This window comes from Nocardia stercoris, from assembly GCF_003696265.1.
GTDB lineage: Bacteria > Actinomycetota > Actinomycetes > Mycobacteriales > Mycobacteriaceae > Nocardia > Nocardia stercoris.
Window position 1 is genome coordinate 204,399 of the sequence record NZ_RFFH01000010.1, and the last position, 42,435, is coordinate 246,833.

Below are 42,435 nucleotides of genomic sequence, written 5' to 3' on the forward strand. Positions count from 1 at the left end.
ACACGCGCCGGAAGGTTCAGCCCTGACACTGGCCGAAAGCATTGCGGCGCAGGCCGAGACACGCCCCGACGCGGTGGCTGTGGTCGCCGGCACCGGTTCGCTGACCTACCGCGAACTCGACGAGCGCTCCGGCCGGCTGGCCGGCGTGCTGGCCGAGCACGGTGCCGGCGCGGAACGCGTGGTGGCCGTGGCACTGCCGCGCGGCGCCGACCTGCTGGTGGCGCTGCTCGCCGTCCTGAAGTCCGGCGCCGGTTACGTGCCGCTGGACCCGGCCTATCCGCAGGACCGGTTGCGGTTCATCCAGTCCGACGCCGAACCGGTGCTCGTACTCACCGATTCCGCTGTCGCTGAACGAATTCCCGACACCGGCGGTGCGCGCCTGCTGCTCGACGCGCCGACGGTGGTGGCGGAACTCGCGAACCGCACACCGCTCGCGCCGGTTCCGGTGCCCGGCGGCAGCCTGGCGTACCTCATCTACACCTCCGGGACCACGGGTGTGCCCAAGGGCGTGGCGGTGACCCGGGCCAACCTGGACGCACTGGTCCGGGCCACGCGGCCGCTGCTGACCGTGCCGGAGATCGCCGGAACCGACGGTCCGGTCCTGGCGTCGACGTCGGCGGCGTTCGACGTGTCGGTGTTCGAGCTGTTCACCACGCTGCACGCGGGTGGGTCGGTCGAGATCGTGGACGACGCGCTGGCTGTGGGGCAACGGGATTCGTGGTCCGGTGCGGTGATGAGTATGGTGCCATCGGCGTTCGACGCGGTCGCCGCGCACACCGAGACGGTGCTCGCGGCGCACACCATCGTCTTCGCCGGTGAAGCCCTGACCCGCGCCACGATCGAGCGGGCACGCACCCGTATCCCAGGTGTGCGGGTAGTGAACGGTTACGGTCCGACCGAGTCGACGGTCTTCGCCACCACCGCGGTCCTCGACGCGGACCCGGGCGTGGGGCCGGTGCCGATCGGCGTACCGCTGCCGGGCGTGCGAGCCTACGTCCTCGACAGCTGGCTGCGGCCGGTTCCGGCGGGCGTCTCCGGCGAGTTGTATCTGGCCGGAACGCAATTGGCGCGCGGCTATCACGCGCGGCCCGATCTGACGGCCACCCGGTTCGTCGCCGACCCCTTCGGCACCGAGCACGGCGCCGGGCGTCTGTATCGCACCGGTGACGTGGTGCGCTGGAACCTGTCCGGCGTATTGGAGTACCTGGGCCGCGTGGACGACCAGGTGAAGGTGCGCGGTTTCCGCATCGAGCTCGGCGAGATCGAGACCGCCCTGGCCGGGCATCCGGACATCTCGCAGGCGGTCGTGGTCGCCCACGACACCGGCGACGGCAAGCAGCTGGTCGGCTACGTGGTCCCGGGCGGGCACGCGCCCGCCGACAGCGTCCACGACGCGGTGCCGAGCAGCGGCGCGGACGCCGGGTCCACACCGGACCTGGATTCGGCCGCGGTGCGGTCGTATCTGCGGGAAAGGTTGCCGGAGTACATGGTTCCCGCCGCGGTGATGGTGCTCGACGCGCTGCCGTTGTCGGCCAACGGCAAGATCGACCGAAAGGCGCTGCCCGAGCCCGTCTTCGCGGCCGGGACCGAGTATCGGGCACCGGCAACGGTGGCGGAGTCGGTGCTGACCGGGGTGTTCGCCGAGATCCTGGGGCGGGACCGGGTCGGTGTGGACGACGATTTCTTCGAGATCGGCGGCGACTCCATCCGCTCGATCCAGGTGGTGTCCCGTGCGCGCGCGGCAGGCGTATTGATCAGTCCCCGTGAGGTTTTCGAACACCGGACCGTGGCCGCCCTGGCCCGAATCGCGGCGACCGCTCGGGATCGCCAACTCCTCGCCGAACTCCCCGGCGCCGGCATCGGCTGGATGCCGCTGCTGCCCGCCGCACGATACGTCCGAGACATGGGCGCGGGCCTCGACCGCTTCAACCAGGCGATGCTGCTGGACCTTCCCCTCGGCATCGACCAGGACGGCCTGATCGCGACCTGGCGCGCGGTACTGGACCGGCACCCCGTGCTGACCGCCCGCCTGGTCGACGGCCCCGACGGCCCAGGCCTGCTGACCAGGCCGTCCGGCGACATCGACGTCTCCACCCTCGTCCACCGGGTCGAGCTGCCATCGCCCACAGGCCGGGCCGTGACCGACGCGGCAGACGGCGATCACGGTGGGGTGACCTTGGATGCGGAGTCGGTTGCCGGCGCGCTCGCCATGGCTTCGGATGTGTTGGACGCCAATGGCGTACCGCATGACGGTGGTCGGGCCGTGACCGGGGCGGCAGTCCGTGAGCACGCTGGTGACCTGGATGCGGCTGCCGACAGTGGGCTGGACGCAATGTCGGATCTGTTGGGCGGCCATGGTGTGGCGTTCGATGGTGGACGGGCCGAGACCGGCGCGGCAGACGGCGAGCACGGTGGGGACCCGGATGCGGTGGCGGCCGACAGCGGGCTGGACGCGGTGTCGGATCTGTTGGGCGCCACGGGCGTACCGCTTGACGGTGACCGGGCCGTGACCGGCGCGGTCGACCGCGGGGACGGTGGGTTCCTGGAGGCGGCGGTGGCCGACAGCGCGCTGGACGCGGCGTCGGCGCGGTTGGATCCCGGTAACGGTGTGCTGTTGGCCCTGGTCTGGTTCGACCGGGGACCCGACGCGCCGGGCGTGCTGGGTGTGGTCGCGCACCATCTGGCGGTCGACGGGGTGTCCTGGCGAATCCTGTTGCCGGACTTGGCTTCCGCGTGGACGCGGATACGGGAGGGGCGCCCGGCGCAGCTGCCGGCCACCGGCACTTCACTGCGGCGCTGGTCGCACGCGCTGGCCGAGCAGGCGGTCGCTCCGCGGCGGGTCGCCGAATTGTCGTGGTGGACCGCGATGTTGGCCGGGGAGGATCCGGTACTCGGAGCTCGGGAACTCGATCCGGCGGTCGACACGCACGCCACCGCCGACCACGTCCGGGTGCGGGTGCCGGCCGCCGTGACCGAGACGGTGCTGACCGCGCTTCCGGCGGCGTTCCACGGGCACGTCGACGACGGTCTGCTCGCGGCGCTGGTGGTCGCGGTGACCCTGTGGCGGCAGTCCCGTTCGAGCCTGGTGGTGCGCCTCGAAGGCCACGGTCGCGAAGAGGCGGTCGTGCCGGGCGCGGACCTGTCGGCGGCGGTGGGCTGGTTCACCGCCATGTATCCGGTGCGGCTGAGCCTGCCCGCCGGCGTCGACCCGGCCGAGGTCCTGACCGGCGGTCCGGCGGCCGGTCGGGTGGTGAAGTGGGTGAAGGAGCTGCTGCGCGCGGTACCGGATCGCGGAATCGGCTACGGGATGCTGCGCTACCTGAACCCCGAAACCGCGCCGGTGCTGGCCGAACTGCCCAGTGGCCGAATCGGTTTCAACTATCTGGGCCGATTCGCCACCGGTGACCTGATGCCCGCCGAGCTGCGTGCGGGCGGCTGGACGCCCACGCCGGGCATGTCGGCGAACGCGGGCTACCCGGAGCTGCCCGCCTGGTCGGCGCTTGAGATCAACGCCGCGGTCACCGACGACGGGACGGGCCCGGCCCTGGCCGCGTCGTTCACCTTCCCGACCGGCGTGCTGGACCGGTCGCAGGTGCGCGAACTGGCCGAGTTGTGGCGTGCGGCGCTGACCGGGCTCGCGCGCCACGCCGAGCTGCCGGGCACCGGCGGTCTGACCCCGTCGGACGTGCCGCTGACCGGGCTCGATCAGTCCGCGATCGACAGTGTGGAGGCGCGTTTCGGGCGGGTCCAGGACGTGTGGCCGGTGACCGCGATGCAAGCGGGCCTGCTGTACCACGCGCAACTGGCCGGCACCGGTTTCGACGCCTACCACATGCAGGTCGTGTTCGACCTGTCCGGAACGGTGGACCCGGCGCGGATGCGGGTGGCCGGGCAGGCGCTGCTGGAACGGCACGCGCCGCTGCGGACGGCCTACATCCCCGCCGGCGACGGCTCGACGGTCGCGGTGGTCGTGTCCGGGGTCGAATTGCCCTGGCAGCACCTCGATCTGGCCGCACTGCCGCACCCGCGGCGGGAGGCGGCCGCCGCGGAACTGCTCGACGCCGACCGGGCCGCGCACTTCGACCCCGCCGTGCCGCCGTTGCTGCGGCTGGCGCTGATCGGCGACACCGGCGGCCGGTTGCGGCTGGTCCTGACCGCGCACCACGTGCTGGTGGACGGCTGGTCCCTGCCGCTGCTGCTGGCCGACCTGCTGGCGCTGTACTCGAGTTCGGGGGACGCCACCGGGCTGTCCGCCGTGCCGGACTACCGGGACTTTCTGTCCTGGTTGCACACTCGTGACCGCGCGGCCACCGCCACCGCCTGGTCCGGCTATCTCGACGGGGTCGGGGAACCGACCCTGCTCGCAAGCGGCGCGGCCACCACGGTCCCGGCGCAGGACACGCTGCGCAGCGTGGATCTCGCACTGCCGGAACCGATCACGCGGGCGCTGTCGGAGCGGGCCGCCGACTGCGGTGTCACGCTCAACACGGTCGTCCAGGTCGGCTGGGCCCTGGTGATCGCCGCCGCGACCGGCCGCGACGATGTGACCTTCGGTGCCACCGTCTCCGGCCGGCCCGCGGACCTGCCGGGCGCGGACTCGATGGTCGGTCTGCTGATCAACACCGTCCCGGTGCGGGTCCGCATCGATCCCGCGAGCACGATCGCGGGTCTGCTGCGCCGCCATCAGGCCGAACAGGCGCAGCTGATGGATCACCACCACTACCCGCTGACCGAGGTACACCGGATCACCGGCGTACCGGCCCTGTTCGACACCCTGGTCGCGTTCGAGTCCTACCCGATCGACCCGGCCGCCCTCACCGGCGCGCTGTCGATCACCGGCATGGACAACCGCAGCGGCACCAGCTATCCGGTGACCGTCACCGCCAACGCGGTGCCGGATCTGGTGCTGTCGGTGCAGTACGACACCACGGTGTTCGACGCCGATCGGATCGAACGGCTGATCGCCCGGTACGCGGCGGTGCTGACCGCCGTCGCCGGCGATCCGGACACGACCCCGGCGCGAATCCCGCTGCTGCTGCCCGACGAGCGCGCGATGCTGCGGGACCGCAACGCCACCGCCACCGCGGCGCCGGTGCTGTCGGTGCCGGAGATGTTCGCGCGGCGGGTCGCGCAGACCCCGGATGTGGACGCGGTGGTCGCGGGCCCCGACCGGCTGTCCTACCGGGAGCTCGACGCACGGGCCAACCGCGTAGCCCGGTGGCTGCTGCAGCAGGGCGTCGGCGCCGAGGAACCGGTGGGAGTCATCCTGCCCCGGTCGGTGGACCTGGTCGTGGCGCTGCTCGGGGTGGCGAAGGCGGGCGCGGTGTTCGTGCCGCTGTTGCCGGAATGGCCGCAGTCGCGCCGGGACCGGGTGCTCGCGCAGGCCGGCGTCCGGGTCGTCGTCGACGGCGAGAGCGCGGCGGAGATCGCCGGCTGCTCGGTGAGCGATCCGCGGGTGGCCGTCGATCCCGAACAGCTGGTGTACATCATGTTCACCTCCGGTTCGACCGGTGAGCCCAAGGGTGTCGCGGTGCGGCACCGGGATGTGACCGCGCTCGCGCAGGACCGGTGTTTCGCGGGCGGCGCGCGCGAGCGGGTCCTGCTGCACTCCCCGTATTCGTTCGACGCGTCGACCTACGAATTGTGGGTGCCGCTGTTGAACGGCGGCCAGGTGGTCCTGGCGCCCGCGACGGCCGGTCCGGCCGAGCTGGCCCGGCTGATCGAACGCTCCGGTGTGACCGGATTGTGGCTGACCGCAGGGCTGTTCGCGGTGCTGGCGCAGGAGGACGCGGCCTGTTTCGCGCGGGTTCGGCAGGTGTGGACCGGTGGTGACGTGGTGTCGCCGGACGCGGTGCGCCGGGTGCAGCGCAGCTGCCCCGACACGGTGGTCGTCAACGGTTACGGCCCCACCGAGACCACGACGTTCGCCACCAGCTATCCGATTCCGGTGCTGTCCCAGGACCCGGGCGCGGCCGGTGACACCGCGGTGCCGATCGGCCGGCCGCTGGACAACATGCGAATGCTGGTGCTGGACAACTGGTTGCGGCCCGTCCCGCCCGGCGTGGTCGGCGAGCTGTATGTGGCGGGCGCGGGTGTCGCCCGCGGCTACGCGGGCCGCCCGGATCTGACCGGTGCCCGATTCGTCGCGGATCCGGCCGGATCGGGCGAACGGGTGTACCGCACCGGTGACTATGTGCGCTGGAACGACAGTGGCGCACTGGAATACGCCGGACGCGCCGACGACCAGGTGAAGATCCGCGGGTTCCGGGTCGAGCCCGGTGAGGTCGAGGCCGCAGTGGCCGCCGACCCCGCCGTGGCCCGGGCGGTGGTCGTGGTGGTCGACGGTCCGGCCGGAAAGCGGTTGGCCGCCTACGTCACCGCCGTCGACGGCACCGAGCTGGATCCGGCGGCGGTGCGCCGGGCCGCGGCGACTCGCCTGCCGGACTACCTGCTGCCCGGCGCGATCGCGGTCGTCGACCGGATTCCGTTGACCCCCAACGGAAAGATCGACCGCAAGGCGCTGCCGGAACCGGTCTTCGCGGCACCCACCGCCTACCGGGCGCCGGCCACCGAACAGGAACGGATCCTGACCGGACTGTTCGCCGAGGTGCTCGGCCTCGACCGGGTCGGCGTGGACGACAACTTCTTCGACCTGGGTGGCCACTCCCTGCTGGCCACCCGCCTGGCCGGCCGGATCCGCACCGAACTCGGTGTGGAGATCTCCGTCGCGACCGTGCTGCGCGCACCGACGGTCGCCATGCTCACCCACTCCTGGGCGGAGACGACTGCGAAGTCGACCCGCCCGGCTCTTCGTAAGTTCAACCGAGGGACGGACAAGAAATGATCCCGTTGTCGTTTGCCCAGCAGCGTTTGTGGTTCCTCTACCGCCTGGAGGGACCCTCGGCGACGTACAACATCCCGCTCGCCCTGCGGTTGTCCGGCGCGGTCGACGTGGCGGCGCTCGCGGCCGCGGTACGCGACGTGGTCGTCCGGCACGAGAGCCTGCGCACCGTCTTCCCCAGCGACGACACCGGCACCCCCGCCCAGGAGATCCTCGGCCCGGACGTCGAGGTCCCGGTCGGGATCGTGGACCTGCCCGGCGCGACCGACGTACAGGTCGACGCGCTGATCGCCGACGCGGCCGGCTACCTGTTCGAACTCGACACCGAGATCCCGATCCGGGCCACCGTGCTCACCCGCCACGGTGCCGGCGAACCCGCGTCCGACGAGCTGTTCCTGATCCTGGTGATCCACCACATCGCCTGTGACGGTTGGTCTCTGGCGCCGCTGGCCCGCGACCTGGCCACCGCGTACCGGGCCCGCGCGACCGGCACCGAACCGGACTGGGAACCGCTGCCGGTCCAGTACGCCGACTACACCATGTGGCAGCTCGAGCTGCTCGGATCCGACACCGATCCCGACAGTGTGCTGTCCCGCCAGATCGACTACTGGCGCCGGGAACTGGCCGGCATCCCGGAACAGCTGGTGCTGCCGACCGACCGGCCACGCCCGCGGGTCGCGTCCTATCGCGGTGCGACCGTCGTACTGCGGATCGACGCGGCCACCACGGCGGCGATCACCGGCCTGGCCCGGTCGCGACAGGCGACGCTGTCGATGGTGCTGCAGGCCGGCCTGGCCGTGCTGCTGTCCAAACTCGGTGCGGGGGAGGACATCCCGATCGGCGCCCCGATCGCCGGCCGCACGGACGAGGCGCTCGACGACCTGGTCGGCTTCTTCGTCAACACCTGGGTGCTGCGCGCTCGGGTCACCCCGGCGGAGTCGTTCGCGCGTATCCTGGACCGGGTCACCGAACAGGCGCTGGCCGCCTACGCCAACCAGGACGCGCCGTTCGAGCGCCTGGTCGAGGTCGTGAATCCGATTCGGTCGCAGGCCCTGCACCCGCTGTTCCAGGTGTCGCTCACCGTGCAGAACACCACCGCCGCGAGCACCGACTTCGCCGACGGCGTCCGGGTCCGGCCGCATCCGGTGGCCACCGGCACCGCCCGGTTCGACCTGCTGTTCACCCTCGCCGAGGACGGTGGCGCGCTGTCGGGCACCATCGAATACGCCACCGACCTGTACGACCGCGCGACCGTGGAGCGCCTCGGCACCCGGTTCGCCGACCTGCTCGCCCGGTTGAGCGCCGACCCCGACCTGCCTGTCGGGCACCTCGATCTGCTGGATGCCGCCGAGCGCCGGCAGATCCTGCGGGAGTGGAACGACACCGCGCACACCGATCCCGCCGGTCAGGGCGGGTCGGTGGCGGACATGTTCGCGACCCGGGTCGCCGCCGAGCCGGATGCGGTCGCGGTGGTGACCGCGGCGCGGACGCTGACCTACCGGGAGCTCGACGACCGGTCCGGGCGGCTGGCCCGGTTGCTGACGGAAAGGGGTGCGGGCGCGGAAGCGATTGTCGCGGTGGCGTTGCCGCGGCACGCGGACCTGCTCGTCGCCTTGCTGGCGGTGGTGAAGTCCGGGGCGGGCTACGTACCGCTGGACCCGGCGTATCCGTCGGATCGGTTGCGGTTCATCCAGTCCGACGCGCGGCCGGTGCTGTTGCTGACCGACAGCACGGTGGCGCCGGGTATCCCGGAGGTGTCCGAGTCCGCTGGTGGCACAATGAGTATCGCCGAGGACGGTGCGATCGTCCCGCGGCTGCTGCTCGACGACCCGGCGGTCGCGTCGGAACTCGCGCAGCGGGAACCCCTTGCGCCGGTGAATGTTCCGGACACGAGTGTGGCGTATCTGATCTACACCTCGGGCACCACGGGCGTGCCCAAGGGGGTCGCGGTGTCGCGGTCGAACATGGCGGCCCTGGTGCGGGCGACCGCGGGAATGCCGCAGCTCGGTTCCGGAGGCGGCGGCCGGGTGCTGGCGTCGACGTCGGCGGCCTTCGACGTGTCGGTGTTCGAACTGTTCACCACGCTGTGTGCGGGTGGTGCGGTCGAGATCGTGGACGACGCGCTGGCTGTGGGGCAGCGGGATTCGTGGTCCGGTGCGGTGATGAGTATGGTGCCGTCGGCGTTCGACGCGGTCGCCGCGCACACAGAGACGGTGCTGGCAGCGGACTCGATCGTGTTCGCCGGTGAGGCACTGACCTGGGCGACGATCGAGCGGGCGCGCGACCGGATCCCGGGCGTGCGAGTGGTGAACGCGTACGGTCCGACCGAGTCGACGGTGTACGCGACGACGGCGGTCCTGTCGGACGGCGCCTCGGGGCCGGTGCCGATCGGTGCGCCGCTGCCGGGCGTGCGGGCATATGCGCTGGACAGCTGGTTGCGGCCGGTGCCGGTCGGTGTGGCCGGTGAGTTGTATCTGGGTGGCGCGCAGGTGGCCCGCGGCTATCACGCGCGCCCCGATCTGACCGCGTCCCGCTTCGTGGCCGACCCGTTCGACGGGCCCGTCGACGACCTCGCGCCGGACCGAACCGGTGCGACCGAGCCGCGGGCCGCCGGGCGTCTGTATCGCACCGGTGACGTGGTGCGCTGGAACCCCTCCGGGATCCTGGAATACCTGGGCCGGGCCGACGACCAGGTGAAGGTGCGTGGCTTCCGCATCGAGCTCGGCGAGATCGAGACCGCCCTGACCGGGCACCCGGGTATCTCGCAGGCGGTCGTGGTCGCCCACGACACCGGCGACGGCAAGCAGCTGGTCGGCTACGTGGTTCCGAGCGAGCATGCGCCCGCCGACGGCCTCGACGGCGCGGTGCCGGGCGGCGGCGCGGACGCCGTGTCCGCACCGGACCTGGATTCGGCTGCGGTGCGGTCGTATCTGCGGGATCGGTTGCCGGAGTACATGGTTCCCGCTGCGGTGATGGTGCTCGACGCGCTGCCGTTGTCAGCCAACGGGAAGATCGACCGAAAGGCATTGCCGGAACCGGTGTTCGAGGCCGGTGCGGCCTATCGGGCGCCCGTGACGGTGGCGGAGTCGGTGCTGGCCGGGGTGTTCGCCGAGATCCTGGGGCGCGACCGGGTCGGTGTGGACGACGATTTCTTCGAGATCGGCGGCGACTCCATCCGTTCCATCCAGGTGGTGTCCCGGGCCCGCGCGGCGGGCGTGCTGGTCAGCCCGAAGGAGGTCTTCGAACATCGGACGGTGGCCGCACTGGCCCGGATCGCGGGTACCGCGGCGGATCAGCAGCTGCTGGCCGAGTTGCCGGGCGGCGGGATCGGCTGGATGCCGTTGCTGCCCGCCGCGCGCTTCGTCCGTGATCTCGGCGCGGGCTTCGACGCGTTCAACCAGTCCATGCTGCTGGACCTTCCGGCGGGCATCGACCTGGACGGTCTGGTCGCGACGTGGCAGGCGGTGCTGGACCGGCATCCGGTGCTGACCGCGCGGCTGGTCGACGGTCCGGACGGTCCCGGGCTGCTGACGGTCCCCGCCGGGGAAACCGACGTCGTGAGCCTGATTCACCGAGTGCGCCTGCCGCACAGCGAATCCGGGATCGATGCACTCGTCTCGGCCGAACTCGACGCTGCCGCAGCGCGATTGGCGCCCGAGCGCGGTGTCTTGCTGGCTCTGGTCTGGTTCGAGCGCGGAGGCGCCGAGCCGGGCGTGCTGGGTGTGGTGGCGCATCACCTGGCGGTCGACGGCGTGTCGTGGCGAATCCTGTTGCCGGACTTGGCCACGGCCTGGGCTCAGGTCGCCGCGGGGGAGCGGCCGAGTCTGCCGGCCGCGGGGACCTCGCTGCGGCGGTGGTCGCACGCACTCGCGGAACAGGCGCGGTCCGACGCGCGTTCCGCCGAATTGTCCTGGTGGACAGGGATGTTGGCGGGTCCGGACCCGGTGCTCGGATCGCGGGAGCTGGATCCCGCGATCGACACCCACGCCACCGTCGACCAGGTGCAGCTGCTGGTTCCGGCGGCGGTCACCGAGACGGTACTGACCGCCCTGCCCGCGGCGATCCACGGGCACGTCGACGACGGCCTGCTCGCGGCCCTGGCGGTCGCCGTCGCGGCGTGGAGCCGGACGCCGCGCACCGACGGTGTGGTGGTGCGCCTCGAGGGGCACGGCCGCGAGGAGGCGCTGGTCCCCGGCGCCGACCTGTCGGCGGTACTGGGCTGGTTCACCGCCATGTACCCGGTGCGGTTGACCCTGCCCGAAAACATCGACCTGGACGATGTTTTCGCGGGCGGCCCGGCCGCGGGCCGCGTGGTGAAGTGGGTCAAGGAGCTGCTGCGGGCGGTCCCGGATCGCGGGGTCGGCTACGGCATGCTGCGCTATCTGAACCCGCAGACCGCTGCGGTCCTGCGTGAATTGCCTACGGGGCGGATCGGTTTCAACTATCTGGGCCGTTTCGCGGCCGGCGACCTGATGCCCGCCGGTCTGCGGGGCGGCGGCTGGACACCGGCGACGCGGATGTCCGGCAGCGCGGATTACCCGCAACTCCCGGCACTGTCGGCACTCGAGATCAACGCGGCGGTCACCGACGACGGCTCGGGCGCGGTCCTGGGCGCCCTGTTCAGCTATGCGGCCGGCGTGCTGGACCGTCCCGCCGTCGACGAGCTGGCCCGCCTCTGGCGTGACGCGCTCACCGGCCTGGCGCGGTACACCGAGCGCGGCGCCGGAGGACTGACCCCCTCGGATCTGCCGCTGACCGACCTCGACCAGGCGGGAATCGAACTGCTCGAGGCCCGCTACCCGCAGCTGCGCGACGTGTGGCCGGTCACGGCGATGCAGTCGGGTCTGCTGTTCCACGCCCAGCTGGCCGGTGCGGGCTTCGACGCCTACCACATGCAGGTCGTGTTCGACCTGGCCGGCGTGCTGGATCCGGCCCGGATGCGGACGGCGGGCCAGGCGTTGCTGGACCGGCACGCCGGCCTGCGCACCGCCTACGTCCCGGCCGGTGACGGTTCCACGGTGGCCGTGGTGGTGGCCACGGCGACCCTGCCGTGGCAGGAACTCGACCTGCGGGCCGTGCCCGCGGACCGGCAGCCGGCCGCGGAAGCCGAACTCTTGGACGCCGACCGCGGCACCCACTTCGATCTCACCGTGCCGCCGCTGCTGCGGCTGGCGGTGATCCGCACCGGCGCGGACCGGTCACGCCTGGTGTTGACCGTCCATCACGTGCTGGTGGACGGCTGGTCGCTGCCGCTACTGGTCACCGATCTGTTGGCGCTGTACGCCGGTGCCGGGGACGCGTCCGCGTTGCCGCCCGCGACGGACTTCCGGGACTTCCTGGTGTGGCTGCGGGGTCAGGACTCCGCCGCTACCGCTCGGGCGTGGGCCCGCCATCTCGACGGCGTCACCGAACCCAGCTTCCTGGCCGCGGCCGCCGCCGGACGCGGCCACGACAGCACGGCCGTCGGCGTCGCCGGCGTGGATGTGCTGGAGACGGTGGATGTTCCGCTGACCCCGGCGGTCGCTCGGGCGCTGTCGCGCCGGGCCGCCGAGTGCGGTGTCACGCTGAACACGATCGTGCAGGTCAGCTGGGCGCTGCTGGTGGGTGCCGCGCTCGGGCGTGACGATGTGGTGTTCGGCGCGACGGTCGCGGGCCGCCCGGCCGACCTGCCCGGCGCCGACACCATGGTGGGACTGCTGATCAACACCGTGCCGGTCCGGGTGCGCATCGACCCCGCCGCCACCCTGTCCGAGCTGCTGCGCCGCCACCAGGCCGAGCAGACCGCGCTGATGGATCACCACCACTACCCGCTGACCGAGGTGCACCGGACCACCGGCGTACCGGCGCTGTTCGACACCCTGGTGGCGTTCGAGTCGTATCCGCTCGACGAGGCCGCACTGGCCGACAGCTCCACCACCAGCGGGCTCGCCGTGGTCGGACTCGAACACCACAGTGGCACGAACTATCCGGTGACGATCACCGCGAACGCGGTACCGGACCTGGTCATGACCTTGCAGTACGACAACACGGTGTTCGACCGGGACTTCGTCGACGACGTCACCGCCCACTACGCCCGGCTGCTCGAATCCTTCGCGACCGGCCCCGAGCGCGCGGTCGCGCGGCTGGACCTGCTACTGCCCCGCGAGCTGGAACTGCTGCGCCGCCGCAACGGTGTCGGCGCCGACTCCACCGACGCCCCGTCCGTCACGGAACTGTTTGCCGCGCAGGCCGATTCGGACGAGGTGGCCGTACAGTGCGGCGGGGTGTCGCTGACCTACCGCGAACTCGACGAGCGGTCCGGTCGCCTGGCCCGCCTGCTCACCGACCGCGCGGTCGGACCGGAAAGTGTGGTCGCGGTGGCGATGCCGCGCACGGCCGACCTGCTGGTCGCCCTGCTGGCCGTGGTCAAGTCCGGTGCCGCCTACGTACCGGTGGATCCGGCGTATCCGCAGGACCGGCTGCGATTCATCCTGGCCGACGCGCGGCCACTGGTCGTGCTGACCGACCGGCGCGTCGACGGACAGATCCCCGATACGGGCGTGGCGCGCCTGATCGTCGACGACCCGGACACCGTCGCGGCGCTCGCCGCGGCGGAACCGCTACTGCCCGTGCCGGTTCCGGCGCAGAGCCTGGCCTATCTGATCTACACCTCGGGAACCACAGGTGTCCCCAAGGGGGTGGCGGTCTCGCGGGCGAACCTGGCCGCCCTGGTCCGTGCGACCCGGCCGCTGGTGACCGCTGCCGCGACGCACCGGCCGCGCGTGCTGGCGTCGACGTCGTCGGCCTTCGACGTGTCGGTATTCGAGTTGTTCACCACCGTCTGCGCCGGCGGCTCGGTCGAGCTCGTCGACGACGCACTCGCTGTGGGACAGCGCGATTCGTGGTCCGGTGCGCTGTTGAGCATGGTGCCGTCGGCGTTCGACGCCGTCGCCGCGCACACCCGGACGCGCCTGGACGCGGACACGATCGTGTTCGCGGGTGAGGCACTGACCCAGGCCACGATCGAACGGGCCCGGACCCGGATCCCGGGTGTGCGGGTGGTGAACGCGTACGGTCCGACCGAGTCGACCGTATACGCGACCACGGCGGTGCTCGAACCGGGCGCGACGGGTCCGGTGCCGATCGGTGTGCCGCTGCCCGGCGTCCACGTCCACGTGCTCGACGGCTGGCTGCGGCAGGTGCCGGCCGGGACGCCCGGCGAGCTGTATCTCGGTGGCGCGCAAGTGGCTCGCGGCTACCACGACCGCCCCGACCTGACCGGTGCGCGCTTCGTCGCCGACCCGTTCACCCCCGGCGGCCGGCTCTACCGCACCGGCGACGTCGTGCGGTGGAACCGCGCCGGCGAGCTGGAGTATCACGGGCGCGCCGACGACCAAGTGAAGATCCGCGGCTACCGCATCGAACCCGGCGAGATCGACGCCGTGCTGACCACCCATCCCCGGATCGCGCAGGCCGTGGTGGTCGCGCACGACACCGGCCACGGCAAGCAGCTCGTCGGGTACGTCGTCGCCGAAAACCCGGGCGCCGAACCGGATTCGGCCGAGGTGCGGGCCTACGTCGGAAAACGGCTGCCCGAGTACATGGTTCCCGCCGTGGTGATGGTGCTGGACGCGCTGCCGCTGTCGGCGAACGGCAAGATCGACCGGAAGGCGTTGCCGGAACCGGTCTTCGCCGCCGCCGCGACCTACCGCGCCCCGCAGTCGCCGGTCGAGCGGACGCTGGCGGACCTGTTCGCCGAGGTACTCGGCGTCGAACGCGTCGGCCTCGACGACAGCTTCTTCGACCTGGGCGGGCACTCGCTGCTGGCCACCCGCCTGGTCAGCCGGATCCGGGCCGAGCTCGCGGTCGAGGTCCCGATCCGGGCCGTGTTCGAGGCCCGGACCGTCGCGGCGCTGTCCCGGATCGCCGGACAGGGCGACACCGCCACCCGGACCGCGCCGCGCCGGTTCGAGCGTCCCGAACGGTTGCCGCTGTCGTTCGCGCAGCAGCGGCTGTGGTTCCTGTACCGGCTCGACGGTCCGTCGGCGACCTACAACATCCCGCTGGCCCTGACCCTGACCGGGGACGTGGACGTGGTGGCGCTGACCGCCGCGATCGGCGACCTGGTGGGCCGGCACGAAAGTCTGCGCACCGTATTCGCCAGTGACGCAGACGGTATCGGCCGACAGCAGATCCTCGACATCGACTCGGTCGAGCCGCCGGTGCGGGTGCTGGATCTGTCCGCGGCCGGACCGGACGAGGTGGATCGTGCGGTCGCCGCCGCGGCCGGGCACCGGTTCGAGCTCGACACCGAGATTCCGATCCGGGCCACCGTCATCCGCCGCGGTGCCCTGTCCGCGCCGGAGAACCGGCCGGACGCGGACCTGGTGCTGGTCGTGGTCGTGCACCACATCGCGGGTGACGGCTGGTCGCTGGCCCCGCTGGCCCGCGACCTGGCCGCCGCGTACGCGGCGCGGGCAGCGGGCACGGCCCCGGCGTGGGCGCCGTTGCCGGTGCAGTACGCGGATTACACGCTGTGGCAGCGGGAACTGCTCGGCGACGAGTCGGACCCGGACAGTGTGCTGTCGCGTCAGTTCGACTATTGGCGGACCGAATTGGCCGGTGTCCCAGAGCAGTTGGCGTTGCCGACGGATCGTCCGCGGCCGCTGGTGGCGTCGTATCGGGGTGCGATCGCGCCCTGGGAGATCGACGGTGATACCGCCGCGGCGATCGGTGAGCTGGCCCGCTCGCGTGGGGCGACCGTGTCGATGGTGCTGCAGGCGGGCCTCGCGGTGCTGCTGTCCGCTCTCGGTGCGGGGGAAGACATTCCGATCGGTTCGCCGATCGCTGGTCGCACCGATGCGGCGTTGGACGATCTGGTCGGGTTCTTCGTCAACACGTGGGTGCTGCGGGCGCGGGTGTCACCGGCGATGTCCTTCGCCGAGCTGGTCGACCAGGTCGCGGACAAGGCCCTGGCGGCGTACGCGAATCAGGATGCTCCGTTCGAGCGTCTGGTGGAGTTGGTGAATCCGGTTCGCTCGCAGGCGCATCACCCGTTGTTCCAGGTGTCTCTGACCGTGCAGAACACCACCGCCGCGGTAGCGGAGTTCGGCGATGCGGTGGTCGGCGCCTACCCCGTCACCACCGGTGCCGCGCGCTTCGACCTGCTGTTCACCGTGGTCGAGGACGGTCACGGCGGCCTGGCCGGCTCGATCGAGTACGCCACCGACCTGTTCGACCGCGCGACGGTCGACCGGCTCGGGCAACGGTTCACCGGCCTGCTCACCCAGCTCACGGGACGGCCCGAACTGCCGGTCGGCGATGCCGATGTGCTGGGCGCGGACGAGCGGCGTCGGGTGTTGGTGGAGTGGAACGATACGGCGACGGATGTGGATCTGTCGGTGTCGGTGCTGGAGTTGTTGGCGGCGCGGGTCGCGGCGATTCCGGAGGTGCTCGCGGTTGTCGCTTCCGGTGTGGAGTTGACCTACCGGGAGTTGGATGAGCGGTCGGATCGTTTGGCGCGCTTGTTGGTCGGGCACGGTGTGGGTGCGGAGCAGGTGGTGGCGGTTGCGTTGCCGCGTGTGGCTGATTTGTTGGTGTCGATGGTGGCGGTGAACAAGGCTGGTGGGGCGTATGTTCCGGTGGATCCGGAGTATCCGTCGGATCGGTTGCGGTTCATCCTGACCGACGCGCAACCGGTGCTGGTGCTGACGCACAGCCGTGTTGCCGATGTTGTGCCGGACACGGGTGTCGCACGGGTACTGGTCGATGATCCGGCTGTGGTGGCCGAGCTCGCCGGTGAAGGCCGGTACGCGGACCGGAACTCGCCGGGCCAGGTGAACGGCATGCCCGTCACCGGCGAACCGGAAACGCGCAGTGCGAACCACAGTGGCGGCCTCGACCGAACGGTGGTCGATGCCGCGCCGAGCTCTGTCGAGCCTGTTGGCGCCGTGTGGGTGGTGTCGCCGGATTCGGTGTCGCACTTGATCTACACCTCCGGTACGACCGGTCAGTCCAAGGGTGCGATCATCACCCACGCCAATCTGGCGAACTTGGTGCGGGAGGCGTGGCCGGTCGCGGTGGGTGAGCGGATTCTGGCGCATGCGACGGTGGCGTTCGACGCGTCGACTTATGAGATCTGGCCGGCGTTGGTGTCGGGTGGAACGGTTGTGGTGGCGGGTTCGCCGCGTTCGGATCTGGACGAGATTGCCGCGCTGGTCAGGGAATTCGAGATCAGCAAGGCGCACTTGACGCCGCCGCTGCTCGCGGCGCTGTCCGAGCACGTCGGCGCTGACGGTGGCGCGAACCCGCTCGGCTATCTGACACGGGTCATCGCGGGCGGATCCGAGCTCTCGCCCGCTCTGGTCCGGGATCTGCGGTCTCGTTTCCCGCAGTTGTGTGTGATCAACGGCTACGGCCCGACCGAAGCCACGTCGTGTATGTCGGAGTTCGATACGGCTGGGATGCGGGAGCAGGGTTCGATTCCGATCGGTGGCCCGTACGGCAACGTCCGGTGCTATGTGCTGGACAGCCGCCTTCGACCGGTCCCGGTCGGGGTGGACGGTGAACTCTACATCGCTGGTGCGCAATTGGCGCGTGGCTACCACGGTCGCGCGGACTTGACGGGCGCTCGGTTCGTGGCCGACCCGTTCGACGTCACCGCGGCGGGATCGCCCGGGGACGCAGGTCGGTCAGCGGCGGTGGGTGGTGGTCGCCTCTACCGCACGGGTGATGTGGTGCGCTGGAACAAGTCCGGTGTGCTGGAGTACGTCGGCCGTGTGGATGACCAGGTGAAGATCCGTGGGTTCCGGATCGAGCCGGGTGAGATCGAGGCGGCGTTGCTGGCGCATCCCGGTGTCGGGCAGGCTGTGGTGGTCGCGCACGATTCCGGTCGCGGTAAGCAGCTGGTGGGTTATGTGGTGGCGGACGTCGCCACGGCCACTGATCCTGCCGTCGATGCCGTCGATGCCGTCGATGCTGGTGAGGTCGCGAAGGCGGTCGGCAGCGAGTCCGGTGCCGCTGTCGATATGGCTACCGGGGTATTCGGTACGGCGGAGTCTGCTGCTGTCGGAACGGATGCCGTCGGGGTCGCGAAGGCGGCTTCTAGCGGCGGGTCCGCTCACGCTGCTGATATGCCGACCGCGGCACTCGGTGCGGCGGAGTCCACCACCGCCGGTGCGGATACGGTCGAGGTCGTCGAGGTCGCGAAGGCGGCTTCCAGCGGCGGGTCCGGGGACGCTGCTGATATAGCGATCGGGGCAGTCGGTGCGGCGGAGTCCACCACCGTCGGCCCGGATGCGGTCGAACGAAGCGTGCCGCCGCTGGATGCCGCCGGCGTGCGGACGTTCCTGCGAGAACGGTTGCCGGAGTATATGATTCCGGCGTCGATCATGATCCTGGACGCGCTGCCGTTGACACCCAACGGCAAGATCGACCGTAAAGCGTTGCCGGAACCCGTATTCACAGGTGGCACCGCCTACCGGGCGCCGGTGACCTCGGCCGAACTGGTGCTGACGCAGGTGTTCGCGGAGATCCTCGGCCGCGACCGGGTCGGTGTGGACGACGATTTCTTCGAGATCGGCGGCGACTCGATCCGTTCCATCCAGGTGGTTTCCCGCGCTCGGGCGGCGGGCGTATTGATCAGTCCGCGTGAGGTTTTCGAGCGCCGCACGGTGGCGGCGCTGGCACAGGTCGCGGGCGCCGACCGCGAACAGGAGGTCCTCCCTGAGCTGCCGGGTGGGGCTATCGGCTGGATGCCGTTGCTTCCGGTAGCGCGGTTCATTCGTGATCTCGGCGCTGGTTTCGATCGGTTCAATCAGTCGATGGTGCTGGATCTTCCGGTGGGTATCGATCTGGACGGTTTGGTCGCGACCTGGCATGCGGTCGTGCAGCGGCATCCGGTGCTCACGGCTCGACTCGTCGACGGCGAGACCGATATCGACGCCACTGCCGGTGGGGCCGATCATGCCGCCGCGTCCGGCACAGGACCCGGCCTGGTGACGGTCCCGGTCGATGCGGTCGACATCGCAAGCCTGATCCATCGAGTCGAGGTGCCCCGCACCGCAACAGGTGGCACCACGACACCCGCGCATGCCGGCGCGGAACAGTCGACGACCGATGCACCCGATCACGCGGCCGCAGCGGGTACGAATCTGCCCGCGACCGAAACATCCACCCTGACAACAGAGTTCAGCGGAACTATGGAAATTGGGCGCCGCCAGGGAGAAACCGGACTCGCCACACTGATCGCCGCCGAACTCGATGCCGCGGCGGCGCGGCTGGCACCAACGCAGGGAACCATGCTGGCACTGGTCTGGTTCGACCGCGGTCCGGACCTGCCCGGCTCACTGGGCGTCGTGGCCCACCACCTCGCCGTCGACGGCGTGTCCTGGCGAATCCTGTTGCCGGACCTGGCGGCGGCGTGGAGCAGGATCGCCGGACAGGACACGGCCGAACCGGAAAGCGACCACCACGGGACCCCGAACACCGCTCCCGGCACCTCGCTGCGCCGGTGGTCGCACGCCTTGGCCGAGGAAGCCCACGCGCAACGGCGAGTCGACGAATTGTCCTGGTGGACCGGCATGTTGGCCGGGCCCGACCCGAAGCTGGGCGCCCGGGCCCTCGACCCGGCGGTCGACACCCACGCCGCGAGCGAACAGCTCCGGCTCAGCCTGTCCGCCGCGGCGACCGAAGCGGTCCTCACCGACCTGCCCGCGGCGATCCACGGTCACGTCGAGGACGCTCTGCTGGCCGCACTCGTTGTGGCGGTGACGATCTGGCGTGGCCGCCGCGACGGCGGAGCCGGCGCCGGAGTGGTGGTGCGCCTGGAAGGTCACGGTCGCGAGGAGATCGTCGTGCCGGGCGCCGATCTGTCCGCCGTGGTCGGCTGGTTCACCTCCTTCTACCCGATGCGCCTGACACTGCCCGCCGACGTGGACCTCGACGACGTCCTGACCGGCGGTCCGGCGGCCGGGCGCGTCGTCAAGTGGGTGAAGGAGCTGCTGCGGGCGGTGCCCGATCGCGGAATCGGCTACGGTCTGCTGCGCTACCTGAACGCCGAGACCGCGGTTGCGCTAGCCGAGTTGCCCAGTGGCCGCATCGGTTTCAACTATCTCGGGCGTTTCGCCGCCGCCGACCTGATGCCGCGGCAGTGGCAGGGCCGGGGCTGGACCCCGACCCCCGGGGTGGCGGCGAGCGCCCACTACCCCGAGCTGCCGCTCACCTCGGCACTCGAGATCAATGCGGCGGTCACCGGCGACGAGCTCGGTGCGTCGTTCACCTTCGCTCCCGGGATCCTGGACCGCTCCGCCGTGGCCGAGTTGTCGGACCTGTGGTGCGACGCGCTCACCGGCCTGGCCCGGTACGCCCGCACGGCGGGTGCCGGCGGCCTGACCCCGTCCGATCTGCCGCTCGTGCCGCTCGACCAGAACGACATCGACGTCCTCGAAACCCGGTACCAGCGGCTGCGGGACGTGTGGCCGGTGACGGCCATGCAGTCCGGGCTGCTGTTCCACGCGCACATGTCCGGTGGCGGTTTCGACGCCTATCACATGCAGGTCGTGTTCCACCTGTCCGGCCCGGTGGATCCGGAGCGGATGCGCGTCGCGGGCCGAGCGCTGCTGGCCCGGCACGCCGCCCTGCGCACCGCGTACGTCCCGGCCGGGGACGGCAGCACCACCGTCGCCGTGGTCGTCGCGGACCCGGAACTGCCCTGGCAGGACCACGACCTGCGGGGTGCCGGCGGCGCCGACCAGGCAGCGGCGGTGCGGCAGCTGCTCGACGCCGACCAGCACGCCCACTTCGATCCGGCCGTGCCACCTCTGCTGCGGCTGGCGTTGATCCGGGTCGCGGACGACCGAGCACAACTCGTGCTGACCGCGCATCACGTGCTGGTGGACGGCTGGTCGCTGCCGCTGCTGCTCACCGACCTGCTCGCCCTGTATGCGGGCCGAGGCGACGCCGCGGCGCTGCCGCCGGCGGGCAACTACCGTGACTTCCTGCTGTGGTCGCAGGCTCAGGACCGGGCCGCCGGTGTGCGGGCCTGGTCGCGCTACCTCGGCGACATCGATGAACCGACCTTCCTCGCGGCGGCGGCGGGCGCCGGTGGTGACGCCGCCGAGACGGACGTCCTGGAGACCGTCGACATCGCCCTGCCGGATGCGTTGGCGCGCAACCTTTCCCGTCGCGCCGGGGAATCCGGTGTCACGCTCAATACCGTCGTGCAGGTGAGCTGGGCGCTGCTGCTCGCGGCGGTCACCGGCCGCGACGATGTCGTGTTCGGCGCGACCGTATCCGGTCGCCCGGCCGACCTGCCCGGCGCCGACTCCATGGTCGGTCTGCTGATCAACACGGTGCCGGTGCGGGTCCGGCTCGACCCGGCCGAAACCCTCGCCGGACTGCTGCGCCGGCACCAGGCCGACCAGACCGGACTGATGGACCACCACCACGTCCCGCTCACCGAGATGCACCGGATCGCCGGTGTCCCAGCGCTGTTCGACACGCTCGTCGCGTTCGAGTCCTATCCGATCGACCAGGCCGCGCTCGCCGGCACGACCGCGTCGACCGGCCTCACGGTGACCGGCCTGGACCACCGCAGCGGCACCAACTACCCGATCACCGTGACCGCGAACGCGGTTCCGGATCTGATGGTGACGCTGCAATACGACGCGACGGTCTTCGAGCGCCCCGAAATCGACCGGCTCACCACCCGCTATGCGGCGGTCCTGGCGGCCTGCGCCGCCACACCGGATCTGCCGCTGGCCGCACTTCCGCTACTGCTGCCCGACGAGCGACGGGCACTGGAACGGTGGAACGACACCCGCACGGATGCGGCGGTGGTGTCGCTGCCGGCGATGTTCGCCGCACGGGTCGCGCAGACCCCGGACGCGGTCGCGGTGATTGCTGGGGTGCGAGAAGACCACGCGGACAGCGTGATTGCGGGCACGGCGAGCGGCCTGCGTGACGGGCACGACGGCGGCGTGGTTGCGGGCGCGGTCAGCGTAGTGCGTGAAGGTCGCGCGGACAGCGTATCGGCTGGTGCGGTGTCGGTGACGTATGCCGAGTTGGATGCGCGGGCGAATGCTGTGGCGTGGTGGCTGCTCGAGCGCGGAGTAGCGGCGGAGGAGCCGGTGGCGGTTGTGTTGCCGCGGTCGGTGGATCTGGTGGTGGCGTTGTTGGGTGTGGCGAAGGCGGGTGCGGTGTTCGTGCCGTTGTTGCCGGAGTGGCCGCAGTCCCGCCGCGACCAGGTCGTCGCCCAGGCGGGGGCGCGGATCGTCGTCACAGTCGAGAGCGTCGCAGCCGCAACCGAATACGCGCGGGTGCATCCGGAATCCGCCTCGGCACCTGCCGTGACCGTGGATCCGGATCAGCTGCTCTACGTGATGTACACCAGCGGTTCGACCGGTGAGCCGAAGGGTGTCGCGGTCAGGCATCGCGATGTGACCGCGCTGGTGCAGGACCGGTGTTTCGCTGGTGGTGCGCACGAGCGGGTGCTGGTGCATTCGCCGCATTCGTTCGACGCGTCGACCTACGAGTTGTGGGTGCCGCTGCTCAATGGTGGTCAAGTGGTTCTGGCTGAACCCGATTCGGGCCCTGCCGAGCTCGCACGGCTGATCGCGGCGGCAGAGGTCACCGGATTGTGGTTGACCGCTGGTTTGTTCGCGGTGATGGCGCAGGAACACGCGCGGTGTTTCGCGGGTGTGCGGCAGGTGTGGACCGGTGGTGACGTGGTCTCGCCGGATGCGGTGCGCCGAGTCCAGCAGGCATGCCCGCAGACGGTGGTGGTGAACGGGTACGGGCCTACGGAGACAACGACTTTCGCCACCTCCTACCCGATCGGCTCGGCTCGGTCCACGACTGAAACCCACGTCGGATTCGTGCCGAGTGACAACCGGCGAGGGGAGTCGGCGGGCGACGGACGGGTGGATGCGGGTGCTGACGTGGCCCGCATCGGACGGGCCGAGGTCGAGGGTGGACCGTGGTCTATCGCCCCGGGGAACCCCGTCGGCTTCGAGGACCGCGGCGGCCTCGAGAACCCCGTCGGCGTGGAGAACCCCGTCGGCGACGAGAACCACAGCGGCCACGAGAACCGCCGCGGCCCCCAGAAGAGCGTCGGCCTCGAGAACGTCGGCGGCGTCGAGTATCGAGGCGGCCTCGTGAAGCGCGGCGGCCAGGAGAACGCCGGCGGCGTCGAGAACCGCCGCGGCCTTGAGAACGCCGTCGGCCTCGAGAACCGCTGCGGCGCAGCCGAATATGTCGACGGTACGCCGGTACCGATCGGGCGCCCGCTGGACAATATGCGGTTGCTGGTGCTGGACGGCTGGTTGCGGCCGGTGCCGGTTGGCGCGGTCGGTGAGTTGTATGTGGTCGGTGCCGGTGTGGCGCGTGGGTATGCGGGTCGTCCGGATCTGACGGGCCTGCGGTTCGTGGCCGATCCGAACGGGTCGGGGGAGCGGGCGTATCGGACCGGGGACTTGGTGCGTTGGAACCAGGCCGGTGTGCTGGAGTATGTCGGGCGTGCCGACGATCAGGTGAAGATCCGGGGTTTCCGGATCGAGCCGAGTGAGGTCGAGGCCGCGTTGGCTGCGGATCCGGTGGTGGGTCGTGCGGTGGTCGTGGTGGTGGACGGTCCGGCTGGGAAGCGGTTGGCGGCCTACGTGACTCCCGCGGACGCCGGCAGCGGCACAGCGGAAATCGACCCGGTCGCGGTGCGGGAGCGGGCGGCGGCCCGGCTGCCGGAGTACCTGGTGCCGGCGGCGATCGTGGCGATCGACCGGGTGCCGTTGACCACCAACGGCAAGATCGACCGGAAGGCGTTGCCGGAGCCCGTTTTCGCTGGGGGCACCGCCTATCGTGCGCCAGGCACCCCGATCGAACGGGCGCTCGCGGACCTCTTCACCGAGATCCTGGCGGTCGAGCGGGTCGGCGCCGACGACAGCTTCTTCGACCTCGGCGGGCATTCGCTGTTGGCGACCCGGTTGGTCAGCCGGGTCCGCGCCGAACTGGGCGTGGAGATCTCGATCCAGGCCGTGTTCGAGGCCCGGACTGTCGCGGGTATGGCCGCCGTCGTCGCGGCCGCGACCGGCGGTGAAACCCGGATCGCGTTGCGGCGCGGGGAGCGACCCGAACAGTTGCCGCTGTCGTTCGCGCAGCAGCGGCTGTGGTTCCTGTACCGCCTCGACGGGCCGTCGGCGACCTACAACATTCCGATGGCGCTCACCTTGCGCGGCACCGTGGATGTGGTGGCCCTCGCCGCCGCGGTCACCGACCTGGTGGGGCGGCACGAGAGCCTGCGGACCGTCTTTACCAGTGCGGCCGACGGTGTGGCACGGCAGCGGATCCTCGAACTCGACGCGGTCGAGACGCCGGTGCGGGTGGTGGACATGCTCGGTGCGACCGACGACGAGGTCGACCGGGTGGTCGCCGCGGCGGCCGAATACCGGTTCGAGCTCGATGCCGAGATTCCGGTGCGGGCGACCGTGATTCGGCGGGGACCGGCCGAGCTGGTCGTGGTGCTCGTGGTGCATCACATCGCGGCTGACGGCTGGTCGCTGGCGCCGCTGACCCGAGACTTGGCCGCCGCGTACGCAGCGCGGGCAGCGGGCACAGCGCCCAAGTGGGCGCCGTTGCCGGTGCAGTACGCGGATTACACGCTGTGGCAGCGCGAATTGCTCGGTGACGAGTCCGATCCGGAGAGTGTGCTGTCGCGTCAGTTCGACTACTGGCGGACTGAATTGGCGGGTATTCCGGAGCAATTGGCGTTGCCGACCGACCGTCCCCGCCCGCGGGTGGCGTCGTATCGGGGTGCGACGGTGCCGATCGTGTTCGATCCGGCGACGTCTGCGGCGGTTGCGGAGTTGGCGCGGTCGCGGCGAGCGACAGTGTCGATGGTGTTGCAAGCCGGGCTCGCGGTGTTGTTGTCGAAGTTCGTTGCGGGGGAGGACATTCCGATCGGTTCGCCGATCGCGGGTCGTACCGATGCGGCGCTCGACGATCTGGTCGGGTTCTTCGTCAACACCTGGGTGCTGCGGGCCCAGGTGCGGCCCACGGCGACGTTCGCCGAGCTGGTCGATCAGGTCGCAGACAAGGCCCTGGCCGCGTACGCGAATCAGGACGCACCGTTCGAGCGTCTGGTCGAGTTGGTGAATCCGGTTCGCTCGCAGGCGCATCACCCGTTGTTCCAGGTATCGCTGTCGCTGCAGAACAGCGCCGCCGGCGGGTCCGCGTTCGCCGCCGACGTCGTCGTCGACGCCTACCCGGTGTCGACCGGGACCGCGCGGTTCGACCTGCTGTTCGCAGTGGCCGAGGACAATACGGGCGGACTGTCCGGGTCCGTCGAATACGCCACCGACCTGTTCGACCCGGATACGGCCGCACAACTGGCCGCTCGCTTCACGAGCCTGCTCGCCCGATTGACCGCCGCACCCCAGCGACCGGTCGGCGATATCGACGTGCTCGGTGCGGACGAACGGCGCCGGGTGCTGGCCGAATGGAACGACACGGCAACGGATGCCGACCTGTCCGTGTCCGCGTTGGAGTTGTTCGCGGCGCGAGTGGCCGAGGACCCAGACGCCCCGGCGGTTGTCGCTTCCGGTACGGAGCTGTCCTACCGCGAGCTCGATGAGCGGTCGGATCGGTTGGCGCGCTTGTTGGTCGGGCACGGAGTCGGCCCGGAACAGGTGGTGGCGGTTGCGTTGCCGCGTGTGGCTGATTTGTTGGTGGCGATGGTGGCGGTGAACAAGGCTGGTGGGGCGTATGTTCCGGTGGATCCGGAGTATCCGTCGGATCGGTTGCGGTTCATCCTCACTGACGCACAACCGGTGCTGGTGTTGACGCACAGTCGTGTTGCCGAGGCGGTGCCGGACATCGGTGTGGCCCGCGTGTGGCTCGACGATGCTGCGGTAGCGGCCGAACTCGCGGGTCGGACCTCGGTCGCGGGGACGCCCGAACTCGCGGGTCGGACCTCGGACACGGAGGCGGCCGAACACGTGGGTCGGACCTCGGACGCGGGGACGCCCGAACTCGCGGGCCGGACCTCGGACGCGGGGGCGGCCGAACTCGTGGGTCCGACCTCGGACACGGAGGCGGCCGAACTCGTGGGTCCGACCTCGGACACGGAGGCGGCCGAACTCGTGGGTCGGACCTCGGACGCGGGGGTGGCCGAACTCGTGGGTCGCACCTCGGCCGCGGAGGCGTCCGGGCTCGACGTGGGCGCGGTGCGGGTGGTGTCGCCGCAGTCGGCGTCGCACCTGATCTACACCTCCGGTACGACCGGTCAGTCCAAGGGCGCGATCATCACCCACGCGAACCTCGCGAACTTGGTGCGGGAGGCGTGGCCGGTCGCGCGCGGTGAGCGGATTCTGGCGCATGCGACGGTGGCGTTCGACGCGTCGACTTATGAGATCTGGCCGGCGCTGACGTCCGGTGGAACGGTTGTGGTGGCGGGTTCGCCGCGTTCGGATCTGGACGAGATTGCCGCGCTGGTCCGGGAATTCGAGATCAGCAAGGCGCACTTGACACCGCCGCTGCTGGCAGCATTGTCGGAGCACGTCAGTGTTGACGGTGGTGCGAACCCGCTGGGTTACCTGAACCGGGTGATCGCCGGTGGTTCGGAGCTTTCGCCGGCTTTGGTTCGGGATCTGCGGTCGCGGTTCCCGCAGTTGTGTGTGATCAACGGGTACGGCCCGACCGAAGCCACGTCGTGTATGTCGGAGTTCGACACGGCTGGGATGCCGGAGCAGGGTTCGATTCCGATCGGTGGCCCGTATGGCAATGTTCGGTGTTACGTCCTGGACAGCCGCCTTCAACCGGTTCCGGTCGGGGTCGAGGGTGAGTTGTATATCGCCGGTGCGCAATTGGCGCGCGGCTACCACGGCCGCGCGGACCTGACTGCTGCCCGGTTCGTCGCCGATCCGTTCGCCGCGTCTCGCACCGACGCCGAGAGCCCGACGCCCTCTGCCGAGGCCGGACGGCCCGTCGGCCGGTTGTATCGGACCGGTGATGTGGTGCGCTGGAACAAGTCCGGTGTGCTGGAGTACGTGGGCCGCGTCGACGATCAGGTGAAGATCCGTGGGTTCCGCATCGAGCCGGGCGAAATCGAGGCCGCGCTGGCCGGGCACCCGGGCATCGCGCAGGTGGTCGTTGTCGCGCACGAATCCGGCCGGGGCAAGCAGCTGGTCGGCTATGTCGTGCCGGACACCACAGCCGGACACCCGACAGTGGACTCCGCCGGCGTGCGGGCCTTCGCCGGTGACCGGTTGCCGGAGTACATGGTTCCGGCGTCGATCATGATCCTGGACGCGCTGCCGTTGACACCGAACGGCAAGATCGATCGGAAAGCGTTGCCGGAGTCTGTATTCACGGCCGGCGCCGCTTACCGGGCACCCCGCACGGCCGCCGAAGTCGTGCTGGCCGGTGTGTTCGCGGAAATCCTCGATCGCACACCGATCGGTGTGGACGACGACTTCTTCGAGATCGGCGGCGACTCGATCCGTTCCATCCAGGTGGTTTCCCGCGCCCGGGCGGCCGGTGTATTGATCAGTCCGCGTGAGGTTTTCGAACATCGCACGGTGGCGGCGCTGGCCAAGGTCGCGGGCACCGACCGGGAGCAGGAGCTGTTGCCCGAGCTGCCGGGTGGGGCTATCGGCTGGATGCCGCTTCTTCCGGTAGCGCGGTTCATTCGTGATCTGGGTGCTGGTTTCGATCGGTTCAATCAGTCGATGGTGCTGGATCTTCCGGTGGGCATCGATCTGGACGGTCTGGTCGCGATCTGGCGTGCCGTCGTCGAGCGGCATCCGGTGCTCACGGCTCGACTCGTCGCCAGCGCCAGCGCCAGCGCCAGCGCCAGCGCCAGCGCCAGCGCCAGCGACAACGGCAGTGGCAGCGCCAGCGACAGTGGCAGCGCCAGCGCCAGCGCCAGCGACAACGGCAGTGGCAGCGCCAGCGACAGTGGCAGCGCCAGCGACAACGGCAGCGACAGTGGCAGCGGCAGCGGCACCGAGATCGGGACCGACGCGCTCGGCCCAATTCTCGGCGATCCGGGCGCCGAAACCGGCCCCGGCCTGGTGACGGTGCCTGCCGACACGGTAGACATCGCCGCACTGATCCACCGAGTCGACCTGTCGGACAACGAGTTCGATGCCGACCACACGAACGAGGCGCTCCTCGCGCGGGTTGCCGCGGAGTTGGACACCGCCGCGGACCGTCTGGCGCCGGAACAAGGCGTCCTGCTGGCCCTGGTCTGGTTCGATCGCGGCCAAGGCGAGCCCGGTGCACTGGGCGTGGTAGCCCACCACCTCGCCGTGGACGGCGTGTCGTGGCGAATCCTGCTGCCGGACCTGGCAGCCGCGTGGGCGCAGGTCGTCGCCGGGCAGCGCCCGGTACTCCCGGCCACCGGCACCTCCCTGCGCCGGTGGTCGCACGCCCTGGCCGAGCAGGCGCGCTCCGGCCGCCGGACCGCCGAATTGGCCTGGTGGACAACCATGTTGGCGGGACCCGACCCGGTGCTCGGGTCGCGTGAGCTGGATCCCGCGCTCGACACCCACGCCGCCACCGACCAGGTGCGACTGGCGGTACCGGCCGACGTCACCGACGCCGTCCTCACCGGCCTGCCCGCCGCCATCCACGGCCACGTCGACGACGGCCTGCTGGCGGCGCTGCTGGTGGCGGTGACGGTCTGGCGCCGTGGCAAGCGGCCGGCGACCGAATTCGAGGCCGGTGCTCCCGCCTCGCTCGTGGTGCGGCTCGAAGGGCACGGCCGGGAAGAGGCCGTGGTGCCCGGCGCGGACCTGTCGGCGGCGGTCGGCTGGTTCACCTCCGTCTACCCGGTGCGACTGACCTTGCCCGCCGACGTGGACCTCGGCGAGGTGCTGGCCGGCGGTGCCGCGGCCGGCCGGGTGGTGAAGTGGGTGAAGGAACAGCTGCGGTCCGTGCCGGACCGCGGCGTCGGCTACGGTCTGCTGCGCTACCTCGACCCGGAGGCCGGTCCGGTCCTGGCCGAATTGCCCATGGGCCGAATCGGTTTCAACTATCTGGGTCGGCTGTCGCGGGCGGATCTGATGCCGCAGCAATGGCAGGGCGCCGGGTGGACGCCGACGGCCGGCCTGACCGCGAACCCGGAATTCCCGGAGCTGCCGGCGATCTCGGCCCTGGAGATCAACGCGGCGGTCAGCGGCACCGAACTCGGCGCCTCGTTCACCTTCCCGACCGGTGTGCTCGACCGGTCCGAGGTGCTCGACCTAGCCGGGCTGTGGCGCGACGCGCTCACCGGGCTGGCCCGGTACACGGCGACCGGTGCGGGCGGCCTCACCCCCTCGGACCTGCCGCTGGTATCGCTCGACCAGGCCGGGATCGACGCGCTGGAGGCCCGCTATCGGCGGGTCGAGGACGTGTGGCCGGTGACCGCGATGCAGGCCGGTCTGCTGTTCCACGCGCACGTGGCGGGCGCGGGATTCGACGCCTACCACATGCAGGTCGTGTTCGAGCTGTCCGGAGCGGTGGACGCCGAACGGATGCGCCGCGCGGGACAGGCGCTGCTGGACCGGCACGCGACCCTGCGCACCGCGTACGTGCCCGCCGGTGACGGCACCACCGTCGCGGTGGTCGTGCCGGACGTGGCCCTGCCGTGGCACGACCACGATCTGCGGGACGTGCCCGCCGACCGGCTGCCCGCCGAGATCGCGCGGCTGCTCGACGCCGACCACGCCGCGCACTTCGACCCCGCCCTGCCGCCGCTGTTGCGACTGGCGCTGATCCGCACAGCCGCCGGCCAGGTGGTGGCCGAGCACGCAGCCGCAGGACAGTCCCAGGCACAGCCGGGCGGCGCGCGGCTCGTGCTGACCGCGCACCACGTGCTGTTGGACGGCTGGTCGCTGCCGCTGCTGGTCACCGATCTGCTCGGGTTGTACGCCAGTGGCGGTGATCCGTCCGGGCTGGCGCCCGCCGCCGACTACCGGCAGTTCCTCGACTGGCTGCACGATCGCGACCCGGTCGTCACCGCCGCCGCGTGGGCCCGGTACCTCGACGGTCTCGCCGAACCCACCCTGCTCGCCGGGCCCGGCGGCGGCGCCGAAGCCGGCGGCACGGACGCGGACATCCTGGCCACCGTGCCCGTCGCCCTGAATGACGCTGTGGCACAGACGCTGTCGCGCCGGGCCGCCGAACACGGTGTCACGCTGAACACCATCGTCCAGGTGAGCTGGGCGCTGGTGCTGTCCGCCGTGACCGGCGGCACCGACGTGCTGTTCGGCGCGACGGTGTCCGGTCGCCCCGCCGAACTGGCGGACGCGCACACGATGGTCGGCCTGTTGATCAACACGGTCCCGGTGCGCGTCCGCGTCACCCACGACGACACGATCGCCGGCCTGTTGCGCCGCCACCAGGACGAGCAGGCGGCGCTGATGGACCACCACCATCACCCGCTGACCGACATGCACCGCATCACCGGCCTCAGCCCGCTGTTCGACACCCTGGTCGCGTTCGAGTCCTACCCGATCGACCAAGCCGCCCTGGCCGATTCGGCCGGCGCGACCGGGCTCACGGTGACCGGATTCGCCGACCGCAGCGGCACCAGCTACCCGGTGACGATCACCGCCAACGCCGTGCCGGACCTCATCGTGACCCTGCAATACGACACGACGGTGCTCGAGCGGTCCGAGATCGACCGGCTCACCGGCCGGTTCGCGGCGGTACTGGAAGCGGTCGCCGCGACGCCGGAGCTGCCGGTGAGCGCGGTGAACCTGCTGTCCCCGGACGAACAGCGAATGTTGCTGGAGTGGAACGACACTCGCACCGACGCGGCGGTGGTGTCGCTGCCGGCGATGTTCGCCGCGCGGGTCGAGCAGACCCCGGACTCGGTCGCGATTGTCGCCGCGCCGGTGACCGGAGCGCGAGAACGCCACGCGGACAGCGTGTTTGCCGGTGCGGTGTCGGTGACTTTCGCCGAGTTGGATGCGCGGTCGAATGCTGTGGCGTGGTGGCTGCTGGAGCGTGGGGTTGCCCCGGAGGAGCCGGTGGCGGTTGTGTTGCCGCGGTCGGTGGATCTGGTGGTGGCGTTGTTGGGTGTGGCGAAGGCGGGTGCGGTGTTCGTGCCGTTGTTGCCGGAGTGGCCGCAGTCCCGGCGTGATCAGGTGATCGACCAGGCCGGAATCCGGCTGAGTCTGGCCGCTGGTGACGTCGCGGCAGCCGTTGCGGCGATGGCGGATCCGGCCCGTTCGGTGGATCCGGGCGTGTTCGTGGACCCCGATCAGCTGGTGTACGTGATGTACACCTCCGGTTCGACCGGTGAGCCCAAGGGTGTCGCGGTGCGGCACGGGGATGTGACCGCACTCGTGCAAGACCGGTGTTTCGCCGGAGGCGCGCACGAGCGAGTACTCGTGCATTCGCCGCATTCGTTCGACGCGTCGACCTACGAGCTGTGGGTGCCGTTGTTGAACGGTGGCGAGGTCGTGCTGGCTGAACCCGATTCGGGCCCTGCGGAATTGGCGGCGCTGATCGCTGACTCCGGAGTTGCTGGGTTGTGGTTGACCGCCGGTTTGTTCGCGGTGATGGCCCAGGAACACCCGCAGTGTTTCGCGGGTGTGCGTCAGGTGTGGACCGGTGGTGATGTCGTGTCGCCGGATGCGGTGCGCCAGGTGCGACAGGTGTGTCCGGACACGGTGGTGGTGAACGGGTACGGGCCCACGGAGACAACGACTTTCGCTACCTCTTACCCGATTCCCGGCGATCCGGGGGCGGACGTGCCGATCGGCCGGCCGCTGGACAATATGCGGCTGCTGGTGTTGGACGGCTGGCTGCGGCCGGTAGCACCCGGCGTGGTCGGCGAGCTGTACATCGCGGGGGCGGGTGTCGCGCGCGGGTACCTGGGACGAACCGACCTCACCGCCGCACGATTCGTCGCGGACCCGGCGGGTTCGGGTGAACGGGTCTACCGCACCGGAGACCTGGTGCGCTGGAACGAATCCGGTGTGCTGGAGTACGCCGGGCGGGCCGACGACCAGGTGAAGATCCGGGGCTTCCGGATCGAGCCGGGTGAGATCGAGGCGGCACTGGCGGCCGACCCGACGGTCGGCCGGGCGGTGGTCGTGGTGGCGGACGGTCCGGCCGGAAAGCGGTTGGCGGCCTACGTGACTCCCGCACCCGACGGTGACGACATCGACCCGGCAGGGCTGCGGGCGCGGGTGGCGGCACGACTGCCGGAGTACCTCGTCCCGGCCGCGATCGTGGCGATCGACCGGATGCCGTTGACGCCCAACGGCAAGATCGACCGCAGGGCCCTGCCGGAACCGGTTTTCACTGTCGCCGGCTACCGGGCGCCGGTCTCCCCGGTGGAACGCGTACTGGCCGGATTGTTCGCCGACGTGCTCGGTGTCGAACGCGTCGGTCTCGACGACAGCTTCTTCGAGCTCGGCGGGCATTCGCTGCTGGCGACCCGGCTGGTCAGCCGGATCCGCGCCGAACTCGCGGTGGAGGTGCCGATCCGGGCGGTCTTCGAGGGCCGCACGGTCGCGGCGTTGGCGGCGGTGGTGGCGGGCAGCGCCGGCGTCACCCAGTCGGCGCTGCGGCGCCGCGAACGGCCCGGGCGCCTGCCGCTGTCGTACGCGCAGCAGCGGCTGTGGTTCCTGTACCGCCTCGACGGACCTGCCGCGACCTACAACCTGCCGCTCGCACTGCGGTTGACCGGCCCGGTGGATGTGCGGGCCCTGACCGCCGCGGTCCGCGACGTCGTGGAACGGCACGAGAGCCTGCGCACGATCTTCCAGGCCGACGCCGACGGGGTCGGCGTGCAGCGGGTCCTCGACCCCGCAGAGGTCACGGTGCCGGTTCGGGTGCTCGACCTGGCCGGCGCCGCCGACACCGACGTCGACCGGGTGGTCGCGGCCGAGGCCGGATACCTGTTCGACCTCGACACCGAGATCCCGATCCGTGCCACCGTCCTGCGGCGGCGGCCGGACGAAGTGGTGCTCGTGCTGGTGGTGCATCACATCGCGGGCGACGGCTGGTCGCTGGCGCCGCTGACCCGAGACTTGGCCGCTGCGTATCGATCTCGGGCCGCGGGCTCGGCGCCCAGCTGGGCGCCGTTGCCGGTGCAGTACGCGGATTACACGCTGTGGCAGCGGGAGCTGCTCGGTGACGAGTCGGATCCGGAGAGTGTGCTGTCGCGTCAGTTCGACTACTGGCGGGCCGAATTGGCGGGTATTCCGGAGCAGTTGGCGCTGCCCACCGATCGCCCCCGCCCGCGGGTGGCGTCGTATCGGGGTGCGACGGTGCCGATCGTGTTCGATGCGGTGACGTCTGCGGCGGTTGCGGAGTTGGCGCGGTCGCGGCGGGCGACGGTGTCGATGGTGCTCCAGGCCGGACTCGCGGTGTTGTTGTCGAAGTTGGGTGCGGGGGAGGACATTCCGATCGGTTCGCCGATCGCGGGTCGTACCGATGCGGCGCTCGACGATCTGGTCGGATTCTTCGTCAACACGTGGGTGTTGCGGGCGCGCGTGTCGCCGTCGGCGACGTTCGACGAGCTGGTCGATCAGGTTGCGGAGAAGGCTCTGGCCGCGTACGCGAATCAGGATGCTCCGTTCGAGCGTCTGGTGGAGTTGGTGAATCCGGTTCGCTCGCAGGCGCATCACCCGTTGTTCCAGGTATCGCTGTCGGTGCAGAACGCATCCGACACCGTCGCCGAGCCGGCCGACGACATCGTCATCTCGGGGTATCCCGCGTCGACCGGGACTGCGCGCTTCGACCTGCTGTTCGCGGTGGCCGAGGACAATACGGGCGGCCTGTCCGGTTCGATCGAGTACGCCACCGACCTGTTCGACCCGGAAACCGTGGCACAGCTCGCGACTCGCTTCACCACACTGCTCGCCGAACTCACCGAGGTACCCGGTGCACCGATCGGCAGGCTGGATGTGCTCGGCGCCGACGAACGCCGGATGATCCTGGTGGACTGGAACGACACCACCACGGATCTGGACCTGTCCGTATCGGCGCTCGAGCTGTTCGCGGCGCGGGTGGCCGAGGACCCAGACGCCCAGGCGGTATTCGCCTCGGACATGGAGCTGTCCTACCGCGAGCTCGATGAGCGGTCGGATCGGTTGGCGCGCTTGTTGATCGGGCACGGAGTCGGCCCGGAACAGGTGGTGGCGGTTGCGTTGCCGCGTGTGGCTGATTTGTTGGTGGCGATGGTGGCGGTGAACAAGGCTGGTGGGGCGTATGTTCCGGTGGATCCGGAGTATCCGTCGGATCGGTTGCGGTTCATCCTCACTGACGCACAACCGGTGCTGGTGTTGACGCACAGTCGTGTTGCCGAGGCGGTGCCGGACATCGGTGTGGCCCGCGTGTGGCTCGACGATGCTGCGGTAGCGGCCGAACTCGCGGGTCGGACCTCGGTCGCGGGGGCGGCCGAACTCGTGGGTCGGACTTCGGCCGCGGCGGCCTCCGGGCTCGACGTCGGCGCGGTCGGGGTGGTGTCGCCGGACACGAGTGTCGCACGGGTACTGGTCGACGGTCCGGCTGTGGCGGCCGCGCTCGCCGGTGACTCCGCGACACGCAGCGTGAACGCGGCGCGGACCTCGCCGAACGACCCTGCCGTGGACGCGGATACGGAATTCGAGGTCGTCGAGCCGGTCGGCGCGGTGCGAGTGGTGTCGCCGGAGTCGGTATCGCATCTGATCTACACCTCTGGTACCACCGGTCAGTCCAAGGGCGCGATCATCACCCACGCGAACCTCGCGAACCTGGTGCGGGAGGCGTGGCCGGTCGCGCGCGGTGAGCGGATTCTGGCGCATGCGACGGTGGCGTTCGACGCCTCGACCTATGAGATCTGGCCGGCGCTGACGTCCGGCGGCTCGGTTGTCCTGGCCGGGTCCCCGCGTTCGGATCTGGACGAGATCGCGTCGTTGGTGCGGGAGCACCGAATCTCGAAGGCGCACTTGACGCCACCGCTGCTGGCGGCGCTGTCGGAACACGTCGGCACGGACGGTAGTGACAACCCCCTGGGTTACCTGAACCGGGTGATCGCGGGTGGATCCGAGCTGCCGCCGGCTCTGGTTCGGGATCTGCGGTCGCGATTCCCGCAGTTGTGTGTGATCAACGGGTACGGCCCGACCGAAGCCACGTCATGTATGTCGGAGTTCGATACGGCGGGGATGCCGGAGCAGGGTTCGATTCCGATCGGTGGCCCCTACGGCAATGTCCGGTGTTACGTGCTGGATGGTTGGTTGCGTCCGGTTCCGGTCGGCGTCGAAGGTGAGTTGTACATCGCCGGAGCGCAATTGGCGCGTGGCTACCACGGCCGCCCGGATCTGACCGGTGCCCGGTTCGTCGCCGACCCGTTCGACGTCACCCCGGCGGGATCGCCCGACGACGCTGTGCGGCCAGGCGCCGCGACCACGGGCGGTGGTCGCATGTACCGCACCGGTGATGTGGTGCGCTGGAACAAGTCCGGTGTGCTGGAGTACGTCGGCCGTGTGGATGACCAGGTGAAGATCCGTGGGTTCCGGATCGAGCCGGGTGAGATCGAGGCGGCGTTGCTGGCGCATCCCGGTGTCGGGCAGGCTGTGGTGGTCGCGCACGATTCCGGTCGCGGTAAGCAGCTGGTGGGTTATGTGGTGGCGGACATCGTCACGGCCACTGATCCTGCGGTCGGTGCGGTCCATGCCGCCGATGCCGCCGTGGTCGCGGAGGCGGTTTCCGGCGGCGGGTCCAGTGCAGCTGCAGATATTCCGGCCGCGGCACTCGGTACGGCGGAGTCCATTACTGCCGGTACGGATGCGGTCGACCGGAGCGCGCCGGTGCTGGATGCCGGTGTAGTGCGGACATTCCTGCGAGAACGGTTGCCGGAGTACATGGTTCCGGCGTCGATCATGATCCTGGACGCCCTGCCGTTGACTCCCAACGGCAAGATCGACCGTAAAGCGTTGCCGGAACCCGTATTCACGGCCGCGACGGCGTACCGGGCGGCGTCCACCGCAGCCGAACTCGTGCTGGTGGAGGTGTTCGCGGAGATCCTGGGCCGCGACCGGGTCGGTGTGGACGATGATTTCTTCGAGATCGGCGGCGACTCGATCCGTTCCATCCAGGTGGTTTCCCGTGCTCGGGCGGCCGGTGTATTGATCAGTCCGCGTGAGGTTTTCGAGCATCGTACGGTGGCGGCGCTGGCGCAGGTCGCCGGCTCGGAACGGGCACACGGGGTACTGGCCGAGCTGCCCGGCGGGGCGATGGGCTGGATGCCGTTGCTCCCGGCGGCGCGGTTCATCCGGGATCTGGGTGCCGGTTTCGATCGGTTCAACCAGTCGATGCTGCTGGATCTGCCGGTGGGTATCGACCTCGACGGGCTGGTCGCGACCTGGCGGGCAGTCGTGCAGCGGCATCCGGTGCTCACAGCTCGACTTGTCGACGACGCGGAGATCACGGCTCGACTTGTCGACGATGCCGAGATCACGGCTCGACTTGTCGACGACATCGAGTCCACGGCTCGACTTGTAGACGACATCGAGTCCACGGCTGGACTCGAAGACGACACCGAGTCCACGGCTGGACTCGTAGAGGACACCGAGATCGCAGTCGACTCGACCGATCCTGCCGATAGATACACCGGCCCCGGCCTGGTGACCGTGCCGGTCGACCGGCTCGACATCGCCTCCCTGATCCACCGCGTCCGGCTGGACGTCGAGCCGCAGGACGGCACGCCGACCGGGCCTGACGCGCTGGTCGCGCTCGTCGCGGCCGAATTGGACAGCGCCGCAGACCGATTGGCGCCCGAACACGGCGTCATGTCCGCGCTGGTGTGGTTCGATCGCGGCCCGGACGAACCCGGTGCGCTGGGGATCGTCGCCCATCACCTGGCGGTCGACGGCGTGTCGTGGCGAATCCTGCTGCCCGACCTGGCCTCCGCGTGGGCCCAGGTGTCGGCCGGGGTGCAGCCGGTGCTCCCGGTCGCCGGCACCTCGCTGCGGCGGTGGTCGCACGCCATGGCCGAACAGGCCCGCTCGCCGCAGCGGTCTGCCGAATTCGACTGGTGGACAACCATGCTCGCCGGGCCGGACCCGATCCTCGGTGCGCGGGAACTGGATCCGGCGATCGACACGCACGCCGGCGCGGCGCAGGTCGAGGTGCGGGTGCCCGCCCCGGTGACCGAGGCGGTGTTGACCGCCGTGCCCACCGCGATCCACGGCCACGTGGACGACGGTCTGCTCGCGGCGCTGGTGGTCGCGTACGCGATCTGGAACAGCCGCCACGGCAACGATTTCGGCCCGTCCGCGGGGGTCGTGGTGCGGCTCGAGGGACACGGCCGGGAGGAGGCGGTGGTCCCCGGCGCGGACCTGTCCGCCGCGCTGGGCTGGTTCACCACCGTCTACCCGGTGCGACTGACGCTGCCCGCCGACCTCGACCCCGACGATGTGCTCACCGGCGGTCCCGGCGCGGGTCGCGTGGTGAAGTGGGTCAAGGAAATACTGCGCGCGGTACCGGATCGCGGGATCGGGTACGGCATGCTGCGGTATCTGAACCCGGACACCGCGCACACCCTGGCCGCGCTGCCCACGGGCCGAATCGGGTTCAACTACCTGGGGCGGTTCTCCAGCGCCGACCTGCTGCCGGATCGATTGCGCGGCAACGGATGGACTCCGACCGCCGGACTCGCGGCCGATCCCGGATTCCCGGACCTGCCGGTCCCGTCGGCCCTCGAGATCAACGCGGCCGTCACCGACGCCGCGTCCGGGCCGGTGCTCGGTGCCTCGTTCACCTACGCGCCCGGCGTCCTGGACCGGGCCGCGGTGACGGAACTGGCCGGCCTGTGGGGCGAGGCGCTGGCCGGTCTGGCGCGCTACGCCGGCACCACCGGCGCGGGCGGGCTGACCCCGTCCGATCTGCCCCTGGTCCGGCTGGACCAGGCGGCCATCGAGAGCCTGGAGAGCCGGTACCGGCAGGTCGAGGATGTGTGGCCGGTGACGGCGATGCAATCCGGGCTGCTGTTCCACGCGCAGCTCGCCGGTGCCGGATTCGACGCGTACCACATGCAGGTCGTGTTCGACCTGACCGGACCGGTCGATCCGCAGCGGATGCGGGTAGCCGGCCAGGCACTCGTCGACCGGCACGCGACGCTGCGCACCGCCTACGCGCCGGCCGGTGACGGGACGACGGTCGCGGTCGTCGTCACGACCGCGGAGCTCCCGTGGCAGGAGCTGGATCTGCGCGACGCCGCCGACAGCGAGCGTCCGGTGGCGATCGCGAAACTGCTGGACACCGACCGGAGCACGCATTTCGATCCGGCCCGGCCGCCACTGCTGCGGCTCGCATTGATCCGGACCGCCGCCGACCGTTCCCGGCTGGTGCTGACCGCCCATCACGTCCTGCTCGACGGCTGGTCGCTGCCGCTGCTGCTCACCGACCTGCTGACCCTCTACACCACCAGTGGTGATCCGTCCGGTCTGCCGCCGGCCGGCAACTACCGGGACTTCCTGGTCTGGCTCGACGGCCGCGACCGCGCCGAGACCGCCGCGGCGTGGGCCCGGTATCTCGACGGGGTCGGCGAACCCACCCTGGTCGCCGATGGCGACCGGTCCGATGCCGCCTCGGATGCGGATGTGCTGGAGACGGTGGAGATTCCGCTGCCGGAAGCGGTGGCCCGGGCGCTGTCGCGGCGAGCGGGCGAGTGTGGTGTCACGCTGAACACCGTCGTCCAGCTGCACTGGGCGCTGGTGCTGGCCGCGGTCACCGACCGCGACGACGTCGTGTTCGGCGCGACCGTGTCGGGTCGCCCGGCGGACCTGGCCGAGTCGCACACCGTGGTCGGCCTGCTGATCAATACGGTGCCGGTGCGGGTGCGGGTCGCTCCCGCCGACACGCTCGCCACGCATGTGCGCCGGCATCAGGCCGAACAGACCGCGTTGATGGATCACCACCACATCCCGCTGACCGAGCTGCACGGGATCACCGGTCTGCCGACCCTGTTCGACACACTGGTCGCGTTCGAGTCCTATCCGGTCGACGAGGCCGCCCTGTCGGGTTCGGTGGCGGCGACGGGTCTGTCGGTGACCGGAATGGAACACCACAGCGGAACGAACTATCCGATCACCATCACCGCCAACGCGCTTCCCGACCTGGTGCTGTCGCTGCAGTACGACACGACTGTGCTGGAACGCGGCCGGGTGGACGGGCTGATCGCCGGTTACACGGCGCTGTTGACGGCCTTCGCCACCGATCCGGAGACACCGGTCGCGCGGGTCGGGCTGCTGTCGGCCGAGCAGTCGGCGGTGTTGCGCGGTTACGACCGGGCCGCGGTCGAGGTGGCCGTGGAATCGCTGCCCGCCATGTTCGGTGCCCGCGTGGCCCGGACCCCGGACGCGGTGGCGGTGATCGCCGGCGCCGAGTCGGTGACGTATGCCGAGTTGGATGCGCGGTCGAATGCGGTGGCGTGGTGGCTGTTCGAGCGTGGGGTCGCGGTAGAGGAGCCGGTGGCGGTTGTGTTGCCGCGGTCGGTGGATCTGGTGGTGGCGTTGTTGGGTGTGGCGAAGGCGGGTACGGTGTTCGTGCCGTTGCTGCCGGAGTGGCCGCAGTCGCGGCGTGATCAGGTGATCGACCAGGCCGGTATCCGCGTGGCGGTGACCGGAGCGGAAGTTGCCGCGGCAATGGCGGATGCGGCCTCGACGGCGGCGGGATTCGCCGATCCGGGTGTGATTGTGGATCCGGACCAGCTCGTGTACGTGATGTACACATCGGGCTCGACCGGTGAGCCCAAGGGCGTCGCGGTCAGGCACCGGGATGTGACCGCACTCGTGCAGGACCGGTGCTTCGCCGGAGGCGCGCACGAGCGGGTGCTGGTGCATTCGCCGCATTCGTTCGACGCCTCGACGTATGAGTTGTGGGTGCCGCTGCTCAATGGTGGTCAGGTCGTGTTGGCCGAACCTGATTCGGGCCCTGCGGAATTGGCGGCGTTGATTGCTGACTCCGGTGTGACTGGGTTGTGGTTGACCGCTGGTTTGTTCGCGGTGATGGCGCAGGAACACCCACAGTGTTTCGCGGGCGTGCGGCAGGTGTGGACCGGTGGTGACGTGGTCTCGCCGGACGCGGTACGCCGAGCCCAGCAGGCATGCCCGCAGACGGTGGTCGTGAACGGGTACGGGCCTACGGAGACAACGACTTTCGCTACTTCCTACCCGATCCCGGCGGCTCACCCGGCGACCGGCTCTGACGGTAGCGCCGACGTGGACGACAACCGAGCGGCCGCTGGTGCCGTGTCGCAGGCTGCGGCAGCGTCCGCCGACGCCGCCGTGCCGATCGGCCGCGCGTTGGACAACATGCGAATGCTGGTGCTGGACAAATGGTTGCGGCCGGTGGCGCCGGGCGCGGTCGGTGAGTTGTACGTGGCCGGTGCCGGTGTCGCCCGCGGGTACGCGGCCCGCCCGGATCTGACCGGCGCCCGGTTCGTCGCCGATCCGAACGGGTCGGGGGAGCGGGCCTACCGGACCGGTGACCTGGTGCGCTGGAACGACTCCGGAGTGCTGGAGTACGCCGGACGTGCCGACGATCAGGTGAAGATCCGGGGCTTCCGGATCGAGCCGGGCGAGATCGAGGCCGCGTTGGCCGCCGACCCGGCGGTGGGCCGTGCGGTGGTCGTCGTGGTGGACGGCCCGGCCGGAAAGCGGTTGGCGGCCTACGTGACTCCGGCCGACCGCGCACTGCCCGGCGGCGCCGCCGCACTGGATGTCGCGGCGGTCCGGGAACGGGTGGCGCGGCGGCTGCCGGACTACCTGCGGCCGGCCTCGATCGTCGCGGTGGACCGGATCCCTCTGACCACCAACGGCAAGATCGACCGAAAAGCGTTGCCGGAGCCGGTGTTCGCGTCCGTTGCCGAGTATCGGGCGCCGGTGTCGCCGGTGGAGCGGGTGCTGGCCGGGTTGTTCGCGGAGATCCTCGGTGTGGAGCGGGTGGGGCTCGACGACAGTTTCTTTGATCTGGGTGGGCATTCGCTGTTGGCGACCCGGCTGGTCAGCCGGATCCGCGCCGAACTCGGCGCGGAGGTGGCGATCCGGACGGTCTTCGCGGAGCGCACGGTCGCCGCGCTGGCCGCGGCCGTGGCCACGACACCCGGCGGCGGGACCCGGCTGGCGCTGCGCCCACAGGAACGGCCCGAACGGTTGCCGCTGTCGTACGCGCAGCAGCGACTGTGGTTCCTGTACCGGCTCGAAGGCCCGTCGGCGACCTACAACCTCCCGCTGGCGTTCCGGTTGACCGGCCCGGTCGACGTGGCCGCGCTCGGCGCGGCGATCGGTGACGTCGTGGACCGCCACGAAAGCCTGCGGACGGTGTTCGCCGCCGACAGCGCCGGAGTGGCCCGGCAGCAGATTCTGCCGGCCGGCACCGTCGAGGTCCCGGTGCGGATGCCGGATCTGACCGACGCGACCGATGCCGACCTCGATCGCATCGTCGCGCACGAGGCGGCACATCCGTTCGAACTCGACGCCGAGATCCCGGTGCGGGCCACGGTGATCCGCCGCGGTGCCGGGGAACTGATCGTCGTTCTGGTCGTGCACCACATCGCCGCGGACGGCTGGTCGCTGGCCCCGCTGGCCCGCGACCTGGCGGTCGCCTACAGCGCCCGGGTGGCGGGAGCCGCGCCGGCGTGGGCGTCACTGCCGGTGCAGTACGCGGATTACACGTTGTGGCAGCGGGAGCTGCTCGGTGACGAGTCGGATCCGGAGAGTGTGCTGTCGCGTCAGTTCGACTACTGGCGGGCCGAATTGGCCGGTGTGCCGGAGCAATTGGCGTTGCCGACCGACCGGCCGCGGCCCCGCGTGGCCTCGCACCGGGGTGCGGTCGTGTCGTGGACGGTCGACCCGGCCGTCGGGCGCGCTGTCGCCGAGTTGGCGCGGTCGCGGCGGGCGACGGTGTCGATGGTGTTGCAGGCCGGTTTGGCGGTGTTGTTGTCGAAGTTGGGTGCGGGGGAGGACATTCCGATCGGTTCGCCGATCGCGGGCCGTACCGATGCCGCGCTCGACGATCTGGTCGGGTTCTTCGTCAACACCTGGGTGCTGCGGGCCCAGGTGCGGCCCACGGCGACGTTCGTCGAGCTTGTCGATCAGGTCGCGGACAAGGCCCTGGCTGCTTACGCCAACCAGGACGCCCCGTTCGAGCGCTTGGTGGAGTTGGTGAATCCGGTTCGCTCGCAGGCGCATCACCCGCTGTTCCAAGTCTCGCTGTCGATGCAGAACACAGCGGCGGTCGTGGCCGAATTCGCCGGCGACGTCACGATCGGCGGCTACCCGGTCTCCACCGGCACCGCACGCTTCGACCTCCTGTTCTCCTTCGTCGAAGACGGCAGCGGCGGCCTGGCCGGTTCGATCGAGTACGCCACCGATCTGTTCGACCACGACACGGTGGAACAGCTCGCCGACCGCTTCGGCGGCCTGCTCGGCGAACTCGCCGGCACCCCGCACGCCCCGGTCGGCGATGCCGATGTGCTGGGTGCGGCTGAGCGGCGTCGGGTGTTGGTGGAGCGGAACGATACGGCGACGGATGTGGATCTGTCGGTGTCGGTGCTGGAGTTGTTGGCGGCGCGGGTCGCGGCGATTCCGGAGGTGCTCGCGGTTGTCGCTTCCGGTGTGGAGTTGACCTACCGGGAG

General features: G+C 70.6%; 2 protein-coding genes (1 of these 2 cut by a window edge). Both read left to right on the forward strand.

All coding sequences use genetic code 11. The features are described from left to right. Nucleotides 1–6,844, forward strand: the 3' portion of a protein-coding gene (locus EBN03_RS22560; protein ID WP_122190085.1) for a non-ribosomal peptide synthase/polyketide synthase. Its footprint begins 33,320 nt before the window's first position; the window shows 6,844 of its 40,164 coding nt (coding positions 33,321–40,164); its start codon lies beyond the left edge, outside the window; the stop codon is at nucleotides 6,842–6,844. Beyond that, nucleotides 6,841–42,435 (forward strand): non-ribosomal peptide synthase/polyketide synthase (locus EBN03_RS22565; RefSeq protein WP_122190086.1); only part of this gene is annotated, 35,595 nt, incomplete at its 3' end. The genes EBN03_RS22560 and EBN03_RS22565, both read left to right, overlap by 4 nt.